This window comes from Streptomyces graminofaciens, from assembly GCF_030294945.1.
Lineage (GTDB): Bacteria > Actinomycetota > Actinomycetes > Streptomycetales > Streptomycetaceae > Streptomyces > Streptomyces graminofaciens.
This window is the reverse complement of the sequence record NZ_AP018448.1, coordinates 738,573-796,243: the sequence shown is the minus strand read 5'-3', so window position 1 is coordinate 796,243 and position 57,671 is coordinate 738,573. Positions and strand designations below refer to the sequence as shown.

The 57,671-nt window shown below is 68.0% G+C and carries 40 protein-coding genes and 12 pseudogenes (1 of these 52 only partly in view); 29 read left to right on the top strand and 23 right to left on the bottom strand.

The window, feature by feature from the left end; all coding sequences use genetic code 11:
* Positions 1 to 280: 280 nt before the first annotated feature.
* A pseudogene (gene istA / locus SGFS_RS03335) lies at positions 281 to 1,878 on the top strand (IS21 family transposase).
* Complete coding sequence (gene istB / locus SGFS_RS03330; protein ID WP_286247455.1) at positions 1,875 to 2,639, top strand: IS21-like element helper ATPase IstB; 765 nt, start codon at positions 1,875 to 1,877, stop codon at positions 2,637 to 2,639. Before istA (SGFS_RS03335) ends, istB (SGFS_RS03330) begins: the two are co-directional and overlap by 4 nt.
* A gap of 63 nt (positions 2,640 to 2,702) precedes the next feature.
* Here istB (SGFS_RS03330) and SGFS_RS03325 read toward each other — a convergent pair whose 3' ends face one another.
* The 4 genes and pseudogenes from SGFS_RS03325 to SGFS_RS03315 all read right to left on the bottom strand — a co-directional run bounded on the left by SGFS_RS03325 (position 2,703) and on the right by SGFS_RS03315 (position 6,938).
* The gene (locus tag SGFS_RS03325) at positions 2,703 to 3,122 is read right to left on the bottom strand and encodes a pyridoxamine 5'-phosphate oxidase family protein (protein WP_286259769.1); all 420 of its coding nucleotides are present in this window, start codon (positions 3,120 to 3,122) and stop codon (positions 2,703 to 2,705) included.
* A 171-nt stretch (positions 3,123 to 3,293) separates the two neighbouring features.
* Positions 3,294 to 3,419: pseudogene (locus tag SGFS_RS03320) on the bottom strand (ArsR family transcriptional regulator); the annotation flags it as partial.
* Between the two features lie 105 nt (positions 3,420 to 3,524).
* Entirely contained in the window at positions 3,525 to 3,752 is a 228-nt protein-coding gene (locus SGFS_RS51265) for a tetratricopeptide repeat protein (protein WP_350284071.1), read from the bottom strand.
* Positions 3,753 to 3,824: 72 nt separating this feature from the next.
* Entirely contained in the window at positions 3,825 to 6,938 is a 3,114-nt protein-coding gene (locus tag SGFS_RS03315) for a tetratricopeptide repeat protein (RefSeq protein ID WP_286247453.1), read from the bottom strand.
* Between the two features lie 151 nt (positions 6,939 to 7,089).
* Here SGFS_RS03315 and SGFS_RS03310 point away from each other — a divergent pair, with 151 nt between their 5' ends.
* Positions 7,090 to 7,467: a hypothetical protein gene (locus SGFS_RS03310; RefSeq protein WP_286247451.1), complete on the top strand. Its 378-nt coding sequence runs from the start codon at positions 7,090 to 7,092 to the stop codon at positions 7,465 to 7,467.
* Between the two features lie 215 nt (positions 7,468 to 7,682).
* On the opposite strand, the gene SGFS_RS03305 is transcribed toward SGFS_RS03310, so the two are convergent.
* Positions 7,683 to 8,279, bottom strand: a complete 597-nt coding sequence (locus SGFS_RS03305) for a TetR/AcrR family transcriptional regulator (protein ID WP_286247449.1) — start codon at positions 8,277 to 8,279, stop codon at positions 7,683 to 7,685.
* Between the two features lie 168 nt (positions 8,280 to 8,447).
* On the opposite strand from SGFS_RS03305, the gene SGFS_RS03300 reads away from it, so the two are divergent.
* From SGFS_RS03300 to SGFS_RS03275, 5 genes and pseudogenes are all read left to right on the top strand, one after another.
* Positions 8,448 to 9,413: an alpha/beta hydrolase family protein gene (locus SGFS_RS03300; RefSeq protein ID WP_286247447.1), complete on the top strand. Its 966-nt coding sequence runs from the start codon at positions 8,448 to 8,450 to the stop codon at positions 9,411 to 9,413.
* A gap of 922 nt (positions 9,414 to 10,335) precedes the next feature.
* A complete protein-coding gene (locus SGFS_RS03290; RefSeq protein ID WP_286259767.1) occupies positions 10,336 to 11,397 on the top strand; it encodes a tyrosine-type recombinase/integrase in 1,062 nt (353 codons plus the stop codon).
* A complete protein-coding gene (locus tag SGFS_RS03285; protein WP_286247445.1) occupies positions 11,394 to 11,576 on the top strand; it encodes a hypothetical protein in 183 nt (60 codons plus the stop codon). The genes SGFS_RS03290 and SGFS_RS03285 overlap by 4 nt, the downstream gene beginning before the upstream one ends.
* Positions 11,577 to 11,618: 42 nt before the next feature.
* Positions 11,619 to 12,454: pseudogene (locus tag SGFS_RS03280) on the top strand (IS5 family transposase).
* Positions 12,455 to 12,503: 49 nt separating this feature from the next.
* Positions 12,504 to 13,865, top strand: coding sequence for a hypothetical protein (locus tag SGFS_RS03275; protein ID WP_286247443.1), 1,362 nt, complete (start codon positions 12,504 to 12,506; stop codon positions 13,863 to 13,865).
* A 46-nt stretch (positions 13,866 to 13,911) separates the two neighbouring features.
* Here SGFS_RS03275 and SGFS_RS03270 read toward each other — a convergent pair.
* Positions 13,912 to 14,632 (bottom strand): annotated as a pseudogene (locus SGFS_RS03270) (IS6 family transposase).
* 65 nt (positions 14,633 to 14,697) lie between these two features.
* A pseudogene (locus SGFS_RS03265) lies at positions 14,698 to 15,123 on the bottom strand (transposase domain-containing protein); the annotation flags it as partial.
* Positions 15,124 to 15,364: 241 nt separating this feature from the next.
* On the opposite strand from SGFS_RS03265, the pseudogene SGFS_RS51260 reads away from it, so the two are divergent.
* Positions 15,365 to 15,448: pseudogene (locus SGFS_RS51260) on the top strand (AAA family ATPase); the annotation flags it as partial.
* A 25-nt stretch (positions 15,449 to 15,473) separates the two neighbouring features.
* On the opposite strand, the gene SGFS_RS03260 reads toward SGFS_RS51260, so the two are convergent.
* The gene (locus tag SGFS_RS03260) at positions 15,474 to 15,848 is read right to left on the bottom strand and encodes a hypothetical protein (protein ID WP_286259764.1); all 375 of its coding nucleotides are present in this window, start codon (positions 15,846 to 15,848) and stop codon (positions 15,474 to 15,476) included.
* Between the two features lie 683 nt (positions 15,849 to 16,531).
* Here SGFS_RS03260 and SGFS_RS03255 point away from each other — a divergent pair.
* Together SGFS_RS03255 and SGFS_RS03250 are read left to right on the top strand one after the other, a co-directional pair.
* Positions 16,532 to 23,299 (top strand): RHS repeat-associated core domain-containing protein, encoded by a 6,768-nt coding sequence (locus SGFS_RS03255; RefSeq protein WP_434026102.1) that lies wholly within the window; start codon positions 16,532 to 16,534, stop codon positions 23,297 to 23,299.
* Position 23,300: 1 nt separating this feature from the next.
* Complete coding sequence (locus SGFS_RS03250; RefSeq protein WP_286247438.1) at positions 23,301 to 23,714, top strand: Imm10 family immunity protein; 414 nt, start codon at positions 23,301 to 23,303, stop codon at positions 23,712 to 23,714.
* Between the two features lie 155 nt (positions 23,715 to 23,869).
* On the opposite strand, the pseudogene SGFS_RS03245 reads toward SGFS_RS03250, so the two are convergent.
* Positions 23,870 to 24,677, bottom strand: a pseudogene (locus SGFS_RS03245) (IS5 family transposase).
* A gap of 315 nt (positions 24,678 to 24,992) precedes the next feature.
* On the opposite strand from SGFS_RS03245, the gene istA (SGFS_RS03240) reads away from it, so the two are divergent.
* From istA (SGFS_RS03240) to SGFS_RS51255, 6 genes are all read left to right on the top strand, one after another.
* Positions 24,993 to 26,531, top strand: a complete 1,539-nt coding sequence (istA, locus tag SGFS_RS03240; protein ID WP_286247436.1) for an IS21 family transposase — start codon at positions 24,993 to 24,995, stop codon at positions 26,529 to 26,531.
* Positions 26,531 to 27,322 carry an IS21-like element helper ATPase IstB gene (istB, locus tag SGFS_RS03235; protein ID WP_286247435.1) on the top strand — a complete coding sequence of 264 codons (792 nt, stop codon included), beginning with the start codon at positions 26,531 to 26,533 and terminating at the stop codon, positions 27,320 to 27,322. Before istA (SGFS_RS03240) ends, istB (SGFS_RS03235) begins: the two co-directional genes overlap by 1 nt.
* Before the next feature lie 106 nt (positions 27,323 to 27,428).
* Positions 27,429 to 28,349: a DUF3427 domain-containing protein gene (locus tag SGFS_RS03230; protein ID WP_286247434.1), complete on the top strand. Its 921-nt coding sequence runs from the start codon at positions 27,429 to 27,431 to the stop codon at positions 28,347 to 28,349.
* Between the two features lie 1,342 nt (positions 28,350 to 29,691).
* Positions 29,692 to 30,123 carry a hypothetical protein gene (locus SGFS_RS03225; RefSeq protein ID WP_286247432.1) on the top strand — a complete coding sequence of 144 codons (432 nt, stop codon included), beginning with the start codon at positions 29,692 to 29,694 and terminating at the stop codon, positions 30,121 to 30,123.
* 492 nt (positions 30,124 to 30,615) lie between these two features.
* A complete protein-coding gene (locus SGFS_RS03220; RefSeq protein ID WP_286247430.1) occupies positions 30,616 to 33,573 on the top strand; it encodes an alpha/beta hydrolase in 2,958 nt (985 codons plus the stop codon).
* A gap of 412 nt (positions 33,574 to 33,985) precedes the next feature.
* Complete coding sequence (locus SGFS_RS51255) at positions 33,986 to 34,414, top strand: transposase family protein (protein ID WP_350283967.1); 429 nt, start codon at positions 33,986 to 33,988, stop codon at positions 34,412 to 34,414.
* Positions 34,415 to 34,732: 318 nt separating this feature from the next.
* On the opposite strand, the gene SGFS_RS51250 is transcribed toward SGFS_RS51255, so the two are convergent.
* On the bottom strand, positions 34,733 to 35,026 hold the full coding sequence (locus SGFS_RS51250) for a hypothetical protein (RefSeq protein ID WP_350283966.1): 294 nt from the start codon (positions 35,024 to 35,026) through the stop codon (positions 34,733 to 34,735).
* Between SGFS_RS51250 and SGFS_RS51245 the strand changes: the two genes are divergently transcribed.
* A complete protein-coding gene (locus SGFS_RS51245; RefSeq protein ID WP_350284108.1) occupies positions 34,949 to 35,197 on the top strand; it encodes a hypothetical protein in 249 nt (82 codons plus the stop codon). The genes SGFS_RS51250 and SGFS_RS51245 overlap by 78 nt on opposite strands.
* A 94-nt stretch (positions 35,198 to 35,291) precedes the next feature.
* Here the strand turns inward: SGFS_RS51245 and SGFS_RS03210 are convergent, their stop codons facing one another.
* The 3 genes and pseudogenes from SGFS_RS03210 to SGFS_RS03200 form a co-directional block, all read right to left on the bottom strand.
* Positions 35,292 to 35,453 (bottom strand): hypothetical protein, encoded by a 162-nt coding sequence (locus SGFS_RS03210; RefSeq protein ID WP_286260448.1) that lies wholly within the window; start codon positions 35,451 to 35,453, stop codon positions 35,292 to 35,294.
* A 67-nt stretch (positions 35,454 to 35,520) separates the two neighbouring features.
* Positions 35,521 to 35,855, bottom strand: a pseudogene (locus SGFS_RS03205) (pyridoxamine 5'-phosphate oxidase family protein); the annotation flags it as partial.
* Positions 35,856 to 35,870: 15 nt separating this feature from the next.
* Positions 35,871 to 36,563: an NAD(P)-dependent oxidoreductase gene (locus SGFS_RS03200; RefSeq protein WP_286247429.1), complete on the bottom strand. Its 693-nt coding sequence runs from the start codon at positions 36,561 to 36,563 to the stop codon at positions 35,871 to 35,873.
* A 76-nt stretch (positions 36,564 to 36,639) separates the two neighbouring features.
* Between SGFS_RS03200 and SGFS_RS03195 the strand changes: the two genes are divergently transcribed.
* Together SGFS_RS03195 and SGFS_RS03190 are read left to right on the top strand one after the other, a co-directional pair.
* On the top strand, positions 36,640 to 37,296 hold the full coding sequence (locus SGFS_RS03195) for a TetR/AcrR family transcriptional regulator (RefSeq protein ID WP_286247427.1): 657 nt from the start codon (positions 36,640 to 36,642) through the stop codon (positions 37,294 to 37,296).
* Positions 37,297 to 37,404: 108 nt separating this feature from the next.
* The gene (locus SGFS_RS03190; protein WP_434026096.1) at positions 37,405 to 37,638 is read left to right on the top strand and encodes a hypothetical protein; all 234 of its coding nucleotides are present in this window, start codon (positions 37,405 to 37,407) and stop codon (positions 37,636 to 37,638) included.
* Between the two features lie 518 nt (positions 37,639 to 38,156).
* On the opposite strand, the gene SGFS_RS03185 is transcribed toward SGFS_RS03190, so the two are convergent.
* Entirely contained in the window at positions 38,157 to 39,428 is a 1,272-nt protein-coding gene (locus tag SGFS_RS03185; RefSeq protein WP_286247426.1) for an MFS transporter, read from the bottom strand.
* 707 nt (positions 39,429 to 40,135) lie between these two features.
* Between SGFS_RS03185 and SGFS_RS51240 the strand changes: the two are divergent.
* Positions 40,136 to 40,321, top strand: a pseudogene (locus SGFS_RS51240) (transposase family protein); the annotation flags it as partial.
* 287 nt (positions 40,322 to 40,608) lie between these two features.
* Positions 40,609 to 40,866, top strand: coding sequence for a hypothetical protein (locus tag SGFS_RS03180; RefSeq protein ID WP_286247424.1), 258 nt, complete (start codon positions 40,609 to 40,611; stop codon positions 40,864 to 40,866).
* On the opposite strand, the gene SGFS_RS03175 is transcribed toward SGFS_RS03180, so the two are convergent.
* On the bottom strand, positions 40,829 to 41,137 hold the full coding sequence (locus SGFS_RS03175; RefSeq protein ID WP_286247422.1) for a transposase family protein: 309 nt from the start codon (positions 41,135 to 41,137) through the stop codon (positions 40,829 to 40,831). The genes SGFS_RS03180 and SGFS_RS03175 overlap by 38 nt on opposite strands.
* 818 nt (positions 41,138 to 41,955) lie before the next feature.
* On the opposite strand from SGFS_RS03175, the gene SGFS_RS03170 reads away from it, so the two are divergent.
* From SGFS_RS03170 to SGFS_RS03155, 4 genes are all read left to right on the top strand, one after another.
* Entirely contained in the window at positions 41,956 to 43,659 is a 1,704-nt protein-coding gene (locus SGFS_RS03170) for a SpoIIE family protein phosphatase (protein WP_286247420.1), read from the top strand.
* Between the two features lie 293 nt (positions 43,660 to 43,952).
* Positions 43,953 to 44,093 (top strand): hypothetical protein, encoded by a 141-nt coding sequence (locus tag SGFS_RS03165; protein WP_286247418.1) that lies wholly within the window; start codon positions 43,953 to 43,955, stop codon positions 44,091 to 44,093.
* A gap of 48 nt (positions 44,094 to 44,141) precedes the next feature.
* Positions 44,142 to 44,831 carry a hypothetical protein gene (locus tag SGFS_RS03160; RefSeq protein ID WP_286247413.1) on the top strand — a complete coding sequence of 230 codons (690 nt, stop codon included), beginning with the start codon at positions 44,142 to 44,144 and terminating at the stop codon, positions 44,829 to 44,831.
* Between the two features lie 274 nt (positions 44,832 to 45,105).
* The gene (locus SGFS_RS03155; protein ID WP_286259763.1) at positions 45,106 to 45,699 is read left to right on the top strand and encodes an isochorismatase family protein; all 594 of its coding nucleotides are present in this window, start codon (positions 45,106 to 45,108) and stop codon (positions 45,697 to 45,699) included.
* 194 nt (positions 45,700 to 45,893) lie between these two features.
* Here the strand turns inward: SGFS_RS03155 and SGFS_RS03150 are convergent, their stop codons facing one another.
* Positions 45,894 to 46,631 (bottom strand): VOC family protein, encoded by a 738-nt coding sequence (locus tag SGFS_RS03150; protein WP_286247410.1) that lies wholly within the window; start codon positions 46,629 to 46,631, stop codon positions 45,894 to 45,896.
* Positions 46,632 to 46,766: 135 nt separating this feature from the next.
* Here SGFS_RS03150 and SGFS_RS03145 point away from each other — a divergent pair, with 135 nt between their 5' ends.
* Complete coding sequence (locus SGFS_RS03145) at positions 46,767 to 47,192, top strand: hypothetical protein (protein ID WP_286260447.1); 426 nt, start codon at positions 46,767 to 46,769, stop codon at positions 47,190 to 47,192.
* Between the two features lie 644 nt (positions 47,193 to 47,836).
* A pseudogene (locus SGFS_RS51735) lies at positions 47,837 to 48,264 on the top strand (ISAzo13-like element transposase-related protein); the annotation flags it as partial.
* On the opposite strand, the gene SGFS_RS03135 reads toward SGFS_RS51735, so the two are convergent.
* From SGFS_RS03135 to SGFS_RS03110, 5 genes and pseudogenes are all read right to left on the bottom strand, one after another.
* Positions 48,160 to 49,659: an MFS transporter gene (locus SGFS_RS03135; RefSeq protein WP_434026090.1), complete on the bottom strand. Its 1,500-nt coding sequence runs from the start codon at positions 49,657 to 49,659 to the stop codon at positions 48,160 to 48,162. The pseudogene SGFS_RS51735 and the gene SGFS_RS03135 overlap by 105 nt on opposite strands.
* A 432-nt stretch (positions 49,660 to 50,091) precedes the next feature.
* Positions 50,092 to 50,832, bottom strand: a complete 741-nt coding sequence (locus tag SGFS_RS03125; protein WP_286247408.1) for a hypothetical protein — start codon at positions 50,830 to 50,832, stop codon at positions 50,092 to 50,094.
* A 637-nt stretch (positions 50,833 to 51,469) separates the two neighbouring features.
* A pseudogene (locus tag SGFS_RS03120) lies at positions 51,470 to 51,876 on the bottom strand (transposase); the annotation flags it as partial.
* 640 nt (positions 51,877 to 52,516) lie between these two features.
* Complete coding sequence (locus SGFS_RS03115; protein ID WP_286247407.1) at positions 52,517 to 53,116, bottom strand: hypothetical protein; 600 nt, start codon at positions 53,114 to 53,116, stop codon at positions 52,517 to 52,519.
* Between the two features lie 143 nt (positions 53,117 to 53,259).
* A complete protein-coding gene (locus SGFS_RS03110; RefSeq protein WP_286247406.1) occupies positions 53,260 to 53,385 on the bottom strand; it encodes a hypothetical protein in 126 nt (41 codons plus the stop codon).
* 66 nt (positions 53,386 to 53,451) lie between these two features.
* Here SGFS_RS03110 and SGFS_RS03105 point away from each other — a divergent pair, with 66 nt between their 5' ends.
* On the top strand, positions 53,452 to 53,625 hold the full coding sequence (locus SGFS_RS03105) for a hypothetical protein (protein ID WP_286247405.1): 174 nt from the start codon (positions 53,452 to 53,454) through the stop codon (positions 53,623 to 53,625).
* A gap of 359 nt (positions 53,626 to 53,984) precedes the next feature.
* Here the strand turns inward: SGFS_RS03105 and SGFS_RS03100 are convergent, their stop codons facing one another.
* Together SGFS_RS03100 and SGFS_RS03095 are read right to left on the bottom strand one after the other, a co-directional pair.
* On the bottom strand, positions 53,985 to 56,984 hold the full coding sequence (locus SGFS_RS03100; RefSeq protein ID WP_434028178.1) for a helix-turn-helix transcriptional regulator: 3,000 nt from the start codon (positions 56,982 to 56,984) through the stop codon (positions 53,985 to 53,987).
* Positions 56,985 to 57,238: 254 nt separating this feature from the next.
* Positions 57,239 to 57,671 (bottom strand): annotated as a pseudogene (locus tag SGFS_RS03095) (TetR/AcrR family transcriptional regulator); its annotated part runs 181 nt beyond the window's last position; the annotation flags it as partial.

Below are 57,671 nucleotides of genomic sequence, written 5' to 3'. Positions count from 1 at the left end.
CTGCATGATCAGCGTCAGCCAATTCCCCACCCTCGTGGTCACGGTTCCCCACCGGGACGCTGACCGTTGATGGTGCCGCTGACCACGCTCGAACTGGACGGATGATCCATGTTTCGGGTGGTTTGAGCCACTAGTAGATCTTTCTTGTGAATCCGCCGGGTTCCCCATGGGCATGCCGGTGCCGGGTTGAGGGTCCTGGCCCTCTCGGAGACGTCGCGGTCCCTCGACCTGCGAACCGAGAGGTCGACGGACACACCGGATGGCAAGGAGAACGTTCACCGTGGTCGACATTGTCGAGATCTACGTGCACTGGTACGCGGGCCGCTCGAAGAGCCAGGTGTCGGCGTCGCTGGGGGTGGACCGCAAGACGGTCAGGAAGTACCTGGCGCCGGCGGAGGCGGCGGGGATCACCCCGGGCGGGCCGCCCATGAGCGAGACGGACTGGGCCAAGCTGATCAAGAGCTGGTTCCCGGAGCTGGCCAGCCGGAGGTTGAACCAGGTGCGGTGGGGAGAGATCGAGCCGCACCGCGACTACGTCAAGTCCCTGCTGGAGACCACCACGGTCACCACGATCCATCAACGGCTGTGGGACGAGGGCAAGTTGAAGGTGTCGTTGTCGACGTTCCGACGCTGGGTGCATGAGAACCTGCCCGACGAAGCGGCCCCCGGTCGAAGGTCACGGTGCTGCGGGATGACGTCGAGCCGGGCTCGGAGGCGCAGATCGACTACGGCTTCCTGGGACAGTGGTTCAACCCGACTACCGGCAAACGCCACCGGATCTGGGCGTTCGTGATGGTGCTTCCCAGCTCGCGGCACATGTTCGTCCGCCCGGTGCTGCACATGGACCAGCACGCCTGGACGCTCGCGCACGCGGAAGCCTTCCGCTTCTTCGGCGGTGTCCCGCGACGTTTGGTCCCGGACAACCTGAAGACCGGGGTGGACAAGCCGGACCTCTACGATCCGCAGATCAACAAGTCGTACGCCGAACTCTCTGCCTACTACGGGGCGTTGGTGGATCCGGCCCGCGCGTCGAAGCCGAAGGACAAGCCCCGGGTGGAACGGCCGATGCCCTATGTCCGCGACTCGTTCTGGAGCGGGCGGACGTTCACCTCGCTGGAGCACATGCAGGCCGAGGCCCTGCTCTGGTCGATGAATGTCGCAGGTCAGCGGCAGTGCCGGCCGCTGGGCGGCGCGAAGCCGTTGTCGGTGTTCGAGGCGGTGGAGGCCGAGACCCTCCTGCCGCTGCCCGAGACGCCGTTCGTGCTGGCGAGATGGTCAACTGCCCTGGTGGGGCCGGACATTCACGTCAAGGTCGGCCGCACGCTCTACTCGGTGCCCTGGAAGCTCATCGGCCGCCGGGTCGATGCCCGCTCCGCCGCCACCATGGTCCAGATCTTCCACGAGGGCGAGCTGGTCAAGACCCACGCCGCCCTGGAACAGGGCAAACGCACCGACAAGAACGACTACCCGCCCGAGAAGATCGCCTTCCAGATGAGGACGCCGATCTGGTGCCGCGGCCAAGCCTCGCAGGTCGGCGATGCCTGCCGGGAGGTGATCGACCAGCTGCTGGAGGTCAACGCTCTCTACCGGCTCCGCGCGGCCCAGGGAGTACTCGGACTGCGCAAGAAGTACGGCGACGCCCGTCTGGAAGCCGCCTGTAGAAAGGCGATCACGGTCGGCGACCCGTCCTACCGCACGGTCAAGGGAATCCTGGTCGCCGGCACCGAGACCGACCCGGAGCCAGAGACCGGCGACGCCGGAGCTGCGGCCTTCCTGCACGGCCCCGAGGGCCTGTTCACCGACACCGTCCCCAGCCAGACACCCGGCGATGTCCACGACGACCAGGACCGCGGTGACACCGAGGAGGCCGTCCGATGAGCGTGATGACCACCGCCCTGCGCGACTCGCTCAAGGTCCTGCGGCTGTCCGGGATGCTGGAAACCCTCGACGCCCGCCTCACCCAGGCACAGAAGGGCGAACTCGGACACCTCGACTTCCTCCAGGTCCTCTGCCAGGACGAGATCACCCGCCGCGAGTCCATCGCCCTCGAACGGCGCCTGCGCAGGGCGAAGTTCGAGCAACAGGCCACCTTGGAGGGCTTCGACTTCAGTGCCTCCCCGAAGCTGCCAGCCGCCCAGATCCGCGACCTCGCGGCCCTGCGCTGGCTCCACTCCGGCGAGTCCGTCATTCTCTTCGGCCCGGTCGGCGTCGGGAAGACACGCGTCGCCCAGGCCCTCGGCCACCAGGCCGTCCGGCAGGGCGCCAACGTCCGCTTCGCCAAGACCAGCCGCATCCTGGCCGAGCTCGCCGGCGGCCACGCGGACCGCACCTGGGACAAGCGCATGCGCGAACTCATCCGGCCCGACGTGCTCATCCTCGACGACTTCGCCATGCGTCAGCTGTCCCCGTCCCAGGCCGACGACCTCTACGAACTTGTCTCCGAGCGGCAAGGCCGCTCCTTGATCATCACCAGTAACAGGGCACCCAGCGACTGGTATCCGCTCTTCCCCAACCCGGTCGTCGCCGAGTCGCTCCTGGACCGCCTGATCAACGCCAGCCACCAGGTCATCATGAACGGTCCCAGCTACCGCCCCAACAAGCGGCCCAAGAACCCCGCGGACAAGCCTCCGATCAAGTAAGTCGAACACCGGAACGAGGCTGGGGCGGGAGCGGCTCTCCCACCCCAGCTGGTGCCATCGGCCTCAGGACGGAACGACGGCATAGCTGAGGTCCTGGACCGTGAGCGAGGAGGGCGTCAACCGCAGCCACATCGTGCCTCGTTCGCCCGGATCGTCATACAGATAGCCCACGAACCGCGCATCCCACAGAGCCTCGTCCGCTCCCAGATAGCGGACCAGCTTGCGTCGGCCCCTCGCCACGTCGAACGGCACGAGCTCAGCCTGCCCACGGGCGATCACCTGCTGGACGCGTCCCGTCACGAGATCGCATTCGTCCACCACGAGCGCGACCTTCGAGTCGTTCTTCACCCGGTCGAACAACCGGGTCCACGGGCCCGTCAGCACCCAGAATGCACCGTCCTCCCACAGGAACCAGACCGGGCGCACGGTGGGCCCGTTGGTGGCAAGGCGAGCGGTGAGCGGCTGCTGCAGGAACGTGTCCATATCGAAGCTACGAGCTGTCACATCGCCAATCCTGCGATGTCACACGCCTCTTGCCTACCGACCTCCGACCTAGGACCACGGCAGCACGGCAGGGACGTGACACGGCCTGACGTCCCAGAGAGGTGGGGAATTACGTGACGTTTGCCCTGGGGAGAATCGTGATCGTCGACACGATGGGCCGTACTTCCGCAGCAGCCCAACCAGCTGCACACGCACCGGATGCGCCATGGCACGCAGCCCCTTGGCATCCAGAACAACGGAGTCCTCTTCAACGTTCGGGCCCCCTGGCCTCTTCATCACGTCAGGCACACCGCACAGACTAAACCGCAAAGAGTTCTTCGCAAAGAGTCCTTCGCGAAGAACTCTTTGCGGTTCGCTTCATGTGAGGGATCCTGCTGCTCATCAATCGGTCGATTGATGAGCAGCTGCATCCTCCGCCTCCCCCCGCCAATTGGCGAGGTTGTGCCGGGTGGCGAGGGTGCCGGGATGGTCCGGACCCAGTACCCGCACCATCTGCTGCACCAGCATCTCGAAGGCCTGGAAAGCACCCTTCGCATCCCCTGTCCCCCGCCAATTGGCGAGGTTGTGCCGGGTGCTCGTCGTTCTTGGGCTGGTAGACCGCCGTGCGATGAGGAGGCCGGGGATCCCGGCGGCGAAGCCGATGAGGCGGACTTCAGGAACGAACGTTCTGTTGCAGTGGTGTCACCATTTGCGTAGCTGCTGGCGGCATAGTGCGGCCTGTTCGGGCAGGTTGATGGCGTCATACAGTGCCGCGGCCGTTTCCATGTGGTGCCGCGCGTCCTCCCTGCGGCCGTCTTGCCAGGCAATCCGCGCGAGCGTTCCGAGGACGGCGGCTTCGCCGTACTGGTTGCCGATGGTGCGGTAGAGGGTGAGTGCCTGGGTGGCGCGCTGGTCCGCGAGGTCGAGGTCACCACGATGCCGGGCGGTGTCGGCGAGCACGCGGAGGGTGACGGCTTCGCCGTGTGGGTTGCCGATGGTGCGGTAGAAGGCGAGCGCCTGCCTGGCGTGTTGCTCGGCAAGGTCGAGGTCACCACGATCCCGCGCGATGATACTGAGAATGTCTAGGCTTTCGGCTTCGCCGTACTGGTTTTCGATGGTGCGGTAGAGGGTGAGTGCTTGGGTGGCGCGCTGGTCCGCGAGGTCGAGGTCGCCTCGGTCCCGGGCGATGCTGGCGAGCACGCGGAGGGTGTCGGCTTCGCCGTGCCGGTTACCGAAGGCGTGGTGGAGGGTGAGTGCTTGGGTGGCGTGCTGGTTGGCGAGGGTGAGGTTGCCACGGTGCAGTGCGGTGGCAGCGAGTGTGTGGAGGATGTCGGCTTCGCCGAGGTGGTTGCCGATGGTGCGGTGGAGGGCAAGGGCCGCATCCGGATCGGCATGGGTGGTGGTGAGGGCCTTCAGAAGGGGGTCGTTGAGGCCGTCGGCCAGTTCGGCTGCGGCGGTGCGGTCCTGGTACGCGAGTTCGTACTGGTGGGCGGATTCGCTGCGTTGGGTGACAGAGATGCTTGTCGGGCCGAGTACCGTGGATTCCTGGGGCGGCATCCATATGGCTTTGCGGTCGGCGAGTTCGGCTCGGGTGAGGAGCAGGTGGACCAGACAGCGCTGGTCGGGGCATTGTCCGGCTGCCGTGTCCGCGTCGCGCAGGTGCTGGCCGGCCTGGTCGATGTCCCACGTGTACAGGGCGATGCGGGCCAGGAGCCGGTGGGCGAGGGCGGTTTGGTGGGGGCCGGCTGCGGAGTCGTCGAGTATCCGGTGTGCGCGGGTGGCGGCCTGGCGGTGGTCGTAGAGGCGGAAGGCGGTCTCGGCGTGCAGGAGGTGCGTGTGCGCCGGGTGCTGTGCGAGGGGCACCAGCTCGCCCAGGACAGGGGCGGGCAACGCGTACTCCACTGCCTGCCCCGGCTGATCGGTGGGTGCAGCGGCTGGAGTACCGGAAGGCGATGGATCGGTGGGGGGCTGCCGTTCCAGCAGGGTGCGGGCGCGGGGTGCGTCTCCGGTGGTCAGGGCGGCCTCGGCCAGGGCGGTACGCAGGCCGAGACTGCCGGGTCCGGTCGCGGTGGCGGGGTCTGTGCCGGTGCGGTCGGGGTGGTGGGTGAGGGCGGTGGTCCAGTGCGTGACCGTGTCCTGGTAACGGGGGCGTTTCCAGGCGGCCTGGCCGGCCAGGCAGGCTGAGACGTACACGGCGTGGGTGCGGCCGTCGAGGGTGCGGTAGAGGGCCAGGGCCTGTTCGGCGTGGTCTTGCGCGGCGGCGTACCGGGCGAAGCGGTGGGCGAGGTGTCCGGCGGCCAGGTGGGCGTCCGCGACGACTGCGGGCAGGGTTTTTTCAACGCCCGGGGAGTCCAGGGCGGCGTCGGTAAGGAGCCGGATCTGCAGATTGTCCGGCGGTGTCGCGCGCAGAGCGGCGGCCAGGCGGCCTGTCCATGCCGCGGCGTGGGTGCCGTCGCCGGTGGCGAACCGGTGGCGGGCGGCCTCCGGAGACCATGCGGCATCACCGGCGAGTGCCTCGTAGTGGCCGGCGGCGGCGCGGTGCAGGGCCGGCAGGACACGCCGGGCAGGCGGCTGCTGCGCGTCGTGGGCACGGGCGTCCTCGATCAGCCACCGGCGCATGACCGCATGCACCTGCCAGCGGCTGTCCGGCGCGAACTGCCCGCCCGCGCCGCCGGTGTGGAGGCTGATGCAGGAGGTCTGTGCCAGACGGGTGAAGGCGTCGTCGGAGACCGGGCCGAGAGTGCGGGCGACGGTCATGAGAGCGGTGGGGGTGAAGCTGTCCAGGACGGCAGCCGTGTGCAGCAGAGCCAGCGTTCCCTCGCTGAGTCGGAACCGGACGTGCTGGGCCAGCCATGCCGCACGGGCCGGTCCCGTCGGTGTGTTCGGTGCGGTGAGCCGGGCGAGGACCTGCGCAGCGGGCGGTGTACCAGCCGTCCTCTCGGCAAGGGGTCCGTTCAAGACGTCCGCGATCCAGCTGATGGACACTGGCAGACCGCCTTCGGCCTCAGTGAGCGCGGCCGCCACCTCGGCGTCGACCTCCAGCCCTCGACGGGCGAGGTAGGAGCGGGTGTCACTGGCTCTCCACGGCTTCAGTTCCACCTGGCGGAACCGGCCCCCAGCCGCGCCAGCCGTGGCGGGGGCGGGGGCGGTGGTGCCGGCCAGCACCACCCGTAGATGCGGCATGAGGGCCAGCAGCTCATCGACCACCGTGCCGAACCAGCCGCCCACCCCATACGGCCTCTCAGGGCGGGGACGCTCAGCCCGCACGTCATCGAAGTAGGCCAGCCGCTCACAGCTGTCCACCATCAGCACCAGCCGCCCGCGCCGTACCCCGCGGGCCACGGCCAGCAGCTGATCGGCCCACTGCCCGCGCAGCTGCCCCTGCGTCAGGGCCCCGGCCACGACCTCAACCGGAGAGCCGCTGATACGGCCGCCGAAACCTGCCCACTGCCACACCCTGACCCGCCACGGCCGGACCTGCCCGATCTGGGAGGCCTTCTGCCGCAGCCAGCGCCTGCGCCACCACGGCCCCAGCCCGGCCAGATGGCCGCCCACGGCCCGCAGCACCAGAAGCGCCGCTTCCTCCGCGCCCTCACTGCGCAGCGCCATTCCCGACACCAGCGCCTCCGCGTCGACCACCGCACACGCCCAGCCCCGCGGCGGACGGGAAGACACGTAGGCCAGCAGCGTGGACTTGCCCATGCCCGGCAGCCCGGTCAGCAGCAGCACCCGCGGCCCGCTGTCGGCTTCCGCCAGCGCGCGCACGGCACTCAGCGCCGCCCTGCGGTCGGTGAACAGCCCCCCGAGATCCCCCACGCCCGTCCCCCCTCGCCTGCCCACCCCTACCCCCAGGGGCTGTTTCTCTAGATAATCTGACACAACGTCTCCTTTCGGGCGAGACGAACTGTTCGACTGCAACTACCGTCAAGGGAACACTTCTTCGGCGCCGAGCCGGCAGGGAGCCCGCATGGCCACAGCGGCACAGAAGGCCGTCACCGCAGGCGGCGTGCTCGTCGGCATCGCCACCGGGGTCGTCACCAACCTGATCACCGACCGGTGGAGCTGGACCATGGCCATGGCCATGGCCGTGCTCGCGGCCGCTGGCATCTGGCTGGCCTTGCTGACCCAGGCCGCCTCCCGGCGCACCCGCCACCGCATCCGGGCATCCCGCGGCGGCCGGATCGAGAACTCGGCAGCGACAGGCCGCGGCGGGGCCGACATCAAGCAGAACGCAACCCATGGCGGAATCATCAGCGGATCACCCGTCACCGCCCGGGGCGCCGATGTCTACCAGCAGACCGGCCGCCACGGACACATCACCGACTCGCCCAGCGACATGCGATAGCCGCGCACCACACACCGGCACTGGCTTTGTTCACGAGTTACGACAGCGGATGTTCACGACGTTGAGCAGCGTCCTGATGATGCCGTGTTCGATATTCATGAGAAGCGACAGCACCAGCTCAGGGGTACTGCTGCCTGCCGGCGTCTCCGGCTGTTGAGAGGCGGCCGCTCAGATCGCGTGGAAGTTGCGAAGGGACCAGGTCGCGATGTTAGGCATCAGGACGCGTGAGGTCGCTGGAGTCCCTGGAGGAGGAGAGCGATCAGGCGTCGGGGGTCGTAGCGGGGGTCGTTGTCACGTCCGATGCAGAGGTTGCCGATGCCGCGCATCAGCTCGTAGGGCTGCGTGCCGGGCTTGATGTCGCCGGCCTCGACCGCGGCGTCGAGCAGTTGGGCGCAGACGGGCAGCAGGCGGTCGAGGAAGTAGGCGTGCAGCGCGGCGAAGCGGTCGCTGTCGGACTGCAGGGCGTCGGCGAGTCCGTGCTTGGTGACCAGGAAGTCGACGAAGAGGTCGATCCACTGGCGCAGCGCGTTGAACGGGGAGTCGGCACTGGCCAGCAGGGTCGGGCCGGCCTCAGCGCATTCCTCGATCTGGTGGCGGTAGACGGCGGTGACGAGATCCGCCCGGGTCGGGAAGTGGCGGTAGATCGTGGCCATCCCGACGCTCGCCCGGGCCGCGATCTGGCGGATCGGCGCGTCGACGCCGGAGGTGACGAACACCTCGGCGGCGGCAGCGAGCACCGCCTGCCGGTTGCGTTGCGCGTCGGCCCGCTTGCCTCGGGACGGTGACTCCCCTGCAGGGCCCTCGGTGGCCATCACGTAGTCCTTCCAAGCCGATTGACAAAACGGAGCATCGATCCGGATACTAAATGGAGCGATGTTCCGCTTCAGGTTAGCCGAAGCGGGACGCTCCTGATCGCCTTGTCCGTCGCCGGTCGCAGGAGACCAGCGGACGGCAGGTGCCACCGAAAGGGAATCCACATCGTGAGCACATCCACTGCCACCAGCGCCGACACCTTGGGCACTCCCGTCCCGGTCCTGTCCTTCAGCCCCGTAGTCCTCTCCGTGCCCGGACGTCCCGTGGACCTCCAGGTGCGCGTCTCCGCACCCGCGACCGGAACCGGCCTCCCCGTCATCCTCCTCTCCCACGGTCACGGCCCCTCGAACAACCTCTCCTCGCTCAACGGCTACGCGCCGCTTGCCAACTTCTGGGCCGCTTACGGATTCGCCGTCGTTCAGCCCACCCACCTCACCTCCCGGACACTGAGCCACCTGGTCGCCGACGCGCCCGGCGCACCTGACTTCTGGCGCTCCCGCGCCGAGGACATGACCCACATCCTCGACCGGCTCGACGTAATCGAGCGCACCGTGCCGCAGCTCGCGGGGCGGATCGACCCCACCAAGGTCGCCATCGTCGGACACTCGCTCGGCGGCTTCACCGCCGCCCTCCTCCTGGGCGCCGGGCTCACCGACCCCGACACCGGGAACGTCGTGCACCTCGTCGAGCCCCGGATCAAGGCAGGCGTGCTGCTCGCCGCGCCCGGCAGGGGCGGCGACGTCCTCAACGGGCCCATGGCCGAGCAGTGGCCGATCATCGGGGCCCTCGACTTCTCCACCATGACCGCACCTGCGCTGGTCGTCGCCGGCGACAAGGACGATTCCCGGCACTTCACGGATATGGGGCCGGACTGGCACGCCGACCCGTACACCCTCGCCCGCGGTCCCAAGAGCCTGCTCACCCTGTTCGACGCGGAGCACGGACTCGGCGGGATCGCCGGATACGACGCCGCCGAGACAACCGACGAGAACCCCGAGCGAGTCTCTGCCCTCGCCTGGCTCACCGCTGCCTACCTCCACACCCAGCTCCACCCCGGCGCCCCCACGTGGCAGACCGCCTGCGAGGCACTGACGACCGGCCCCGACCCAGTAGGACGAGTCGAATCCAAGTAAGCCTCCCACGCTCATAGGCACCCTGCCGGGCAAGGCGGAAGAGGCGCATAGGGACAGCCAGCGGGCTCGTACTCGACGACGGTGTCTGGGCAGCCGGACGCCAACAGTGTGAAGTGCCTCGGCACCCGGGGCCCTCAGCCGTAATCGGCTGCCTCCGCGCTGCCCAGACTCCTGCAGTGTTCGAATCGCAGCCGACCGCACACACTGCTCAAACTGGTGAACAACTGCTGCTGGTACCCGTGAACAGAGCCACCGGCACCAACCGCCGCGGCGACGATGACGACGTCCGGTGCCGCGCTCTCGCTCCCCTGTGGCCGTTGGTGGCGAGCAGCGGCCGGCCTCTCGTGCGGCCGTCTCGCCTCGCGGTGTGCGCCCATGCGGACAGGGCGGTGTCGGCGGCCGGCGCGCGGGGGAGTACCGGCTGGCCAGGCCTGTCGGCATACGGATCCGCGATATCGGTGCGGGGGGCGTGGCCGGTGGATCTACGGTGCAGGGGCGAGCGGCGACGTCCTCGCAGACGCCCTGGTGGCTCAGAAGCTGTTTCACATCTCCTTTCCGCAGGTCACGGCGTCATGAAGTGCTGTGGTGATCCCGTTTGCCGTTCGGTTGGGCGTCGATGGTCGCCGTTCCGAACGACAGCGGCAGCGCGCTGGTCTTCAGGCGGTTGCGAGGGTGGCCAGCGCCGCCTCGGTCTGGCGGCGGGGCCGGGCCAGGCGGCGGGACATGAGGGTGATGAAGGCCCATTGAATGTGGGCTTCTGCGTGGGACATCAGCCGCTCGTAGTCCCTCGCGTTGCGCCTCGCCCGCATCGTCCACGAGTTGCTCCGTTCCACCACCCACCTATCAGTTACGTGCAATCTGACCGCCGCGGAGATCATCTCCCTGCGGTACGCCCATGGACTGAGGAGATGCGTTGGGCACGGTGGTGCTGGAGGAGAAGTGGCCGGTGCTCGGCCGGCATGAGCAGGCGGCCGGGTGGCTGCAGGTGTGGACCGACCTGGGGCGGGCGCCCCGGACCATCGATGCCTATGCCCGAGGGCTGGCCGAGTATCTGGAGATGTGCGAGCGGGAGAACGTCGACCCGCTGACCGCGAACCGTGCCCATATCGCTGTCTACGTACGGGAGTTGACCTCACGACCGAGCCGTCGGGGTGCGAACGTGATCTCGATCGACTCGGGCTACGGTCTTGCCAACGTCACCATTCAGCAGCGTCTGGTGCCGGTCCGGCTGTTCTACGACTTCCTCATGGAGGACGGGCAGCGCGACTCCAACCCGGTCGGCCGTGGCCGCTACACGCCGGGTCGCCGACGCGGCGGGCACGAGCGTGGCCTCGTGCCGAGGCTGACGAAGCTGCCCTGGATACCTACCGAACAGCAGTGGATGGATGTCCTCGCGGTCGCCGCCGCGGAGCCGATCCGCAACCGCGTGATGCTCGCGCTCGCCTACGACGCCGCACTGCGCCGGGAGGAGCTGTGCTCCCTGCGTACGGACGACTTGGACCCGGCTCACCGAACCCTGCGAGTACGGGCGGAGACGACCAAGAACCGGCTGGAGCGCGTTGTCCCGTACTCCGCGCCGACCGGCGTCCTGCTGTCGGGCTACCTCGCTCACCGGGCCCGGATCAGCCGGGCACGGGGACCGCTGTTCCTGTCGGAATCCCGGCGCAATCACGCCGAGCCGCTGAGCTTGTGGACCTGGTCGAAGGTGGTCCGCCGGATCGCGCTGGCCGCTGATGTCCCGCGGTTCTCCACACACACCACGAGACACCTGTGCTTGACCGACCTGGCTCGGATGGGCTGGGAACTGCATGCCATCGCCACGTTCGCCGGCCACCGCCACACCGCCTCCACGCTCACCTACATCCACCTCTCGGGCCGGGACCTGGCCGACAAGCTCAACCGCGGCATGGAGCAGATCCACGGCTGGCGGGTGCAGATGTTGGCCCGTCTGGGCGCGCCCACGAAGGAGGCGGTCTCGCCGTGATCGCACTGACCGCCGTTTCCGCCTCAACGACAGACACGCTGCTGTCCTGGCCGTGGCCGGTTGAGCCGGACCGCTACGACCGGCGTCACGAACTCACCGTCGACGAACGGGAGGCGCTTGTGTCCCTGGGAACGGACCTGCGCCGTTACCCCGGCGGCCACGATCCGCAGGCCCCTTAGAGGTCCTAACAGAAGTTGTTGATCAAGTGACTTTCGACTTGGGTGGTCGTTGGTCTAGTCGTGGGGAAACGTCAGTCGCGGCCGTGGATCGTGTCGGACGAACTGTGGTCGCTCATCGAGCCGTTACTGCCCGAGCCGGGGCCGAAGCTGGTGGCGGGCCGGCCGCGGGTGCCGGACCGACAAGCCCTGTGCGGGATCCTGTTCGTGCTGCACACGGGCATCCAGTGGGAGTACCTGCCCCAGGAACTGGGCTTCGGCTCGGGCATGACCTGCTGGCGGCGCCTGGCCGCATGGAACGAGGCCGGTGTGTGGGAGAAGCTGCACCTGGTGCTGCTGAAGAAGCTGCGGTCGGCGAAGCAGCTGGACTGGTCGAGGGCGGTGATCGACTCCTCCCACGTGCGGGCGGCCCGACGGGGCCCAAAAGCGGTCCCAGCCCGGTCGACCGCGCACGGCCGGGCAGCAAGCACCACGTCCTTGTCGACGGGCAGGGCATCCCGCTCGCGGTGTCGCTGACCGGCGGCAATCGCAATGACGTCACTCAGCTGATCCCGCTGCTGGACAAGATTCCACCCGTGGCCGGCGCGGTCGGGAGGCCGCGGAGACGGCCGGACATGCTCTTCGCGGACCGCGGCTACGACCACGACAAGTACCGGCGACTGCTGCGGAAACGCGGCATCCGGCCCGCGATCGCCGAACGGGGCCAGCCACATGGCTCCGGCCTGGGCATCTTCCGCTGGGTCGTCGAGCGCACCATCTCCTGGCTCCACGGCTTCCGTCGCCTGCGCATCCGCTGGGAACGACGCGACGACATCCATGAAGCCTTCCTCGGCCTCGCCACCTGTCTCATCACCCACCGACACGTCCAACGCCTTTGTTAGGACCTCTTAGTGGAAGACCGTCCGGCGGCTGCTTCGCCCGCTCGACGACGTGCGCTCATCGTTGTGGTGCCCGGATGACGGCAGCTACCGCCGCGGCGTCGACGACGCCATCGCTCTGATTCTCCTGCGCTGTGCCGAGCACGACCGGACAGTCTGGGCCTGGTCGGCCGAGGACTGGCTCGCGCTGATCGGCAACAGCGCCAGGCAGTTCACCGCGAACGCCCCAGGATGGGCCGAGGGAACCGCCCGCCCGTATCTGACCGCGTATGCCTACCTGCTCAGTGGCTTCACCGAGTTCGACCACCTGGGCAGCTTCCGAAGGCTGCCGCTGGCCTGGCGAGTGTTCGGCAAGCGTCCGGTCGACGAAGCGCAACAGCAGGTTGCACAGGTGCTTCGTGGCTGGGGCTATCAGGTCGAGACCGGCATCGACCCACGGATCTCCCCGGTCCTGTGTCAGACCCTCCTGCTCAACCGCAGCCCGATGCTCGAAGACCTGACGACCGCGGCATTCGACCGGATCCGTCAGCACCCCGACCTGCCGGATCGTTACATCGGCGCCCTCTACGGGATCCAGCGCGCCGTGGCCGCGCTCGGGCACTGCTCCCTGCCGCCCACTCCGTATCGCGGGCGGATGCCCGCGATCGAGGGGACCGCGCAGTCGTGGGCCGAATGGATCGAACGCTGGCACTCCACCAGCACGTTGTCGCGCAAGGTCCGAGACAACCACCGCTCCCTGCTGTCGAAGATCGGACGGTGGCTCGCCGACGAACATCCAGAGATCACGGAGCCGACTCAGTGGACCCGCCAGACCTGCGCGGCCTGGGTCGCCGCGGTGGACAAGCTCCGCGTCGGGGACTACGTCCAACGAGTCGCCAGTCACGAGAAACGGGCAGGCCAGCCGATCACACCGCACAGCAAGTCGGGCTACCTCACCGCGACCCGCGCCTTCTTCCACGACCTGCAGGAATGGGAGTGGATACCCCGACGGTTCGACCCCGTACGCGCACTGTCGACACCCCGAACCATCGCGGCGATGCTCGGCCCCGACCCGCGGGTGATAGCCGACGACATCTGGGCCAAACTGCTGTGGGCAGGCCTCAACATCGGCCCCGATGATCTGCCCACCAGACTCAACAGCCTGCGCTACCCATTCGAGCTCCTCCGGGTGCTATCCCTGACCTGGCTGTTCAGTGGCCTGCGCAGTGACGAGATCGCGCGACTTCGCGTGGGCTGCGTCCGCTGGCAGCACGAGGGGTTCCCCATCCCCGGTGACTCCGACGAGGTACTGGCGCGAGACGCCGTCTGCCTGCTGGACGTCCCCACCCACAAGACCGGCACCTCGTTCACCAAGCCCGTCGATCCTCTGCTGGGCAAGGCGATCGAGGGCGCTGTCACGTTGTTGGGTGGGTAGGTGTCTGATGGCGTCGCGCGTGGTGCAGCTCGGTTCCGGGCTGTGCTCAGGCAGCGTTGGCGAGGCCGGCGACGCCGGTGATCTGCTCCCAGATTGCGAAGCGGATGCTCATCTCGGCTCGGTGGGCGGCAGCGGTCATCAGGTGTCGGCGGGGCCGGAAGTGGGGCGAGATACCGCTGAACGCGGACAGGAACCGCTGGGCCCCGCCCACTGAGCGGAAGCCCTTCATCGCCCGTTCGCGCTGTCCGGTGGGCTGGGTGGCTGTTCTCGGCTCGGTTGTTGAGGTACTTCGACTGCCGGTGCTCGACGGAGGGCATGACCTCGCGGTGGGCGGCGCCGTAGGAGCGGAGCTTGTCGGTGACGATCACCCGCGGCACCGCGTGCGTCTTCTTCATCAGGCGGCGGAAGAAGCGCCTGGCCGCGGCCTTGTCCCGCCGGTTCTGCACCAGGATGTCCAGCACGATGCCGTCCTGGTCGACGGCCCGCCACAGGTACTTCTGTTCTCCATTGATCTTGATGAAGACCTCGTCCAGGTGCCATTTGTCACCAGGCCGGAGCTGCCGGCGGCGCAGCGCGCCTGCGTACCGCTGCCCGAACTTGGCGCACCAGCGGCGCACCGTCTCGTACGAGACGACGATCCCGCGCTCGAGCATCAGCTCCTCGACCTCGCGGAACGACAGCGGGAAGCGGAAGTACAGCCACACGCAGTGGGAGATGACCTCGACCGGGTACCGGTGCCCCTTGTACGACGGCGACACGGTCCCCACGGACAGCCCCCTCCAGCACGATCAACCAGAGAAGATCATCCCACCCGGCTAACCAACGTGACAGCGCCGTCGAAGGAGACCATTCGGAACGGCCCGAACCGCACTCCGGGAGTCACCGGCTGGGCGAGCGGGCCGGCCAGGGTCTCGAACACGCGCTTCATCGGTTCTGCACCGAGCCGTCTGCGCAGGTCACGTAAGGCTTTCGCAGTTGGCTCCGCGACCTCGATCCCGACGCCCGTAAGGGCTGCGGTCAGCTTGTGCCAGACCAGCCGGTAGCCGACCTCCGGGAACAGGCACATCGCGAGAAGGAAGTAGACCCCGACCCGCGAGGGCAGATCCCGTAACCGGCGCTGCACGCAACGGGTTTCATCCAGAACGGCATCGACGAGGTCGAACGGTATGACCTGCGTCAACTCGCCCAGATGACCGGGCGCGAACCGCCCCTCGGCCACGATGAACTCACGGGTGACCCTCGCCAGACCGGGTGGCAGGACACAATGACGCGTGGGCAACGGGGCTCCTCAACGGCCGGAAGTCTTGGCGGACTACCTGACCAACGCGGCCCCGATGCCCGCGTTCCTACCCGACACCGAACTCCCCTGCCACCAGCGGAAATACGCTAACTACCCGGCCTTGGGTCAAGGCCCTCGCCCACCTCGCCCCCGAGCCGCACGCCCAGATCACCGTCTCCACCGCCCACAAGGCCAAGGGACGCGAATGGCCCCGCGCTGATGCGACGTAATCTCCATCAACGGACCGAGCTACCGGCTCAAGAACCGCCTCACGGCCATCGAGCGGGATGCAGACGTGGCCTGACAGACGATCGCGGCCGGGGGCGTGGTCACTCGCTGTCGAGTCGTTGGAAGATCCCGGAGAACTCGTCGGTCTCGATCAGTCCGGCAATCACATCGGTCATGTTGTCGATGCCGGGATCCCGGATGATCAGGCCGTCCGAAACCCAGAAGTAGCGCCCGCCGAGAGCCTCGTCGCTTCCTGCCCAGGTCTCCATCAAGCGTTCGACTTCGGCGACCGTGAAGACAGTCGCGCTCCACCGGGAGCCGTCTTTGAGGTCCACGAAGACATCTACGTTGCACACCGAGTCCAACTCCTCGTCCGAGCTGGGCAGGAACGATGCCTCGAAGGCGTCCGCGCGAACCCGGTACCACGGCCCGTCCCAACCTCGTTCGACCGATCCAGGCGATGCGCTACCACTCATCGTGCGAGTATCTCCGGCCAGCCTGACGATCTCAACCAAGATCTCAGCCGTGCCGCTTCCCTCGACATAGCTGGGGACGTTCATCCGTACGCGGCTGGGGAGCTTAGGCAGCTGCGTCACGGGCCGCGCGAGGGCGACGTTCACCGGCCACTCCACCCTCTCAGCCTGCGCCTTCGGGACACTGGCCGCCTGCTGGCGTACTCCCGCACGGCCAGCAGGCGGCCCGGGCGGCACAGCTGTTGCGGTACAGCCGCGCCGCCGCACGGCGGGAGCCCGGCCGCGCAGCGCGACCGGGCCCTGAAGTGGTCTGTGGTGTTCTCGACTTTCTGCTGAGCGTCTCGCCGAACCGCCCGGCTGTCATCACCCACACGGGCGGCGCTCGCTCACACCGCGGCGGCCTCCTTCTTCTGACCGGGTTGTCTTGGGGTGTTTGCCCTGGTGGGAGGCCGGCGGTGGCTGATTCGCCGGGAGAAGGCCGCGCGTGATCAACATCACCCGTGCTGGCTGGAACCTTACTCTCGCTTGGCCTGTTCACGGCGTATTCACAGCAGCTACTGTCCACGTTCACTGATCCAATTCAGGAATGAGTTATTCCGTTTCCGTGCTGGGGAGCGCGGTCGACCCTGCCCTGATGCCGACGGTCTGTACATGTGAGCTGCGGCCCGCGCGTTGACGCGGTCCGCATGGGGCGGGGGGTTCGAGTGGCTGCTCGGCGCGCGCGTTTTGTCTCGGTCGGCCTTGCGAGTGTGATGCTTGCGGGTTTGCTGTCGGCGGTGGTGCCGCAACAGGCCACCGCGGCTGCCGATGACACGACACCGGTCGTTCCGTCGCAGTCTCTCGGCTCGGTCCCGCAGCAGCAGGCCGAGGAGGTCGGCAAGCCGCTTCCCGCGCCGAGGTGGCCGAGTGCGGCGGAGGCAACGGTCGATCTGTCCGAGGCAGCTCCTGGTGAGGCGGGCACAGTGGCTCCCGAACCGTCCGCATCGTCCCCCACGCGCAGCGCGGACGGGGGCGAGGACACACAGGTCGCCGACGTCGTCGAGGTAGCCCCCGTCGTGGAGGCGTCCGGTGCCGAGGCCCAACTGGGCTCGGCCCGGCTGACTGAGGGCGAGACCGCCTCGCCAAGCCCGGGCATCTCCGAAACAGGGGAGACCGCAGCGGACCCGTCGGGCGAGAGCCCGGAAGCCGATTCCGCTACGGTGCCGGACCCGGAAGGGTCCTCGTCGGACGAGCCCGCTGCGGATGCGGTCTCCCCGGACCAGGTGGATGTGCGGGTCCTGGACCGTGAGGATGTGGCCCCGGCCGGTGGTATCGGTCTCGGCCTGGAGGTCACCCGGACCGACGGGGTGGACGTTTCCGGTGAGGTCCAGGTCGCCATCGACTACTCCGGCTTCAAGTACGCCTACGGTGGTGACTTCGCCTCCCGCCTCCGCCTGGTGAAGGTCCCCGCCTGCGCACTGCAGACGCCGGGAGCGGCAGGCTGCACGGACCGTGAGGTCGTGCCGACAGAGAACAACACGGACTCCGGCACCCTGACCGCCACCGTGACGGCGGCCGCCGACACGACGACAGAGGGCGCCTCGACGCAGCTCATGCGCGAGGCCGCGAGCAGCGGTGGCAGCGTGTTCCTGCTGAACACGGGCTCTTCTTCCGACGAGGGTGACTACCGGGCGTCGACGCTCTCGCCGACCGGCTCATGGGACGTCTCGACCGGCTCGGGCGCATTCACGTACAACCTTCCGATCCAGATGCCGGAGCCGCCTATGGGTTCCGCGCCGTCGCTGGCGCTGACGTACAACTCGCAGTCCGTGGACGGCCGTACGTCCGCGTCGAACAACCAGTCCTCCTGGGCCGGCATGGGCTGGGACCTCAACGTCGGCTACATCGAGCGCCGCTACCGCAACTGCACCGAGGACGGCCTGCCGACCATCGGCGATATGTGCTGGGACTCGCCGAACTCCGCCGATGAGCCCTCGGGCGCGGTGTACGTCATCAACCTCAACGGGGTCACCTCGGAGCTGATCCAGGACAACACCGGCAGTGGCGCGTACCACGTGAAGGACGACCCGGGCTGGCGTGTGCAGCGCCTGCTCAACGGGCACGGCGCGGGCCGCGACGGCGAATACTGGGTGATCTCCTCCCAGGACGGCCACCGCTACTACTTCGGCTGGGGCCGCTCGGAGCGCACCGGCACCGCGACCGCCTCCGTCTTCACCGTGCCCGTCGTCGGCAACGACGCCGGTGAGCCCTGCCACGACCAGTTCCCCGAGCCGTGCACCCAGGCCTGGCGCTGGAACCTCGACCGGGTGGTCGACGCCAACGAGGTCGAGACCATGTACTTCTACGACAAGGAGTACAACCACTACCGCTCGGTCGCCACCACCGACAAGGCACGCCAGTACGTCTCCTCCGGCTACGTGAAGGAGATCCAGTACGGCTGGTCCTCCCAGATCACCGGCGGCAAGGTCCCGGCGAAGGTCGAGCTGAGCCACGTCAACCGCTGTATCGAGCGCGTCAACGAGAACGACCCGCTGCGCGACGAGCCCGCTGCCTGCCCCACCTTCGACGCCAAACCGACCTCGTACCCGGACGTGCCCGTCGATCTCATGTGTGACGGCACGTCGGCGGACTACGAGTGCGCGGGCAAGACGTACTACCCCACGTTCTTCTCCACGGACATGCTGTGGGACATCAAGACCTACGTCAGTGACCAGGACGGCACCGGCTGGGACCTGGTGCAGCAGTACCAGAACAAGTACGGCATGCCGAACCCCAACGGGACGATCGGCAAGACGCTGTGGCTGGACTACGTGCAGCGCCGGACGTACGGCAACGGCACCGACCTCGTCCTGCCGGTGATCAACTTCAACCGGGTCGACCTGGACAACAAGGTCGGCTCCGCCGAACTCAACTTCCCCCGCATCGAGGAGATCCACGGCGACCTCGGGGCCACCACCACCGTGTCCTACGGGTTCGCCAACCCCTGCGACAGCGACAACCTGCCCACCCAGGCGTCCAACACGCAGGACTGCTACTGGCAGAAGTGGACCCCGGAAGGCGAGACCGAGGCCCGCACCGGCTGGTTCAAGAAGTTCCTGGTCACCCAGGTTGAAGTCGACCCGACGGTGACGATCAACCAGGACGGCGCCCCGAAGATGACCACCTCGTACGCCTACGAGGACGGCGCCGGCTGGCGGTTCACCAACGACCCCCTCACCAAGGACGAGGACGAATCCTGGTCCGACTGGCGCGGCTACCAGGAGGTCCAGGTCTCCACGGGCGCGGGCACCGGCAAGAAGGCCAAGAAGTACTGGCTCTACCGGGGCCTGGACGGCGACCGCACCTCCAAGACCGACGCATCAGCAACCAAGACCGTCAAGGTCAACAACGGTGACGGCAGCGAATTCACCGACCACGACTGGCTGGCCGGGAAGGTGCTGTCCACGTCCTTGCGGGACGATCAGGACGTCTCCCACGAACGCACTTACCACTCGTACTGGTCCCACAACACCGCCCAGTACGACGGTCTGCCCGACGCCCGCTTCGTCCGCGAGTCCAAGACCACGACCAGCACCAAAGTCAGCGGCGGCTGGCGCGAGCACACGGTGGAGAACGAGTACGACGACACCGAGGCTGCCTCCACCACCTTCGGCCTGCCCATGCGCGTAGACGACTGGGGCGAGCCGAACGTCTCCGACAATCGCTGCACCACCTACGGCCGCGCCTACAACACCGACAACTACGACTCCACCGGCGCCCAGCGCTGGACCGTGCTGCAGGACCAGACCAAGCACTACTCGGTCGGCTGCTCCAGCATCGCCGACAGCAACCAGGACGGTTACGCCACCACCCTGTACGACGGCGCCACGAGCGTGGCAGGCAACAAGCCGGTCGACGGCAACCCGACCGAGGCACGCACCTACACGAAGTCTGGCACCTATCGCTCGACGTGGTCCGGCTACGACTACGCCGGCCGCGTGGTGTGGACCGAAGACGGCAAGCACAACCGCACCACCACCACATACAGCCCGGCCAACACCTGGCCCCTGGACGGCGTCACGACCACAACCCCCGACCCCGACGGCACCGCCTCCGCGCGCACCGGGCTGACCTCCACCGTGTGGACGTCCCGCTTCTGGGGCACACCGACCACCGTCAAGGACGCCAACGGCCACTCCACCAACGTGACCCTGGATTCCGCGGGCCGGGTGGTGGAGGTGTGGAAGCCCACCGAGAGCGGCAGCTCGCCGTCGATGAAGTTCAGCTACAGCATCCCCACGTCGACCAACAGTGCCGAGGTCCCGGACGCGGTCGACGGCTACCCCCACGTGGCCAGCCACGTGCTGCAGTCCGGCACAACCTATCTGACCTCGCACGCCTATATGGACGGCCTCGGCCGCGCCCGCGAAACACAGACCCCGCTGCCGAGCGACCTCGACGCCGCGACCAACCAGACCCTTCCGTACCGGCAGGTGGCGGTCACCCGCTACGACTCCGCCGGACAGGTCACCGGCACCTCAGCCGTCTTCCGCAACCAGGGCACTGCCGGCTCTGGCGGCCCCTCCAGCCCTCAGGTCGCCGAACTCCCTTCGTACAACGACCTGGTCCTGGACTGGGTCGGCCGCACCGTAACTTCCCGGATCCAGGCGTACGGAGTGACCCAGGACGAAGGCCAGGTCACCACCACCTACAACGGCGACTACACAGTCGTCCAGCCTGCCGTGGGCCCCCCTACCGACACGTACACCGATGTCTACGGACAGGTCTCCAAGGTCGTCGAACACAGCGGCAGCTCCACCTTTACCACCGCCTACGCCTACAGCGGCAAGGGCGAACTGAAGCAGATCACCGACCCCCGCGGCAACAACACCTTCTACACCTACGACTGGACCGGCCAGCGCATCACCGTAGACGACCCGGACGCCGGCGACTCGACGACCGAGTACGACGCCAACGGCAAGATCAGCAAGACGACCAGCAACGGCGGTAAAACCGTCCTCACCTACGGGTACGACAATCTCGGCCGCAAGACGGCCGTCTCCAGTGGTTCGGACGAACTCGCTGCCTGGACCTGGGATGGCCTGAACATCACAAACGGCAAGGGCAAGATCACCTCCACCAGCAGCCGTGACACAGCGGGCAACACGTACACCATCAAGGTCGGGTCCTTTGACGCCCGCGGCCGCGCACTGAGCAGCACGGTCACCATCCCTGCCGGTATCAACGGCCTGGCCGGGAACTACACGACCTCGCTCACGTACGACGCCGCCGACCACGTTACCAAGGTGATCTACCCCAGCGCGGGTGGACTCGCCGAGGAGACGGTGACCACTGCGTACGACGCCTATGGCTATCCTTCCCGCCTCACCAGCACCCTGGGCAGCACCGTCTACATCGACGGCACCGCCTACGACGCCTATGGTCGCCTGGTCGAGCGCAACTACGGTACCGGGATTGGCGGCAACGGCATCCGGGCCAAGCGCAGCTACGCCTACGACGACAGCAACGGCACCCGCTGGCTGAAGACCATCGCGACGACCACCACGGTCGATGAACTGGTCACCGAGGCCCAGAAGGACACCTACACCTACGACCTGACCGGCCGTATCACCGAGCTGCGGGAGCAGGCCACCGGCCAGACCGCCCAGTCGCAGTGCTTCCGCTACGACGACCAGCGCCGCCTGAGCAGAGCCTTTACCCACTCCACGGCCGGCATCTGCGCCAACACCGCACAGACCACGTCCGACTTCACGGGCACGGCCCCATACCAGACCGCCTACACCTACGACCGCATGGGCAACCTGCAGTCGGCCACGGACACCAACTCGGCAGGCGTGGCCACCCTGCGCGACTACATCTACCCCGGCTACGACGACGCTGGCACCTGGACGACGGCCAACGCAGCCTGGCCACATGGCGTCCGCAAGATCATCAACAAGACCAGCGGAACCGCCACCCAAACGGACACCTTCACCTACGACGACAACGGCACGATGACGCAGCGCGTCGAAGAGCCCGCCGCTGCAGAAAAGACGACCACGGACTACACGTGGACGAAGCTTGCCCAGCTGTCCACGGTCAAGACCACCAAGCCCAGCGGCAGCGAACTGACCCGCTACGCCTACGACGCAGACGGCAACCTCCTGCTCCGCACCACGCCCCAGGAGACCGTCGCCTCCTTCGGCGGCACCGAACTACGCACCACCAACGGCACAAAGGTCACCGCGACCCGGTACTACACCAACGGTGCGGCCACCGTGGCCATGCGCACGACCAAGGGCACAACCGCCACCAACGGCAAACTCACCTACCTGTTGGCCGACACCCAAGCCTCCACACAACTCACCGTCGACGCCTCCACCGGCACCCCCACCCGCCGCCGCTACACCCCCTTCGGGGACGAACGCAACGGCACTTTGCCTACCGGCACCGACAACGGCTTCCTCGGCAAGACAGAGGACACCAGCACGGGCTTGTCCCTTCTCGGCGCCCGCGCCTACGACCCCCACCTGGGCCGGTTCCTCAGCCCGGACCCCCTCAGCGCCCCCTATTCCCCGCAGAACCTCTCCGCCTACAGCTACAGCCGGAACGACCCCATCAACTACTCCGACCCCTCAGGGCTCATGGAGACGTGCGGCGCCTATTCCGTCACCTGTCCTGGGCCTGACACTGACACCGAACCCAAGAAGAGGTCTGGTGGCGGCTCGGGCGGAGGTGGTGGAACCACTACCGCGACTGGAACAGGCGCGGGAGGCAGCAACTCAGACGGGGGCTGCGGCTCCTGGGGCTTCGTCTCCAGTGTCTGCCGCGGCGTTGGCGAGACCTTCTACGGTTTGATATCGAATGTCCCACACACGGTTGAATACACCGGATGGATCTTTGACGGTGACTGCAGAAATGGCGGAGGGCCCGGTTCTCCGGGATGCGACTACGGGGCTCAATTCGATGCCTGGGTAGCTGGCTACGGCTACGACACATCGAGTGACGCCTATCAAGTACCCAGCGCTCTTGCGGCAATCTTCTCTCACAGGCCTTCATATAGAGGGAAGGGGGCAGCGGATTCCAAGGGGTCAATCATCGGTGCGACAACAAAGTCGACGCACTGGGCTCTTGTGGAGGTTCGCGACGCGGAAGGAGTGAAAGTCAATGCATATACACTGCGCAGTGGGAGCCAGACGCCGGAGGAGGCTGCTCTTGGATTTCCGAATAATACGCAAGCCAGTCATACGGAGAGTCGAGCGACACGTATGTCCGGCGGCAGCCCCACGGTTCGAATCCCTGGTGATCGCTACGCGAAGCTAGCGCCTGTCAGCCCTGGGGACACTGTGACGATCCATGGAACCAAAAATCCGTGCTCGCAGTGCCAGGGCTCTATGAGGCGAGCCGCCGCTGAGACGGGTGCGACGTTCGTGTACGTTTGGGGAAACAGGACGTGGAGCACTGCAGGGGAGTGACATGCCGAGTCGTCACGGTTGGGTCGTAAGGAAGATTTCAATCGAGGAAAATCTCCCTGATTCCGTCTTCACCGTTGGCCTTGCGGAAGATGAAGCTGGTCAAGGGTGCTACCTCGTATTCCAGTGTGGCCTCGAAGAGCCCAGTGAGCAAAACCGTAGACTTGGGCTAGATAGCTATTGCATCCTCAATGAGTCCGGAGGCGTCGATTATGGCGGGGTTGAAGAGGTGTCCATTTCTCAAAATAGACTGACCCTTCGGTTCCGCGAAGAGGCTATTGAGGAACTTGAACTGCCGAATGAGAATATTGTTCTTGCGTTTCATTCTGGCAGCGACATGGCGGGACTGCGAATTGGTTTGGGGAGGATCCTTTCCTACGGAGATCCAGAGAAATTCCCTCGGGTGATGAACCTCTGATGAGAGATGTGAAGGCGTGTGAACGCGAAGCCTGCCTGTGCCCATCGGCAGCGAAGTTCACGATGGAGACCCGATACACTAACTTCCCTGTTTCGCTTCAAGTAGCTGAGCCAGTCTGAGCTTGACTCTGAAGCTCCTATGAGCTCGTAACACGATCATGAGCGGGCCTTCCTGAGGCGTCGCCAGCAGATCAGACTGCAGGCGAGGGAGACGAAGGCATCGTGGAGCTCGGTGCGGCGTTCCCAGCGGACGGCGAGTCTTTGAAGTGGTGGAGCAGGGCGAAGGTCTGCTCGACAACGTAACGGAGCTTGCCCATGCCCTTGATGTTCGGGGCGCCCTTGCGGGAGATGACAGGCAGGATCCGCCGCTTGCGGAGCTCTTCGCGGTTCGGATTGGAGTCGTAGCCCTTGTCTCCGAGCAGGGCTTCTGGACGCCTGCGAGGACGGCCGGGGCGGCCGGCGACAGGTGGGATGCCATCGACCAGAGCGAGGGTTTGGGTGACATCGTTGACGTTCGCCGCGGTCGTGATGACCTTGAGCGGAGTGCCGCGTCCGTCGCAGATCAGATGGTGTTTGCTGCCCGTCTTGCGTCGGTCGACCGGCGACGGACCGGTGTCGGCACCCCCTTTTTCGCGCGGACATGGGAGCCGTCCACGCAGGCCCGCGACCAGTCGAGTTGGCCGGCCGCGTTCAGCTCCGCGAGCAGGATGCGGTGCAGATGGTCGAAGACTCCTGCCTGCTGCCACCGCTCCAGGCGGCGCCAGCAGGTCTGTCCCGAGCCGAACCCCAGCTCCAGCGGCAGGAGTTGCCAGGCTATGTCGTTGTAGAGGACGTAGAGGATGCCCTGGAGACAGAGCCGATCCGCCACTGGCCGCGGGCCTGGTGACCGCTCCGGCCAGGGCGGCAACAACGGTTCGATCAGCGCCCACAAGTCGTCGTCCACGATCCACGGCCGAGTACTCACAGCATCACAAACGGCCGAATCAACAGACCGGTCACGCCCAACCAGCGCACCTCAACAAGATCGTGTTACGAGCTCTTAGCCTCGATTCGTCAGCGGGTTTCGATGGCTGATCGGTGCGGCTGTTCGCTCGTAAATGTCCTCCTCTGTCACGGCAGCTGTAAGTCTTGATCGCTGATGCGACGGGTGACGGCGGCCATGACAAGCTCCCCATAGGCGGCCATTTACCGCCCCACTGATGGCCACGGGATTCCCCACGTACGGCCAGATATCTCCCCGCTCGCATTGGACGCTTCCCGCTCGGCGAGGCTCGGGCGGGTGAAGAACAGCAGGGAGATCATGGAGATCCTTGAGGCGTACGACCTCACGGGCAGTTACCGCGCCGCGGCCGAGCTGACCGGCGTCGACCACCACACGGTGGCCCGGTATGTGAAGATGCGGGCCGCCGGCCAGCATCCCGACCAGCGCCGTCACCGAGCCCGCGCGATCGACGACTATCCGCCGAAGATCGAGGAACTGGTGGTCCGTTCGCAGGGCAAGATCCGCGCGGACGTGGTGCACAAGAGGATCGTCGCGATGGGCTTCACCGGCGGGGAACGCACCACCCGCCGCACCGTTGCCGAGGCGAAAGCCCAGTTCAGAGCCGGTCGACGGCGGGTCTATCGCCCGTGGGTGACCGAGCCGGGGCTGTGGATTCAGTACGACTTCGGCGACGGGCCGACCATCCAGGGCCGCAAGACCATCCTGTGGTGCGCCTGGCTGGCCTGGTCCCGGTTCCGGATCGTGATCCCGATCTGGGACAAGACGCTGCCGACGGTCACCTCGTGTCTGGACGCGACGTTCCGCCGGATCGGCGGAGTGCCGGCCTACGTCCTGACGGACAACGAGAAGACGGTCACCACCGATCACGTTGCCGGGATCGCGGTCCGCAACCCGGAGATCGTCGAGGTCGCCCGGCACTACGGCACGACCATACGCACGTGTCTGCCCGCGGACCCGGAGACGAAGGGCGGTTCCGAGGCGACGGTCCGGATCGCGAAGGCCGACCTGGTGCCGAAGGACGTCAATCTGCGCGAGCACTACAAGACATTCGGCGAGCTGGAGGCGGCCTGCCGAGCGTTCTGCGACGAGGTCAACTCCCGCATCCACCGCGCGACTCGACGCAAGCCGGTCGAGCGGCTCGCCGAGGAACGACAGCGGCTGCACCCGCTGCCCAGACGGCCGTTCACCGCCGCGTTCGGCACCACCCGGCGGGTGAACTGGGAGTCCACAATCTCCGTCGAAGGGGTCCGTTACTCCGTTCCGCACGAACTGATCGACAACCGGGTCTGGGCCCGGTTCCACGGCGACGAGCTGATCGTCACCGCGGTCGGCGAGGACGGCTCGGCCCTCGAGGCCGCCCGTCACCGCCGCGGGCAGCCGGGCACCCCGGTCCTGGACGACGACCACTACCCGCCGCGGGAGAACAAGGACAACGACCGCACCCCGAAGGCCACTTCCGCAGAGGAGGCTGCCTTCCTCCAGCTCGGCCCCGGAGCCGCGTCCTGGCTGGTCGAAGCAGGGGCGTCCGGGGTCCGCCGCATCAAGGCGAAGATGGCCGAGGCCGTCGCCCTTTCCAAGCTCTACTCGGTGGCCGAAGTCGACCGGGCCCTGGGCACCGCCGCGGTCACCGCACGCTTCGCGGACAAGGACCTGCTGTCCATCGTCGACTACCAGGCCACACGCGAACACACCGAACCCGTCCGCCGCAGCGAAGAACACTCCCTGCAGCCCGGCACCTCCGCCTGGTCCTCCTTCGGCCTGCCCACCCAGCCCGCCTCCGACGTCTCCGAGCACGACGAAAGCGATCTCACCTGATGGCCACCCCACTTCGCACCGTTCCCGGCACCAACGGCGACCCGCTCGCCGAGGCCATCGAGCTGACCCGGCGGCTCAAACTCCCCCACCTGCGGCGCGTGTTGGCCGACCTGATCCCCACCGCCAAGGCACAACGCTGGGACCCGGCCGAGGTCGTCCGCGTCCTGCTGGCCGAGGAAGCCGCCGGCCGCGACCGAGCCAACCTCCACACCCGCCGCAAGCGAGCCGGTTTCCCCACCGGCAAGACCTTCGGCGACTGGGACGAGACCAAGTCCGCCATCCCCCGCCCCACCCAGGACGCCCTCAAGTCCCTGGAATGGATCGGGCGTCGGGAGAACTTCTGCATCTGCGGACCCTCCGGCACGGGGAAAAGCCACTTCACCGAGGCCCTCGGCCAGACCGCCATCGAGGCCGGGCTGACCGTCTCCTGGTTCACCATCGAGGACCTCGGAGCCCTGGTCCGCCGACACCGCGCGGACGACTCCATCGCCCGAGCCCTCACGAAGATCATCCGCTCGGATCTGATCATCGTCGACGACATCGGACTGCTGCCGGTCTCACCAGACGCCGCCGAGGGCTTCTACCGACTGGTCGACGCCGCCTACGAACGACGCTCGATCGCCGTCAGCAGCAACCTCCACCCCTCCGGATTCGACGAGATCATGCCCAAGACCCTGGCCACAGCGACAGTCGACCGGCTCATGCACCACGCTCACATCACCGTCACCCAGGGTGACAGCTACCGGCTCACCCAGGCCACCAGCGGACAGGGAGTGAAGCCCTTCAGCTAACCCGACCGACCCCAGGGCGGGGAATTATCTGGCCGCCACCGGGGACATCTCGATGGCCGCCAGCGGGGCGAACTCCTGGCCGCCTACGGGGAGAACGAAATGGCCGTTGACAGCCTTCCTGCAACGCACGGGTCGCGACATCGCGGACATGTACCGGGGCGCCAGCACGTGGACGACGATCCTGCGGCGCGCAGATCTGCTGCCCACCTCCATCACACCGTCACCGGGAGAAGGCAACCTGCTCAAGCGCATGCACAGCTTCCTGCACATCGACGACGATGAACGCGCCAATCTCTACCGACAGTTCACCGCCGACGACGCCCCGGCTTACGAGGACCTCACCGAGTTCGACCAGACGATCGCACGGATGCTGTTCTTCAACCTGTGGGACAAGGCAGGCGGCTTCTCCTCCTACTCGACCGGGCTCGCTTCGCTGCGCAGCCAGCATGCGGTCCGCAGTGAGCTGGGGCAGCTCCTCACGCACCTGATGCACAGCGGCCGGGCGCGCGCGCCCCAGCCGCTGACAGGAGCGCACGCCCACATCCCCCTGAACATCCACCATGCCTACAACCGCTCGGAGATCCTCGCGGCGATGGGCGTGGCCCGTCTCGGCGGACAGATGCCCGGCTTCTTCGCCCAGGGAGTGCTGTGGGATGCGGCGAACAACACGGACGCCCTGCTGATCACCCTGAATAAGAGTGAGCGGGACTTCTCCCCGACGGTGCGCTACAAGGACTACGCGCTCAGCCGGACGCGCTTCCACTGGGAGTCACAGAACTCCACCGCTCCCAACTCGCCGACCGGGCAGCGCTACCAGAAGCACGCCCAGCAGGGCAGCCACGTGCTGCTGTTCATGCGGGACGGCAAGGAGACCGCCAGCGGCAAGGCGATGCCGTGGATCCTGCTCGGCCCGGCGACCTACGAGCGGCACACCGGCAGCAAGCCGATGGCGATCACATGGCGCCTGCACCACCCGCTACCCGACGGGATCTGGTCGAGTCTGCCGGGCACGGAGTCCACCTCCTGAGACCCCTGCTGCCCCCGCTACCCGCATCCGCGCGGGGGCGGGGGCTAGCTGCTGCGTCCTACCCCGGCCGCCGGAGGTCTGCCCCGATCGTCCGGGGCGGCCATCGGCGGGTCCCAGCCGCCGCCCGGCCGCAGTCCGGACCGGGGTTGGGGCTGCGGGGTTGCGTGTCTTGGTCCATCCCGCTCCAGGTTTCCGGTCGTCAACCGCCCTCGGTTGGCCCCGCGTTCGGGCTGACCGTCCCCTTAAAGGAGCCCCGCCATGTCCCAGCCCCGGGGGCCTGTCCCGTCCCGTTTGGGTACCCGCCTCCACCCCGACTATGGCCCGCCGTGCGGCCGTGGACTTCGCCGACCGGGCGGAGCGGTTGTGTGCACAGCTCGCTGATTTCTGGGGCAAGCCCGTCCGTGACCTGCCCAGGCCACGCGGCCGGATGCCGCGTGTCCCCGCCACCGGAGGGACCCCCGTGAACCCCAGCGACACCCCCAACCCGCCCCGTCGAACAAGCACCTGCCTGCCAGGCGGGCAGAAGTGGAACGGCCCGGAGGGCCGCCACCACCCACTACCCACCGCCGCCCGCCGTGAGCCCCTGGTAGCCGTCAGAGACGGTGCCAGGGGCTCACACACCAGTCCCTAACCCTTGGCCTGGCTAATCGGGCCAGCCGCCCCTCCTTCACCGAGGGTCCTGCACCCCCTCCGGCCCCGCGACGAAAGGCTGGCCATGCGGCAGACGACTCTCTTTTCTTCCCATGTGCGCAGTGACCGCCTCACGACCTCGACGTGGTGGCATGTGGTGACCTATTCCGGCACCGAGATGCTCACACAGCACCCGGACAGCGCCTACGCCCCGGCCAACGTATGGGGGAACGGATACCTGATCCCCATCAGGTCCCGGGCACGCTGCACCCTCGCCGAGCGCTGGGTCTCCGCCACGAAGTCGTCCCCGACTTCCGTGCCGCTAACGCCTCGTGCCCCGTCCCTGCCGAGCATCCTGTGTGGGAGATACGACTGCACCGGTTGACCTGATGTGTCTGTCCCCGTGGGGCTGTTGTGCACACCCGGTCCCGGGCCCGTCCCCGTCACCCGCGCGGGGACGGGCCCCCGCTTTCCGGCACCGAGCTGCCCGCTGGCCGGGCCGTACCGCTGCCTGAGCCGGGGGAGCGGGGGTTGTGCTGCTTGCCGTGCTGCCCATGACAGTCAGCCCCGACCGGTGAGCGCCCCGCACGAACCCCCTCTCGTGTGCTGTGAGCGACCGGCATCGGCCGGGCCACGCCCCGCACAGACCCCCTGCCGCACCGCGCGGCCCGGCTGACCCCACCTCTTCTTCCTCGACCATCGGAGCCCCGGCATGCCTGACCCCCGTTTCCTCGCGATCATCACCGACACCGGACAGAGAAAGGTCGCCCGGCGTATCGAGCCGTACGACTACGACCGTGCCCTCAGGATCGAGAAAGCCGGCTGCACGGTGCGCGGGTTGAACGAGGCCGACCTGCCGCTCTTGCGTCCCCTAGCCGACTCCGGACCGCTCACCTACCGGCAGGTGCGACGCCTTGCCGTCCTGGGAGGTACACGAATCGACCCGATGCCCCCTCTGGTGTGCGTCGAGTGCCGCGCGGACCTGGAGGATGCCGCCGTTGCTTACGGCGACTGCGTGGGCTGCGGCTGGATGGTGTGCGAGAACTGCGACGCCGGAACCATCCCGGCAACCGGGCAGTCCGTGTGTCCGGCAGCCGAATGCCGCGCCCACCCCGATGCGGCCGATGCCGAGCACACCCCCTGACTGCCCGCTTCCATACCTTCCATCGGGCCCGGCCCTTACTCCCACCTGGCGGGCCGGGCCCTTCCACGTGTGGGCGGGGTGGCGGGGTTACTGACTTCGGCTCGTCAGGGTGAATCATCGCGAAGTCCCTGAAGGTCTTCGGGTGGTGGCTGTATTCCGTGGTGTGTGAGGTATGCGGATGGGGGTGGGCTGACCGCTGCGGGACGTCGGCGCCTGCAGCCGTACCGACTCCCGGCGCCGACGTCCCGCAGCGGTCAGCCCACCCCTGATGGCACTCTTTGAAAGCGGCCACCCCCGGCTCCGGGGCGACCCCACACCTGCTCAGTGGATCTCCCCACCCATCTGGCACCTGACCCGTGGAGAGGGATCGACGAAATGGTGGTTCGCGGGTGACGGAATGATGTGGTGTTCTCTGGGCTGGCTTGCGGCTTCCTGGGCATCTGTGCGGTTCCGCAGCAGTCGTCGGGGGGCGGCGGATAACGTGTGCAGTGCGTGGAGGTGCAGAAGGGGAGCGCGCTGGTGGGGGACGGACAGTTAGGTGTGGTGCTGGTCCACGGGTTCAATTCCGGTCCGGAGACCTGGGGGCACGTGCAGGAGCGCATCGAGCAGGACCAGTCGCTAGGCGCCGTGCGGTTGCTGTCGTTTCACTATGCGACAGGGGTCGCGAAGTGGGGTCCGCTGGGGATCCGGGTGTTCCCGGAGATCAGCACGATCGCCGACAGCCTCAAGGAGTATCTGCGGACCGAGGGCGGCCCGTTCGATGATCTGGTGATCATCACCCACAGCATGGGTGGGCTGGTCGTGCAGCGGTATCTGGCGCGGATGCTCACCGATGGACACGGTTCGGAGCTGGCCCGAATCCGGCGGGTGGTGATGCTGGCCTGCCCCAACGACGGTTCGGAGCTGCTGCGCTCGCTGCGCCACGCCGTCTTCGGACGCCGCGGCAGGAATCCGCAAGAGCGAGAGCTGCGGCCGCTGAACAAGGAGGTCGCCGAGACCCGGCGGGTCATCGTGAACCAGGTGCTGCGCGCAACCGCGATCACCGACCGGACTTGCCCCGTCCCGTTCTTCGTCTACGCCGGGGAAAGCGACGGCATCGTGTCGGTGGAATCCGCCCGGTCCGTTTTCAGCGACGCCGCGGCTCTGCCGGGTGACCACTTCAGCATCCTCGAAGCCGTCACACCCGAGCACCGCACCTTCACCACCCTGCGCCGCCACCTGCACGAAACCGCCTCGGCCCGCAGCGCAGCGGACCAGCCCCCCGGAAAGGCTCCCGACGGCCCGGCTCGTTCTGCCGGCCTGGAGGAGGTGGTCCGGCCTCGCCAGGTGGGGGTGATCCCGCCGCCGGCGGGGGCGTTCCAGGACCGGGCGGAACGAGCGCGCTTGCGCCGGCCGGTGGCCGGCGGTGGCACGGCCGTGCTCGGCCAGGTCGCAGCGGCTCAAGGTGTCCAGGGGCCGGACCGTGGGCAGGTGCTGTCGGGGATGGGCGGGGTCGGCAAGACGCAGCTCGCCGCCGACCATGCCCGTTCGGCGCTGACCGGTGGTGAGGTGGACCTGCTGGTGTGGGTGACCGCGGCCGACCGTACGTCCCTGGTGGTGGGTCTGGGCCGGGCCGGCATCGAGATAGCGGGCGCGCAGCCGGGCGACCTGGAGGCGGCGGCTGAGGCGTTCACGGCGTGGCTGGAGCCCAAAGCCGGACAGGAGGTGTACCGGTGGCTGGTCGTGCTGGACGACGTCTCCGACCCCGCCGACCTCGAAGGACTCTGGCCCCCCGCCAGCCCGCACGGGCGGACCCTGATCACGACCCGGCGCCGCGACGCGGCCTTCGCCCACGACGGCCGGACCCGCATCGACGTCGGTGTGTTCACCGAGGCTGAAGCCGTGTCCTACTTGGGTGCTGTGCTGGCTATCCACGGCCGCAGTGAACCCGCAGAGCAGTTGGCCGCGTTGGCGGAGGATCTGGGGCGTCTCCCGCTAGCCCTGTCTCAAGCGGCCGCATTTATGGCGGATGCCGATATGGGCGTCTCAGACTACCGGGTGTTGCTGGCCGACCGGACGGGTTCGCTTGCCGAGGCCAGCCCGCAGCCGCTGCCGCCCGGCCACACGCAAGAAATGGCCGCCGCCTGGGACTTGTCGATCGGGCGCGCTGGCCGGATGCGCCCGGCCGGGCTGGCTCCGCTGCTTCTCCATCTGGCCGCGTTCCTCGATCCGAACGGCATCCCCGCCGCTGTCCTGGCCACCTCGCCCGCCCTGACCTACCTGACCCAAGAGCGAGCCAGCTCCGCTGGCCTTCCCCTGCACGACCCCGCCTCCGGCGACGCCACCACGAGGGAGGTCACGGAGGGGGAGGTCACCGCAGGACTGCGGGTGCTGCACCGTTTGAGCCTGATCGACCACACCCCAGATGTGTCCCACCGTGAGGTTCGTATCCACGCTTTGATCCAGCGCGCCGTCCGCGACACCCTCACCACGGAGCAGTACCACAATGCAGCACGCACCGCCGCTGACGCCTTGATGGCGGCCTGGCCCGACGTCGAACGCGACACCGTCCTGGCCCAAACCCTGCGCGCAGGCGCCACCGTCCTCGCCACCCACGCCGAAGCCGCCCTCCACCAGCCCCGCGCCCACGACATCCTGAACCGCACCGGCCGCAGCTTCGGCGAATTCGGTCAGGTCACCGCCGCCGTCACGTACTACCAGTACTTGGCCGGCACTACTCGCCACCACCTCGGCCCCGACCATCCCGACACCCTCGCCGCCCGCCACAACCTGGCCCGCTCGCAAGGGGAAGCGGGGGATGTGGCGGGAGCTGTGACGGCGTTTGTCGAGCTGCTGGATGACTATGTGCGGGTGCTGGGCCCCGACTCCCCCCACACCCTCGCCGCCCGCCACGACGTGGCTTTTTGGCGGGGGGAGGCGGGGGATGCGGGGGGAGCTGTGACGGCGTTTGCCGAGCTGCTGGATGATCGGCTGCGGGTACTGGGCCCCGACCACCCCGACGCCCTCCTCACCCGCCACAACCTGGCTTTTTGGCGAGGCCACGCGGGGGACGTGGCGGGAGCTGTGACGGCGTTTGCCGAGCTGCTGGATGACTATGTGCGGGTGCTGGGCCCCGACCACCCCCACACCCTCGCCGCCCGCCACAACCTGGCTTTTTGGCGAGGCCACGCGGGGGACGTGGCGGGAGCTGTGACGGCGTTTGCCGAGCTGCTGGATGACTATGTGCGGGTGCTGGGCCCCGACCACCCCCACACCCTCGCCGCCCGCCACAACCTGGCTCGCTCGCAAGGGGAAGCGGGCGATGTGGCGGGAGCTGTGACGGCGTTTGCCGAGCTGCTGGATGATCGGCTGCGGGTACTGGGCCCCGACCACCCCCACACCCTCAAGACCCGCAATGCCCTTGCCCATTGGCAGGAACGCAGCGGCGAGGGCTTGGACACCAACGGCTGACGGCACCCTCTCATCCCGGGAAGCCATCGGCTTCACGGCGGTAGAAGAGCAGCCACCCCACTGCCAATACCCCAGGTCAACAAATTCGGCGGTGGCCCTGGACGGACGCCATAAGGAAGGGGCCGCCCGACAGCCAGCCGGGTCCAGGAGCGGGACGGACTGTCCAACGTGGCCGAAGGCCAGGGTGCAGGGTCGCCGAGGCGCCCTTGACCGGCCAGCACGGCCCGCATGTTCCATGAGTGGGTGGCTCCGGCCGACGCGCGCACCGCTCGCTGAAACCCCACTCCGTTGAGCGCTGGATCGAGTGGGGCGACGAGCGGCACTGGCCGATTTCAGGGCTCTGTCCGCAGTTCCGTGAATCCCCAGGTCAGGGAGGTGAGCGAGGGATCGTTTCGGCAGAGTATGTCCCGGCATGGCAAGCAAGACGGTCGAGGCTGTGCTGTTTCCCGGGATCGATGTGCGAGTGGAGCGCGTCACCGACTCCTCCGATGTCCTCGTGGTGGAGGCCGTGTCCACCGCTCGCCCGGGCCGGTGCCCAGACTGCAGGAAACAGGCGAGGCGCATGCATAGCACGTATCAACGATCCCTGGATGAAAGGCCGTTGGGGCCACGCCGAGTCATAGTCCGGCTGCGGGTCCGTCGGTACTTCTGTGATCGGAAGAACTGTTCCCGCAAGACGTTCGTCGAGCAGGTGCCGGGCCTGTCCGAGCGGCACCGCCGCTCCAGCACCGGACTGACCGGATTTCAGAGATCCCCATCACCCCCATCCGCATACCTCACACACCACGGAATACAGCCACCACCCGAAGACCTTCAGGGACTTCGCGATGATTCACCCTGACGAGCCGAATTCAGTAACGCCGAACCGGTCAGCGGCCCGCTGGACGGCCTGCTGCTCTTCTCTGAACCAAGTAGGTGTTCTGAACCCCGGGGCTGCAGCATGAGGGGCCTCTTGACAGACATGGCGTTGTTGCCCCATTCGGCGCAGCACCTGAGGGTGTCTCAGACCACGGTGTCATTGGTGTCACCGCGTTGATTCGTGCTGCGAGGCTTTCGAGCAGGACTGTTAGGCCGAACCGGTACAGCGATGTGGACGAGAGGTCGGCTTCAGGGGTGACGGAAGCGAAATGGGGGAGGCGGCCCTGGGCCGGCAGGGTGGTCATGCGGTCGTGCTGGGTGTCCATCCACTGCTCTGCGGTGATGCGGCTGGCCTGGCCTGGCCTGGCTTGGCCTGGCCGGCTCGTGCTTGGGGTTCCGCGTCGACCGCCTGGCCTCGGCCATGTCCGAAGAGGGTGACGGCCGCGTGCGTACAGGTGTTGGCGTCCAGCCCTAGGCCGTCCAGGGCGGCCAGGCGCCAGTCGATGTGCCGCATGCCGTGCGGCACGAGCAGGGCCGACTGAGGAGCGGGCCGCCGCGCCGGTTCGACCTGCTGGTCGGCGCAGACAGGCTGCACTCGCGGGCCAGAGCGCTGGTCTTCGGCCCCGAGGAGCGCTTCGTGCGCTCTTTGGGCATCCACACCGCGATCTTCAGCGTGCCGAACTATCTGGGGCTGGACCACATGGGGCGGTTTTTGGGCTTCCAAGAGCTGCCCGGGAGGCGGCGTCCGAAAGGTCCCGTTCGCTGAGGCGTTTGATGGTGAAGGCGATCGCGGCGCGTACATCCGTCAGTGGCGGCCGAGCCGGCCGCGGGACGATCGGCACCATCGTGATCGAGGACACCTACTGGCGCGCCAGCCCGTGGCGGTCGGCCCAGGCGTTGATCGCTGCGGCCAGCTCCTCGGGGCGATCCTCCGGGGAGTGGTGGCCGGCGCGGCCGTGGCGGGATACCTCCAGGCCGGCGATGTTCTCCTCGCACCAGTCCACGGCCTTTTGGTCGGTCATGGCGCCCGGGCCCGGCTCGAACGCGGCGAGCAGCTTGGGGACTTCGGGCTGGAGGCCGGCCAGGCGGCGTAACGTCCAGCGGGGCGGGCGGCGCCGCGCGGTAGCGGACGGTGTAGCGGCGGGCCGCCTCGGCCGAGCGCCCGGGGTCGTCGGTCGCGGCTGCCCGGCCTTCGAGGGTGACCCAACGGAAGCCGTCCGCCTGGCAGAGCGCGACACGGGCCGTCGGGCCGCCCGCCACCACGTTCCTGGCCTTGCGCGCTCCCGCCCAGGTGGTCACCCGACCAGGCCGGTGGCCGCGTCGAAGGTGAAGCGGACAGGGGTGACGTGTGGGGTGCCGTCGGGGCGGAGGGTGGTGAGGGTGGCCGAGTGGGCGCGAGTGAGGAACGCCCGTGTGGCGGCCAAGAGTTCGACATTCGCTCACTTCTTCTTCACGCCCTCGTTCCAGATCAGCTTGGCGATGTTCGGCTTCACGGCCGTGGTGATGACACCCATGGCCGTACGGACGTACCGCCGCTCCTCCAGCTCGCGCAGCATGCTCGCGGCGAGGTCGGCACGGGCGGTGAAGACGCCGTCGGCGCTGGTCTCGGCGGTGTGGTAGTCCGTGACGACGGGGTGCTCGAAGAGGCCTGAGGGCCGGACGAAGGTCCAGTCGAGGTCCGTCTGACGGATCACGGCCTCCATGCGGCGCATGTCCTCGTGGAGGGTGCGGCCGAGGCGTCGGTTCACCAGCGGGTCGAGCACATGATTGAAGAAGTGCGCGCCCGTGGGACGCCAGTTCGGGTCGGCGATGCTGGAGCTTACGGCGAGCAACCGCTTGATGCCGTGGCGGGCCATGGCCCCGGTGATGGCCGTGGCGCTCGCCGAGTACGTGGTGATGGTCTCCTTGCTGAAGCGCGCGCCCAATGCGGAGAGGACGGCGTCCGTCCCCTCGATCGCGGCGTCGACATCCGCCGGGTCGGTGGCGTCGGCGACGGCCACAGCGAGGCCGGGCCGCGTGGGGAGGGAGCTGGGGCGGCGGGTCACGGCGACGACCTCGTGGTCGGCAGCGAGGGCTTGGTCGGTGAGGTGGCGGCCGGTGGGTCCATTGGCACCGAAGACTGCGATACGCATGGCGTCGGGTCATCCCTTCGTGTGGTTGCCGGAACGCCCTTGACTGTGCCGATCACGAAAAGCAGGCTCAACGCTGATGAATAACGCCGCCCCTGCCCCCGCCCGCACCCGAGGCCGCCCCCGCGGCAACCCGCCGACCCGCGGGTCGATCGTCTCAGCGGCCCGGGCGCTGTTCCTGGAGCGCGGCTATCGGGGCACCACTCTGCGCGCGGTGGCCGGAGCCGCAGGGGTCGACCCGGCGCTGATCGCGTACCACTTCGGCTCGAAGAAGGGCCTGTTCGCGGACGTGATGCAGTTCCAGTGCGCCAATGCGCTGGCGGTGGACGAAGTCCTCGGCGGTGACCCGGCCACCCTCCCCGACCGCCTGATCGACGCGGTGACGGACCTGTGGGAGGACGCCGACTTCCTACAGCTCACCACCCAGAGCGAGGAGGCTGCCGAGGTGATCCGCGAATACCTGGAACGCGAGCTGATGGCCCGGCTTGTTGAATTTCTCGGCGGCCGGGACGCAACCGCCCGCGCCACGGCCGTGGTGACGATCCTCGGCGGCCTCATCTACACCCGCTACCTCAACCCGCTCCCGACCCTAGCCGCCCTCACCCCGTCCGAGACCCGCCGCATCCTCACCCCGGCGCTGCGCGCGGCACTGACCCCGAGGCCGCGCACCGCGGCAACCACCAGCGCGGGCCGTCAGGGCTCGCCATTCTCCGGTGGAGGCGCCGTCCGGCCTTGACCACCTGACCACCTCAACACATCCGGTGCGGCTACCCCTGTAGGTAGCGGTGCAGGGAGTTTTGGCGATACCGCCCGCGAGTACGCCGAGGCCCTCTGGCGGGTGCTGATGTCGGCCAGCCCTGCCGACCTGCACATGCCGCAGCTGATGCTGGCCACCGAGCTGACCTGCAGTCAAGTCCGCTCAGGGCTGGCGATGCTGCGCGACGTCATCGCCAAGAAGGGCTGGCGGCCCCTCTTTTGCACACGCGCCGACGGCTACCAGTTCACCGCCGACGGCGACGTCCTGCAGGCGTACGAGGTGGGAGTGATCCACGAAAGCCGACCGAGATCCGCAGGCTGATCACGGGCACGGTCACCCCGCACGCGCCACTCGCCCCCGAGGACAAGTGGGGCCGCCGCATGGTGGCCCAGCTCAACTCCGTCGAGTCCACCCTCGACCTGATCGCCTGATCGCCTGATCGCCTGATCCCCGCCTCCGCGGGGACGGGCACCGAGGAGCACGGGATGCGTCGGCGACGCTGCCCACCACCGGCACGAAGCGGACCGTAGCCAGCACCGGCGCCCGTCCAGCGATCTTTCCGCGAACTCCAGCAGAGCCTCCGGCCGGTGCGCCAGCCGAGCATGATCGTTCGCACCGGGATTTCCTGCACCTCGACTACTCACACCCGAGCCACAACTCCCGTGCAACCAGGCCTCTGTTTCGCGCATCTGTATCAGTGAGGTTTTCTCAGTGGCGCGATTCTTCCCATCCCGTTTGGCGCTGATCGTCGCGATGACAGCTCCGTCGCTGACTGGGAGCGACATGTCAACGAGCAGCGCCCCTGCCATCGGGCAGGACGTTGCGCGAGATGGTCTGTTTCAGGATGCCTTTTGGCCGGCGGGCTTCTCGGTCTCGGTGGCCACCCGTGCCCCTCGGAAGAGCACCGGGAGCCACAGGAGACATGCCAGCAGGGGGACTGCGGCGTAGGTTGCCATGCCCACACTGGAGCCCATCCCGTCCATGAGCGCGCCGAGGACGAGATAGCCGATGCCGATGAGCGCCGACTCCACGAATGCGATCATCGACAGCAGGCTCGCCCGGTGGCGCGACGGCACGGCCTCGTTGAACACGTTGTCCACGATCACGGCGGTGATCTCGGGAATCCCGGCCAGGGCCAGGAACGCGGCGATGGTGACCCAGGCAAGGCCGAGGCCGCTCAGGCCGAGTGCCGCGGCGAGCGTCAGGAGAGACACCGGGACTATGATCCGATACCCGATGCGCCGGTCCGCGCGGTCCGACAGCAGCGGAGTGAGCCCGCCGGCGATGAATCCCGCCGCTATGACCACGCTGACCAATGCGGTGCCCGCTCCCTGATCGGAGAGGGTCTTCTGAGTAAAAATGATGTACGGCGTCAAAGTCGCATGCATCAATCCGGACACCACGACAAGCGTCACGAGCGCCGGTGTGGCGACCCGAAGCATCGCCCGCCATGCTGTGACGTCGCCGTGCTCCTCCTCGGCTCCCTCCTGCTCGTCCACCGCGTCCGCGCCGCGGATCTCGGGCACCCTTGATATCAGCACCACCACGGCCAGGACGAGGCACGCCGCCGAACCGACGTAGACGACTCCCCAGGAAATCTGCTGCAGTTGGCCGCCGAGGACGATGGCGGCTCCCGAGGTGACCGTCCCGAGCATGGTGAACCGGGACTTGATCTTGATGTAGCTGGCCGTTGCACCACGACGCACGAGCAGGTCGTACAGCAGGGCGGTGTCCGAACCGGACACACATGCCATGCCCACACCCTGCCCGATGAACAGCGCCAGGAACACCCAGTAGTTGGAGAACGCCACCTGACCGAGCAGACATCCAGCTATCAGCATCTGGCCGGTCACGATGCTGGCACGCCTGCCGATTCGGTCGGCGATGACTCCCGTCGGCAACTCAGCAAGTCCGCTGACCAGGTAGAGCAGTGTCTGCAGCAGGGCCACTTGCGCGGCGGAGAAGCCGCGCTGATAAAGGAAGATGACGAATACGCCGCGCTGGAACAGCGAGTTGGTGAGCACGGCGTATACGTAGAACGGGCGCGTGACACTTCGTGCTGCATTGCCGACTGCAGCCGACCCGCCAAGGGCCTCCGTGGTGCCGGTCATGCTGCGGGCTCCCTGGTTACTCCGGTGATCATTGGTGTTGGGCCTCCGCCGCCGACCGGAACCTCCAGTCCATACTTCGCGCAGGATATTGGGCCGGCCATCCGGGAACCGTTGCCGGCGCCGCGGCCATCCCCGGTGGCGGGTGTCAAATGCTGGAGACGGTAGCGCGCATCTTCTGGAGACGGTTGCGTACATCTTGGAGCCAGCGTGGGCGTGAAGTCAGGGAAATCCCAGACCTCGTCACTGAGAAATGATCTTCGCGAAGCTATGTGAACCGCTCGATTCGGGACGGGTGGGGCAGGTGGGCCCCGATCGTCGAGAGACGTGAAACCCCTGGTAGGGCGGTTCTCACCACAAGATCGTCCGCTGAACCAGAGGCTTCACGTTGGTCACCTATGCTGCCACGCTCGATGTCCCGCGCCACATCGTGGTGCACCTCTCCCGGCTGCTTGCCGCGCGTCGCCGTCGTCTGGGCACCCCGCGGGGCTCGCGGGCACTGGGCACGTTCCGGCAGGCGGTCCTCGTGCGGCGCTGGTTCCGTGAGCGGGGCTGCGTGCACTGCCTGACCAAGGACGCTGGCATCTCCCAGGCCACCATTATCGCTACCTGCACGAGGGCATCGACATCCTCGCGGCCCAAGCACCCGATCTGCACGAGGTGTTGGACCGCTGCCGCGAGGAGGAGAGAGTCACGTGATCCTCGACGGCATGCTCATCGAGAGCGACCGCCTGGCCGGCACCCGGGACAACGGCAACGACCTGTGGTTCAGCCGGAAACACAAGAGCTTCGGCGGCAACGTCCAGTTCCTGTCCGCCCCGGACGGCACCCCGCTGTGGGTCTCCGATGTCGAGGCGGGCTCCACCCCGGACATCACCGCCGCCCGGCTGCACGTCCTGCCCGCGTTGTTGCAAGGCAGCCGCAGACGGCCTGCCCACCCTGGCCGACAAGGGATACATCGGCGCCGGCATCGGATACACGCGTCCCGGTCCGCCGCCCGAAGGGGAAGTCCGACCGTCGCCTGCTGCGGTGGCACGCCGGGCTATGTCTTGTTTCGACCCAGACCGAAAGGAGTCGCCCCTACCACCGAGTCGAGCACAAGCGAAACCCGAAACCCGAAACCGGAACCCGGGTCTGCGGCGAACCGGTATCGCACTTCTGGTGACTCGTTCAGGGGAAACCGATGTTCAGGAAAATCATGCAGACGACAGCGGCGGCGGCGTTGGTGCTTGCCGCAAGCGCTATTACCGGCGCCGCTGCGACCGCGCACGCCAGCGAACAGACGGTGCAGCAGATTGACTACAGGGGGAGCGTCGGCGTCCAGAGCCTGAAATGGCAGGGGCCGTTCGGAACCCACTCTGCCTGTCTGACAGTTCAGAACGAGTTCCGGCGCTACTGCACCATTACGATCGCGTGCAAGTACTTCGCGTCCACCGGCTGAGTAACGGTTTGACCAGCCCCAACTGACGGGCGTGGGTGATGTCCGCGCAGCTGCCGGGCTTGGTCGGGCTGCAGAACAGCACCCTGCCGTCCTCGTCTGTGACCACCATGGTCTTGACGGCGTTCTGCTTGCTCTTGCCGGAGATGAACTTGTCCCGGTCTCTGCGTCCGAGGGCCGGACGGCGGACCCGGATTTTGGTGCCGTCGATATTGCCGGTCTTCCCGGTCGCGCCGAGATGGTCCACGACCTCGGCCAGGCTTCGCAGCCGCACGTCGGGGCTGATTGCGCACCCCCGCTCAGCGAGCAGGGGCCGCACCTCGCCGACAGCCCGGTGATGGCGGAGCGTACCGGCACAATCCCGCGGCGCTCCTGGGCTTCAGCCGCCGGCGTCGTCGCATGCTCGCGCAACTCATCGGGCTGCTGACGGGGAGTAGGCATGATCGGAAGCCTCTGGAGCCTTCGAAGTCACAGACGGCATGTTGGTGACCACCCCGAACCAGTAGAGAACTGTCGCCTCCGTGATTGCCGCCATGACATCTGTCCATGGCGATGCAGGATTCGTTCCGAGGGCGAGCATCGACGGCCATCCCAGAAAATATCCTGCGGACACAACAAGTCCGAGGCTCATGGGCGCCAAGGCCTCGGACCGAACACCCGTGAAATTCGGAATGAGATAGTGGCAGAAAATTCCGATGAACAAGAAACTTCCGGTTAAGACGAACGGCCGGACCACGGGTACCTCCAGCAGTCGCGGCGATGGATTGTTCATGGTGACTTGGGGATCCCCTTTCTGCGAAGCGCCCATCATCGGTCCTCGGTAGTCGCCTTATCCCCGCGCAGGTCTCGGTCCCGGGGTGAACAGGAGGCCGTGCAGGGTCCGGGCCAGGACCTCGAGCCATCCATCACCGTATGCCCTTTGCGATTGTGTCGCCAACGCCCAACGGGGCTCTGCCGGCCTCTGACGTGCATGCCCCGCATTTAACGCGCGTGGAGGAAGCTCACCTCACCGCGAGAGGTCTCTCCATCGACGGGGTATGGATTGGCTCCAGTGAAGACAGCGAGAGGGAACCTGTGAACGGTGAGGGCCCCATGCCGCAGTGGCACATTCCGGAAGGTGATGGCTTTCCGGAAGGTGATGGCTTTCCGGCGCGTCAGCTTGTAGAGGGGACGCTGGCCCCCGTCGTCGTTCTCGACGCGCGGCTGCGCCATCTGTACGTCAACCCGGCATGGGTCAAGGCCAGTGGCGTGCCCGCCGCCGCGTTCCTGGGACGAACGCTCGGGGAAGTGCTGCCGGACCTCCAGCGCCCGGACGACGTCCTGTTCGAGGTACTCGCGGACGGGCAGCCCCGGGAGGCAACCATCTCAGGAACGACGGAAGTCCCCTCGCCGCTGGGGCAAAGGCTCTGGCGAGCGGTCTATCACCGGGTGGATCTGCCGGAAGGGGATGTGTGTCTGTGCGGGATCGGCGTGGAGATCAGTAACCTGCGCCGCTATCTGGACGACCTGGAGACCGCGCATCAGCGGCTTGCCCTGCTGGATGCCGCAGCCACGCGCGTCGGCACCACACTCGACATCGAAACCACGTGCCAGGAACTGGTCGACCTCTTGGCCCCCTCGCTGGTCGACATGGCCGCGGTGGGAATCGTCGAGGAGGAGTTCACCAGTGCTCCTCCGCCTCCTCCGGGCTTTCTGCGGCTGCGCAAGGTGAGGGGTTCAGCGCCCCCTGGAATGGAATGGCTGCTGCATCAGCTGGGCGGACCAGGACCGTACGTCGACGTTCCCCGGGGCGTCGCCACCCGGCATTGCTTGGACAGCGGGCGGCTCTGGCTGGGCAACCTGGCCTCGGACGAGCTGTTCCAGAAGGTGACCGTAGACCCCGAACGAACCAAACTCTTCCGTGCGGCCGGCATCCACTCGCTCCTCATCGCTCCCCTGATCACTACAGGCCGACCGGTCGGCGTCACCCTTCTGGGGCGGGCCGGAGCATCGCAGCCCTTCAACGACGACGACCTCGTGACGATCCAGGCGCTGGCCGACCGTGCCGCCCTCTCCATCGAAAGCGCGCGCCGTTACAGCTACGAACACACCATGGCGCTGGAACTCCAGCGGGCTCTGCTGTCCGAACCCAGAACCCCCCACCCCGCCGTGGAAGTGGCCGCCCGCTACATCCCCTCCGGCCGCAGCGTCCTCGTCGGTGGCGACTGGTACGACTCGATCCCCCTGACGGACTCCCGCACCTTGCTGGTCATGGGCGATGTGATGGGCCACGGCTTCCAGGCCGCTGTCGCCATGAGCCAGTACCGCTCCCTGCTACGCACCATTGCCGCTTCCGGCACGAGCGTCGACAAGATCCTCGGCGAGTTCGACCGCCAGGTGGCGCAGCTCGGCCTCGACCGCCTCGCCACCTGCCTTCTCGCGATCATGGATCCCCGAGCGGGCACCTGCACGGCGGCCAGCGCCGGGCACCTACCACCGGCCGCCCTACGACCAGACGGCAGCATCGAGATCGTGTGGCTCCCGGCCGGCCCGCCCATCGGCACCGGACTCGGAGGCTACGAATCGTTCACCGTACGAATGGACCACGGCACCACGCTGCTGCTCTACACCGACGGGCTGGTGGAACGCCGCGGTACTGACATCGACGTCTCGGTGCAAGCGCTTGAGTCGCTGAGCCTGTCAGCGGACGGCCCTCTGGACGACATGCTCGACACGTTCCTGGCCCGCCTCGCCAACGGTGCCTACGAGGACGACGTCGCGATCCTCGCCGCCCGCCAGCGCGCCGAGAATGAGTGACCCGCATCTCAGCGGGCGGCAGGAGGCGCCCCTGAAGTGGCCGAGGCCCGGCTACGCGGTCAGGAGTACCTGCTCAAGCGGCGGATGTTCCGGCGGATGTCGACCGGCCAGGTGACCGAGCGGGACCGCAGGACCAACGGCCCGGAGGCCTGGACGCAGTTCTCCTACCCGACCCCTGTCATCGCTGGGAGTGGGACGTGGGCACTTTGGCCCTCGCCGCGCTCACCGCTGCCCGGGCCGACGCACTTTCGCGGCGTGCCGCCGTCCGGATGATGAGGTGGCCACGGTGACCGATGACGGTGAACGAGACCGTGATTGCGATGATCCGTCCGAAGCCCGGCCTGGACCTGGTGGCCGGTGAGCCGGCCGAAGACGCCGCGGCCGCCCGGGCCTGTGTGGCCGCGCCCGACGGGATTGGCGCCATCACCTCCTAGGCCACCGAAGTCGCCCTCCCGGCGACGGGCGCGTGGAAGAACCCGGGCGTGGGATGTGCGTGGGCCGACATCGTCCTCATCGGGCCGGAGGCCGGGCTGGCGCTGTTGTTCGTCGAGGCCGACGACCGCACCGAGGAAGCCCCGGTCATCGCCTTGAAGTTCGATAAGTACATGGGCCACTTCCGCCGCAAGGTGAAGGACAGCGACGGCCAGGACAAGCCGATGTGGCGCACCCGTTGGAGTGCGCGCGATCCCCGGTGGGGCGACGCGTCGCACCGGCCGGTCCTGCTCGTCTTTCACCAGGTCGGCAAGCGGACCGCATGGAAGGAGATGGAGCGGGTCGCCGAACTCACCCGCGAGCACTGTCAGGGCGACTGGAACAGCTGGGGTGGCTTCCACTCCTGCGGTGCGAAGATGCGGATCGTGGCGACGACGCTGGAGCGGCTGCGGGAGCACGGGGTGGCGGGCCCGCGTTCCGGCGCTTCGGCCGGGAGGACCGCCAGAACCTCTGGGACGCGATCGGCAACCCTCGCCGGGATGCCACCCTCGCCCGCCGCGCCGAAGCCGCGCGGCGCCGCCAAGCGCAGGAAGCAGCCGAACGCGAGGCCCAGTGCCCGGTGTGCGGGGACTGCGGGACCAAGTTCACCGACGGCCGGTGGAAGGCCGGCACCGCGGTCGAATGGGGCCGCGGGGACAGCCACCCGTACCTGTGCGACGACTGCAAGGCCCGGGCGCTAGAAGCATCGCAGAACCGACCTGCCCAACCCGCCGCAGCTGGCCGGCGGGGCCTCTGGCTGACGGGGCCTCTGGCCGGCGCCGCCGCGTCGCCGGTGCGGTGACACCAGACAGAGGGCACCGGCTCTGAGCGCGGTATGGCCTTCGACGAATGCGAATCGTTCCTGCGGTGAAGACCATGGGCCGTGTGGGTGAACGCAGCCGCCTATGTCCCCGGGGGCGTGCGAGGGCCGGTAGAACGCAGGGGGGTGTTCCGTCGTGATGAAGGGTGGCCATGGTGAGCCGAGGCTTGATCGTCGTGGACGTGCAGAACGACTTCTGTGAAGGAGGCAGTATCCCCGTACAGGGCGGTGCGCGGATCGCTACCAAGATCGCCGACCTGGTGGAGCAGACCGCGGGCCGTGACTACCAGTACATCGTCGCCACCCGCGACCACCACATCGACCCGGGAGGTCACTTCTCCGAGACCCCGGACTTCAAGGACAGCTTCCCCGTCCACTGCGTGGCAGGAAACGAAGGCAGCGAATTCCACCCCCACTTCGCCCCCGCCGTCACCGGCGGAAAGGTCGACGCCGTCTTCTACAAAGGCGCCCACAGCGCATCCAAGAGCGGCTTCGAAGGAGCCGACGAAGAAGGAACCCCCCTCGCGGACTGGCTGCGCACCCACGGGGTCGACGACGTCGACGTGGTGGGCATCGCCACGGACCACTGCGTTCGTGCCACTGCGCTGGACGCGGTGAAGGCCGGCTTCCGCGCACGGGTACGCCTGGACTACTCCGTCGGAGTCGCACCCGACACGACAGCCGCAGCCGTGGACGACTTCCACCAGGCAGGTATCGCCGTATCCGGCGAGGCACCCCTACCGCAGTAGTCCCCGCACCAGGCCTGGCCCGGACCGGAGCGAACTGTGGTGCGCCCTGCCGCCGAGAAACAGTGACAGGGCGCACTTCTAGGGCTTTCCTGCCGTATGCGTGGGGCAGGCTGTCGTGAGTTGGTGGCCGGGGAGGGCGGGGCCCGGCGCCGCGCGCTGGCGCACCGCCATGAGGGCGCGGACGGACTTCCGCGTCAGCCCCGGCCGAGGACGCAGAACTCGTTCCCCGCCGGGTCGGCCAGGACGACCCAGGAGACGTCACCCTGACCCACGTCCGCCCGTATCGCGCCGAGGCCCTCGAGCCGGGCGACCTCCCTCGCCTGATCCTCGACGGGGTCGGACATCACGTCGAGATGGACGCGGGTCCATACGACCTCGTCGTCGGGCGTACGGCGGAACTCCAAGTACGGCCCGACACCCTTGACGGAGCGCAGCAGGGCGCGGTCGTCGGTCAGCTCGTGGACGGTCCAGTCGATTGCTTCGCCCCAGAACCGGGCCATGGTTCTTGGGTCGGCGCAGTCGACAACCACGGCGGCTATCGGCCCGGTGTCCCGGTAGAGCTCTCGGGGCTCCAGGACGCTGAACACGTTGCCTTCCGGGTCGGCCATCACCGTCCACGGCGCGTCGCCCGGGCCCACATCGGCGGGCGTCGCCCCGAGCTCCTTCAGACGTGCGACCAACTCCGCCTGATGGGCGTCGGAGGTGGTGGCGAGCTCGATGTGCACGCGGTACTTCACCGTCTCCGGGTCCGGGACGCGGACGAGATCGATGCAGACGGCGGACGGGTCCGGCCAGTCGAAGCCCACGGGTTCCAGGTTGGTGACGCCGGGCCCTTCGCTGGAAAGACCCCAGCCGAGCACCTCCGCCCAGAACCGGCCGAGCGCCGAGTCGTCCCGGGCCTTGAAGTTCACCTGAACAAGTTGCAGCGTCATGCCGCGTACTTTAGGTGATCCACAATCGGGCAGGCGTACGAATTCAGGCTCGCTGACCCTGACCCTGACCCCGGGCCAGGTCGCGCCGCGCGTAGCGTCGACCACGGCAGGTCAGCGCCTGCGATGGGCGTGTGCGTGCGACGCGTGGATACGCGGGCCATCGAGGCGGCATGCCCGGCCGGACAGGACGAGCGCGAGCACCAGGAGCAGCAGGAGGCGCCGCCCGCGTCGAAGGCCGACGGTTGGCTCGGACGCTTCCGTGCCAGACCCGGCCAAGCCTTCCCAGCCGGTCCGGGGCTTGCCCAGGAGTTCCTGGGCAAGCCCTCGTTGTCGGTGGCGGCTGGGAGGCTGGACGGCATGGACAGCGACGATGAGCAGCTGCTGCGCGGCCGGGTCTACGGCCACGACGCGGACGACCCCCACCCCGGCCCACGCCCCGGCCGCGCCTACGCCGAACTGGTCGGCGGTCCGCTGGATGGCCTGTTGTTCGACATCACCGGCTGTACGCAGGACGGGATCGACACCCACATCCCACCCCGCTTGGGCTCGTGCGTGGTCTGACCACATGGACCTGTCGCGGGTCAGCGCAGGCGTACCACGGTGACGACCGTGTGCCGGGTGGTGCCCGCCACGACCTCCACCACGGCATCGCCCCCGGCGGGCGTGTGGGAGTCGTCGGCCTTCGTGAACGCGCGCCCAGTCTGGGGACCAGGCGCAGGGCGACGACGGAGGAGAGAGCCGTGGTCAGCCGCTGGGACAGCGCCACACGTCCGGAACGGGAGGCGCCCGTGCTCCGGCCGACGGTGTGCGGCGGTGGTGGCCCACCTTGGCTACGGCGATCACCATCGGGGCGTCGGCGTACCGTCCGGATCCAGGCCGTACGGCCAAAGCCTTTCGAGTACCCGCCTCGTGCCCAAGTCGCTCAGAACGTACGTCGCCGTGGTCGGCGGCCTGCCGGTAGGGGGCCACGGCACCCTACCGGTCCCCGGCCTGCGCCCGCATCGGCCGAGGGACAGCCATCCCTTCTCCCTGGCAAACCGCCGGTTGAAGACAATCATCAACAGCCGGACGGGACTTATGGAGCGCCCGGTGCCGCGAGAGTGGCACGCCGGGGTGCGGGAAGCGGCCCGGAGAAAGGGCTCGGTCGAAAGACGAGACCGCGCTCTGGGCCGACTTCACCACAGGCGGTTCTCCCACGTCACCTCCACATCACCATGAACTGGCGTGGAAGGCCTCTGACCACACATGGAGTCATCGTCGAGAGCATCGTTGCGACTGCCGCCAAACCGGCCTGACAGTGCACGCCGAACTCGACACCAACCCGTACCCCACCGGCATCCAGATCAGTGACGACGAGATCGCCGCCCTGCCGATCACCCGGCACCGCTTCCACGGCGACTGGAACTGCACCCCCCAACCCCCAGCATCCGCTGGACGTGACGGCGATCAACAGCGCCCCAGGCCAGGCCCCGGCGAACAGACCGCCTTGCCTCAGGCGGGCGTTCGCTGCAGGACCCTGAACGGCAACTCAAAACCTCCTCAGCCGCCGGGTCGTAGATCCACCGGCGGCGTGGCCCGAGGCGCCATCGCCGTACGTACCGTTATCGGGCTCCGCGACCGGCTTTCCCACTGAGCGCTGAGGCGTAGCGGCTGCGGGTCGGCGCAGAGCGAGCGCCGCCAAGGCTGCGATCCCGGCGGCCGCCGCAGCCGCTGTCCAGCCGTGACGGAACCCGGTAAGTACAGCGTGGGCGGTGCGGGGTTCACCGAGGAGAGTGACTGTGACCGCGACGCCCAGTACGGAACCTGTCTGGCGGGCCATCGTGGTGATGGCCGACCCGGTGGCGAAGCGGTGCGGCGGGAGAGCTGCGGCGGCCGCGCCAACCAGGGTCGGCAGGGCGAAGCCCACTCCGATGCCGGTGATCAGCATGCCGGGGAGGAACGCGGTCGAGTACTGCGGATCCCTACCGAGTGCGAGAACCCACCAGACGAGACCTCCGGCGAACAGCAGGCAACCGAGTGCGGCCGTCCGTCCCGCGCCAAATCGCTGCACGACCGGTCCCAGGGTCATGGCGAGCACGGGTACGACCAGCGGTCCCGGTGCGATCGCCAGGCCCGTCTGGATCGCCGAGTAGTTCCAGACCTGCTGGCACCACAGCACGGAGGTGAGCAGCATCGCGGCAAAGGCAACGGTGAAGAGCAGCGCCGCGACGGTGGCGGCGGTGAAGGCAGGGATGCGCAGCAGAGGCAGTTCGACGACCGGCGCGGCGTGGCGCGCCGACCGCAGCCAGAAGGCCGCGCCGAGAACGACCACGGCGGCGAGTGCGCCGACGACACCGGGCGAACTCCAGCCCCAGGCATCGGCCTTGACCAGACCGAGAGCCAGCGCGCCGATCCCGAGGGTGAGCAGGGCAGCCCCCACGAGGTCCGGCAGCGGTCCTTCGCGGTCCGGGCGGGGGTCGGGCAGCAGCCGCGCTCCGGCTACCAGACCGGCCAGGCCGACCGGCACATTGACGAGGAACACCCAGCGCCAGTCGGCCTCGACGAGCAGTCCACCGGCCACAGGCCCCAGACCGGCCGCTACACCGCCGATGGCCGCCCATCCCCGGATGGCCCGGGGGCGGCGTTCGGGCGGGGTGTTGTCGAGCAGCAGCGCGAGCGATGTCGGCATGAGGGCGGCGGCTCCGGCGGCCTGCAGCGCCCGGGCGGCGATCAGCCAGCCGGCACCGGGGGCGACGGCGCAGAGTGCGGAGGCAGCGGTGAAGAGCGCGAGTCCGAGGAGGAAGCCGCGGCGGTGTCCGTACCGGTCGGCGAGCCGGCCGGCCACGACGAGCAGCGCGGCGAAGATGATCGCGTAGGCGTTGAGTACCCAGGACAGCGAGGCGAGCGAGGTACCGTCGAAGGAGCTGCTGAGGGCGGGGACCGCCACATTTACGATGAACAGGTCCAGGTTCACTACGAAGACGCCGACCGAGACGATCCAGACGGTGGCCCGCCCGAAAGCTAGTGAGTTTGAATCTCCAACTATCACGAGCGGCAACGTAGCCTGGCGAGTTTGAAATGCCAACCCTGTCCGCATGGGCGGTCATGATGTGGTCGCATTGCGCGGTCGCCCCTGTTCCGACGCCCCTGTTCCGCCGCCGCTGGGCTCCACGTGGTGGGCGAGAAGTGGGCGCTGCTCGCGGTGCGCGAACTCTTCTGGGGCAACCACCGTTTCGAGGCGATCGTCCGCAACACCGGTGCGCCGCAGAGGGGTTCGGTGGGCCCGCGGACTCGTGCACCGCAACCCCCGTACCCTGCTGACCTTGGCAGATCGCCTCTTGAAGTGACATCCGTGAAACCGCGTAGTCCACGCGACCACGCGACCACGCGACCATGCGGATTCGGTGCCCTGCCTCGGTGACGGCCATGTGGGTCGGGTTCTGCCGAGGTGCGCGGTGCGGCCCGATACGGCGGTGCCCAATCAGGCCCTGACTCGCACATCTTTGCGGACTTTGGCGGTCAGATCGGCGGCGTCCTCCAGCGACATGGAGTTCCAAGAGACGGCGCCGAGCGAGACCGGGTCGTACGACGTGACATAGCTGAGCGTGCTGTGGTCACCCCAGATGCAGAACGCGTATGTCTTTGTCACCACGTCGATGGTCTCGGTCTGCTGGCATTTCATGATGCCGTTCTCGAAGTCGGATGGCTTGAACTCCTTCAGGCTGCCTACGAGTTTGCCGTGGCCGGAATCCTTCTCCGACTGCGCCTTCAGCTTGGCGTACATCGCGTCGACGGCCCTCTCCGGATCGTCGATGGTGCCGTAGAAGCCCGAGACCGTCACGGCGATCGTGGTGATGCCCGATTCCGTGGTGTAGACGGCAGTGACGTCCCTGGGGTCATGGACCCCCCACGACTCGAATTCCTTGATCTCATTCTCCGTCAGCGAGTCGCTCTGGGCGCTGACCCTCTTGTACCTCCCGTCGAGGATCGTCCGGGGCGCCGACAGTTTGTGCGCCCCGTCATCGGCGATGTGCGAGTCGCCCGATCCACCGATGGTGAAGAACACACCCATACCGATGACGGCGAGCACCGCGATTGAGCCGATGAAGATGCCGGCCTTTCTCTTGCCGCCGCCCGGCGCTGGGGTCTGCGGCGGAACCCCCTGCGGTGCCTCGGCCTGCTGGAGTTGCCCGCCGCATGGGGCCGGCTGGTTGTCGCTCATCTCTGGCTCTCCTCCCAGATGGTCGCAGAGAGGTTCGCCGGGCCCGCGGACTCGTGCACCGCAAACCCCCGGTACCTGGCTGACGCTGGCCTATCGCCCCTTGAAGCTGCATCCGTGGAACCACGTAGTGCGCCACTGGAGTGTCAGCCACATTCGCGGCCGGCGGGCCGTACGCCTTGCCTTGGCCCTGCCCCTGCGCTGGGCAACCGGACGTGCTTCACGGAGTGGCCGGAGCCGGATGAAACCAGCTGCGCTTCTGGCGGGCGACCGGACGGCAGGTGTTCCGGGACCGTGCGTGGGGGGGGTGCCCCTGTCTCCTTGGCCAAGGTGGATGGGTTCTGCTTCAGGGCGTCTGGAACGATGTGCCGCATGGATGTTGATGATCAGACGGTGGCAGTGGGCGGGGGCGGACGAGAGTGGACGGGCGTGGTGAGCCAGCGCCTCCGTTGCTGCGTTTGTGGTGGGCCGACTGATGGTTCCGAGGATTACGTGCTCGTCGAACTGACGGCACCGTTCGCCGACACTCGCCAATGGTTCGGTGCGCATGCGGAGCACCTGGACTCCGTCCTTGCGGAGGGGTTCTCCGTGGAGGTTCACAAGATGTAGGGGTTTCGCTCGCAGACGGGTCTGGTTGCCTTCAGCCCGCTCCGGGTGCCTGGGGTTCGTGGAAGATTCCGTCGTGGGGCATGGCGAAGAGGACGTCGGCCCGGCGGCGGGCGGGGCACAGCAGGGCTTGGGTGTGGTGCTTGCCTTGGGTGATCTTCTTGTCGTACTGGGCCCGCGATGCCGGGTCGCTGAGGGCGGTGAACGCGGAGGGACGGAAGCGCTCTTGAGCTGCTTGTTTCCTCGCCTGGATGGCTGTTCGCCGTGGATCGACGAGCCTGAACTGCGGGTCGCGGGGGTGAGGCCGGTGTGGGCGGCGAGGTGGTGGGTGGTGGGGAAGGTGGTGCCGTCGCCGACCTCGATGAGGATCCGTGCTCCGGTCCTGACGCCGATTCCCGGCATGGACGTCAGGACTTTGGAAAGAGGGTGGGCCTCCGGGAGTTCCTCGGAGCACCCGCTCCGGGGACGGATGGATGTGGGTCAGCGGGCCATGGAGCAGGTTGGTGACCCTGGTGGCCTCGCCGGCCGGGTCGTCGTCGCGTCCGACGATCATCTCCAGCTTGGCGATCGTGTTCGCCCTTGCCGACGTCCAGGCCGAGGAAGACGTCGATGCCGCCGGTGTCGATCACGTGCAGGCCCCTGCGCTCAGGCTCGTCCGGCCTGCCACGGCAACGAGCTGCCACATCCATGTTACGGAGAGCTCTTCCGGCCGGGGTGAAGCCGGTGCTCAAGCCCCACATCAGCGGTCCGTCGATGCCTCCGGGCCCGGTGACACCACCCCCCCGGATCATCAACAACACGGGAGGGGAAGTCATGCCGGACCCGAAGGCCGGAGGCCCCGTTGCGGAGCCACGAAGAAGGTAATGGGGGGTGTGCCGACGGCCTGTTGGCCGCGGCCGAGCACGGCGATGACGGTACGTTCTGGGCCGTTCCGGCCGACTTCGACTCCTCCCTCGCCATTACCCAGTTGGGCTACGCCCACAGTGTCGCCGTCTTCCTGCTCGAAGCAGGACTGGCCACGGCCGGGGGACTGCCTGGACGCGGCCCGCAGCGCGGGCGAGACCCTGGCGCCACCTTGTACTCAGAGGACCGGGAAGACCAGCGCGAAGAAGAGCCAGAGCAGCACTGCCCAGAACAGCGCCGCGACCATGGAGACAAGCAGGGAGCTGCGCCACTTCAGTACCAGGAACGGAAACATGGCCAAGGCGGCCCAGAAACCTCCTACGCCGATGGACATGTGGGCAGCCTCACTGAGTGTTCTTGCCCGGCCTGCCGCGAGAAGGCGCAGCAGCCGCTGCGAGACGAATCCGTACAGGCCGAACACCACGGGAAAGAACCACAGCGGCGTGTAGGTGACCAGCTGAGACTCCGACAGTTCGTTGAACAGCACCAGGTAGATGAGGGCGGCCCCTGCCAGGCCGCCCAGCAGGAGTATGGCGTAAAGGACATTCAAAGCGGCCGGTTCCGGGGCACCGGCGGGCACAGGGACAGCAGAGGCGTACGGCACCTCCGGCGGTGGCACGGGAACCACCCGGTGGCAGTGGGGGCAGCGCACGTCCTGACCCACCCGGTAGCTCGGCACCGCCAGCAAGTGTCCGCATGAGGCTTGGAACTCGAGCGGTTGTCCCATGTTCACGAGTGGTGTCTCCTCGGGGATGTCCTGCATGACGCCGGTGGTCATGCAACGGCTCCGGTGCCACAGGGCAGGCTGCGCCGCACGCGAAGCACGATACTCAGTTGTCGCGGCGTCGAATTGCCGGAGCCGCAGCCCAGATGCCTCGTGGGCCGGCGCTCAGGCCACCTCGCGGCGTGCCGGTGGGCCGTTCAGGGAAAGCCGTTGTGGGTGTAGTACAGAATTTGGGCGATGCCCAGCAGCAGCGCGAACCAGATCCACGCGTTGCGCACTTCGTCCTCCCGACGGTCACGGTCTGTGATCCGAGGGTGCCGCATCGGCGAGAGCGGGCCATCGGGGAAAACACGTAATCCGCTACGTATTTGGTCCGCGGGGCAGCGGGCATGACTGCGGCCGGGCCGGAGCCGCAGGGCCATGTCGACCGGCTGATCCCAGAGGCCGACCCGGACGGCGCGCAAGCCGTCGGCCGCGGCAAGGAGCGAGCCCTGGTCGCCCTGGCACCCTCCATTCATTTCCTCAGAGCGCCGGCCGTGCCAGGCAGACCCGACGGCTGGTGAGCCGGCTCAACCAACTCGGCCACCCGGTCACTCTTCAGCCGGTCGAGGTCGCCTGACTTGCGGCAACGGACAACACGCGGGGATTTTGTTGGCGGCGCGCCACGTCGTCGGTCTGGTGCGCGAGAACGTCCAGTGGGAGCACAACGGCGAGCTGTTCTTCTCCGGGGAGGTGGAGTCGTGCGTCAACGGCCGGTCCCTGGCGCTCGGAGCCTACTTCGGCATGGACGTCGCGCGGGTCGTCGAGCGACCCCTTGGCCAGCAGATGGCCGACGGTGGGTGGAACTGCGAGGTGGAACTGCTAGGTGGAAAGCGAGCAGGACCCCACCCCACCCCGGCCAAACCGGCCAGCAAGTTCATGCTCAGCGGTCGTTTCGTTCCAACGAGCGGTGGTTCGGGGTTGGTTCGGACCGTCGGTCGAGGGCGGCGCGTGTCGCGAGGCTCGCCAGTGCTGAACGGGAAGGCAATTCGGTCTTGCGGTAGATGGCCGACAGGTGGCTCTCGACCGTGCGGCAGCTGATGTACAACTTCGTCGCGATGGCCTGGTTGCTCAGCCCTTGCGCGACGAGTTCGGTTATCTCCCTTTCCCGTTTGGTCAGTTGGTCGAGCTCTGTCGGTGTGCGCAGGGGTTCTTCCGTGCGTGTTGGTTTTTCGGTGAGTCGGTCCAGTTCCGTCGGCCTACGCGAGGCTTCCACGTCTTGTGGCCGCACGACCGCGGCCAGGTCGGACAGCAGACGTGCGCCGCCGTCGTCGGCGAGACGGCGGGCCCGCTCCCACATCGCGGCGGCGCGCGGGGCGTCGCCCGCGGCCTGTGCCTGGGGAGTAGCCAGGAGCATGGAGTACGCCTCCCAGAGCGTCGCACCGGAGGGTGCGTACGCCTGCGCGGCGCGCTCGAAGAGGCGGGCGGCCGCGCGGGTGTCGCCCCGATGCTGGGCGAGCGCCGCTTCGGCGCGCAGTGCCGCCCCCAGCTGACCGCGCAGACCCATCCGTTCGGCCTCCGCGAGGGCCCGTGCAGCCCAGCGCGCCGCCTGATCGGTGTTGCCGACTGCGAGGGCGGTGTTGACGAGGGTTTCCAGCTGGCCGGGGCGGATCGAGGGCTGCAGGTCCAGCAGTTCGGGACCGCCCGCTGTCAGGATGGCGTTCTGTGCCCGGTGCGGGTCACCGCTCACGAGGGCCGTGTGGCCGAGCACGCATCTGGCCAGCGAGGCCCACCAGTGTCTGCTTCCGCCGGCCGCGGCCACGGCCTCCTGCGCCGTCCTCAGGGCTCCGGTGTCTCCCAGGGGGCTGTGCAGGAGGAGGATCAGCGCCTTGAAGCACAGCGTGAAGGCCAGGAGATCGCTGCTGCCTATGGCTCGTGCGACGGATTCCGCCTCCTCGGCCGACTCCAGGGCGGACGGCAGCCGACAGGTGGTGAGGTGTACGAAGGCCTTGGCGCTCAGCAGGTGGGGCAGGACGTGGACCTGGCCGCTGCGGCGGGCGATGTCCAGCCCGCGGTCGGCGTGGCGTTCAGCGTCGGCGTAGCGTTCGAGGAGGGCTTCCGCCCAGGCCAGCCACACCAGCGACTCGGACGCTTCCGTGAAGGTGGGATCGGTCAGACCGTCCACGAGCCCGGCGGCGGCATCGGTGAACCGGCGGGCCGCCGCGGCCTGTCCTTCGTAGGCCTCTCCCAGCGCCCCCAGCGCCAGGGCCGCCATCTCTCCCATGAGATCGCCGTGGGAGCGGGCCACAGCGAGCGTTCTCGCGATGTCGTCTCGTACGTCGGGGTAGGAGACGGTGTTCAGGGCGGCCATGCCCAGGGCGAGTCCCAGGGAGACCGCCTGGCGGGGCTCGGGACCGGGAGTGCGGACCAGTTCTCGCTGGAGCAGGGCGATCGCTTCCGGGGAGTGTCCGAGGTGGCGTTCCATCATGGCGCACAGCGCTGTCGCATCCCCGCGCAGCGATGCGTCGTCCTGCCCGGGCCCGCTGATCAGCGTGTATAGCAGATCACGGCTCTCCCGCAGGCTGCCGCCCACACCGAGCGCTCTGGCGCGGGCCAGTGTCAGCTCGCCGCGCCGCCTGGAGTATGTGGGCGTGTCCGGCATGAGCCGGAGGACGACATCCAGCAGGTGGGCGGCCGTGGCGGGTGCCGTGTGGGCGAACCGGGCGGCCGCCTCGCTCAGTACGGCGGCCGACGCGGGGTCCCATTCCACCAGCGACCTCTCCACGTGGTGGGCGCGTTCGGCGGCGGAGGCGCCGGTCCGGGCCAGTTCGTCCGCGGCGGTGCGGTGGATCTCGGCGCGGCGGGGTGCGGGGGTGTGCTCGTAGACCAACGCCCGCAGCAGCGGGTGGCGCAGGGTCCAGCGGCCGTCGGATCCCATGCGCAGCAGATCGCGCCGCGCCAGCGCACCGACGCAGTCGTCGAGTTCTGCCGCCGTGGGGGTCCCGGTCGTCAGGCTCACCATGGCGGGCGTGGCATGGTCGCCGAGGACCGCCACCGCCTGGATGGTATGGCGCTGTGCCACGGTCAGCGAGGTCAGTTCCTCCAGGAGTAGGGAGGCGAGTCCGCTCGGCACCCCGGTCACGGTGTCGTTGTGGCCCCGGACGAGGGTGCCGCGCCGCCGTGCGCCGTGCCGGTGGGCGTGCAGGAGGCAGCGGAGGTAGAGCGGGTTGCCCTCGCTGGCCTCGTAGATCTCCTTGGCGTCACGCGGTCGCAGATCCGGGGCCAGTGCCTCGATCGACTCCTGTTCGGGCAGCGGTCGCAGCGTCGTGCGCAGCACGGCTCCGCTGTCGACGCCGCGCATGAGGGCGGCGTCGAGGCGGGGCGGCGTCTGCCGTTCGCGGCGGGCCAGAACCAGAAGCACCCGCCCGCGTACAGGGTGTCGGATCATGTGGTCCAGCAGCTCCAGGGACGCGGGATCCGCCCAGTGCAGGTCGTCCAGCACCATCGCCAGCCCGCTCCGCTCCCCGAGCCTGGTCAGTACGTCCGCGACGGCTCGGTAGAGGCCGAAGCGGTCGCGGTTGCCCGTGCCCTGTGCCGCGTCCTGCACTCCGCCGGCGCCGTACAGCACCGGTGCCGCAGCCTCGGGCAAGGTGTCCGAGGCGAGAAAGGAAGGATCGACGTCGACAAACGCGTCGGTGAACGCCTGGAACGGGGTGTGCTGCTCGTATTCGGTGGCCTTGCCGCGCAGCACGGTCAGCCCACGCTGCCGCGCCCGCGCACAGAGCTCGCTGAGCAGTCGGCTCTTGCCCATGCCGGCGTCTCCGGCGACGTCGATCACGGCGGGAGCGTCGTCCTGCCCCACTCGGCCGATCACCGAGTCGAATCGTTCCAGTTCGGCAGCCCTGCCGACCAGCATCGTTGCCGTCTCGTCCAACGCCGGCACCATTGTGTTCCCATCCATCGATGTCCTACTCGGCGGGCGCCCTGGGCCTTTCGACCAGGACGCCCTGGAAGTCTGTGCGGTCGTCATCGGAGGAGGCGCGGTGCGGTGTGGCCGTGCTCGAGGTGGGAGCGGACCTGGTGCACGGCTGCGGCGGTTACCGCGGCCCTGTCGCGCGTCGAGGCCCCGGCCCACTCAGGGGCGACGAGAGCGGTGGCCGCGAGCCGCCTCCTGCCTCTACCGCATCGCGCCCGGTCACGCAGTCCGTCGAAGAGAAACGCCGTCACAGCGTCCACCAAAGCTGTGACCGGCTGTCCACCCTCCGGCCGGTACCACTCGATGAGCGAGTTGACGGTGCCGAACAGCAGCCGGGCCGCGAGATACGGATGGACGCAGGCGCGGACACCGCCCTCGAAGGCCGCACGGGCGACCGGCTCGGCCCCACGCGGTGGTCGAACTCGCGGCGCCGCTCCAGCGCCCGCCGCTCCACCGCGTTGTCGCCCCGCACCCGCAGCAGCAGGGTGACGTACGGCGGCTCGGCGACGAGCACCTCGATGCCGCGGTGCACGACGTGCTCCAGCCGGACGGTCGCCGTGGTGCCCGGGGCTCCAGCCCCGTCCACCCCGTCGAGCACGGAGAAGAGGGCGTCCAGCGCGCGGCCGACGGCGAGCTCGAGCCGTTCACCCTTGC

Bases quoted from the DNA above. Each gene is read 5' to 3' on its own strand.
- SGFS_RS03210 (WP_286260448.1), bottom strand. From the start codon at position 35,453: ATGACCGACCAAAAGGCCGTGGACTGGTGCGAGGAGAACATCGCCGGC.
- istB (WP_286247435.1), top strand. From the start codon at position 26,531: ATGGCCACCCCACTTCGCACCGTTCCCGGCACCAACGGCGACCCGCTC.
- SGFS_RS03255 (WP_434026102.1), top strand. From the start codon at position 16,532: ATGGGGCGGGGGGTTCGAGTGGCTGCTCGGCGCGCGCGTTTTGTCTCG.
- SGFS_RS03115 (WP_286247407.1), bottom strand. From the start codon at position 53,116: ATGACCACCGGCGTCATGCAGGACATCCCCGAGGAGACACCACTCGTG.
- SGFS_RS03225 (WP_286247432.1), top strand. From the start codon at position 29,692: ATGCCTGACCCCCGTTTCCTCGCGATCATCACCGACACCGGACAGAGA.
- SGFS_RS03185 (WP_286247426.1), bottom strand. From the start codon at position 39,428: ATGACCGGCACCACGGAGGCCCTTGGCGGGTCGGCTGCAGTCGGCAAT.
- SGFS_RS03190 (WP_434026096.1), top strand. From the start codon at position 37,405: ATGTCGGCCAGCCCTGCCGACCTGCACATGCCGCAGCTGATGCTGGCC.
- SGFS_RS03200 (WP_286247429.1), bottom strand. From the start codon at position 36,563: ATGCGTATCGCAGTCTTCGGTGCCAATGGACCCACCGGCCGCCACCTC.
- SGFS_RS03105 (WP_286247405.1), top strand. From the start codon at position 53,452: ATGACTGCGGCCGGGCCGGAGCCGCAGGGCCATGTCGACCGGCTGATC.
- SGFS_RS03250 (WP_286247438.1), top strand. From the start codon at position 23,301: ATGCCGAGTCGTCACGGTTGGGTCGTAAGGAAGATTTCAATCGAGGAA.
- SGFS_RS03325 (WP_286259769.1), bottom strand. From the start codon at position 3,122: ATGGACACGTTCCTGCAGCAGCCGCTCACCGCTCGCCTTGCCACCAAC.
- SGFS_RS03125 (WP_286247408.1), bottom strand. From the start codon at position 50,832: ATGAGCGACAACCAGCCGGCCCCATGCGGCGGGCAACTCCAGCAGGCC.
- SGFS_RS03150 (WP_286247410.1), bottom strand. From the start codon at position 46,631: ATGACGCTGCAACTTGTTCAGGTGAACTTCAAGGCCCGGGACGACTCG.
- SGFS_RS03310 (WP_286247451.1), top strand. From the start codon at position 7,090: ATGGCCACAGCGGCACAGAAGGCCGTCACCGCAGGCGGCGTGCTCGTC.
- SGFS_RS03195 (WP_286247427.1), top strand. From the start codon at position 36,640: ATGAATAACGCCGCCCCTGCCCCCGCCCGCACCCGAGGCCGCCCCCGC.
- istB (WP_286247455.1), top strand. From the start codon at position 1,875: ATGAGCGTGATGACCACCGCCCTGCGCGACTCGCTCAAGGTCCTGCGG.
- SGFS_RS03110 (WP_286247406.1), bottom strand. From the start codon at position 53,385: ATGCGGCACCCTCGGATCACAGACCGTGACCGTCGGGAGGACGAAGTG.
- SGFS_RS03170 (WP_286247420.1), top strand. From the start codon at position 41,956: ATGCCGCAGTGGCACATTCCGGAAGGTGATGGCTTTCCGGAAGGTGAT.
- SGFS_RS03165 (WP_286247418.1), top strand. From the start codon at position 43,953: ATGACGGTGAACGAGACCGTGATTGCGATGATCCGTCCGAAGCCCGGC.
- SGFS_RS03180 (WP_286247424.1), top strand. From the start codon at position 40,609: ATGTTCAGGAAAATCATGCAGACGACAGCGGCGGCGGCGTTGGTGCTT.
- SGFS_RS51255 (WP_350283967.1), top strand. From the start codon at position 33,986: ATGGCAAGCAAGACGGTCGAGGCTGTGCTGTTTCCCGGGATCGATGTG.
- SGFS_RS03305 (WP_286247449.1), bottom strand. From the start codon at position 8,279: ATGGCCACCGAGGGCCCTGCAGGGGAGTCACCGTCCCGAGGCAAGCGG.
- SGFS_RS03260 (WP_286259764.1), bottom strand. From the start codon at position 15,848: ATGAGTGGTAGCGCATCGCCTGGATCGGTCGAACGAGGTTGGGACGGG.